The organism is Muriventricola aceti (assembly GCF_025567565.1).
GTDB classification, from domain to species: domain Bacteria; phylum Bacillota; class Clostridia; order Oscillospirales; family Oscillospiraceae; genus Lawsonibacter; species Lawsonibacter aceti.
Genome location: NZ_JAOQKF010000017.1, coordinates 1 through 45,310 on the forward strand (window position 1 = coordinate 1; position 45,310 = coordinate 45,310).

44 protein-coding genes, 1 tRNA gene and 3 pseudogenes are annotated in these 45,310 nt (G+C 49.7%); 12 read left to right on the forward strand and 36 right to left on the reverse strand.

The window, feature by feature from the left end; all coding sequences use genetic code 11:
* Positions 1-499, forward strand: a 499-nt coding sequence (locus OCV64_RS15045) for a sporulation initiation factor Spo0A C-terminal domain-containing protein (RefSeq protein WP_262670447.1), incomplete at its 5' end; no start/stop codon positions are given.
* Between the two features lie 571 nt (positions 500-1,070).
* Here the strand turns inward: OCV64_RS15045 and OCV64_RS15050 are convergent.
* The 6 genes from OCV64_RS15050 to OCV64_RS15075 all read right to left on the reverse strand — a co-directional run bounded on the left by OCV64_RS15050 (position 1,071) and on the right by OCV64_RS15075 (position 7,374).
* Positions 1,071-2,267, reverse strand: a complete 1,197-nt coding sequence (locus tag OCV64_RS15050) for a Zn-dependent hydrolase (RefSeq protein WP_262670448.1) — start codon at positions 2,265-2,267, stop codon at positions 1,071-1,073.
* A 7-nt stretch (positions 2,268-2,274) separates the two neighbouring features.
* Positions 2,275-3,711: a dihydroorotase gene (locus OCV64_RS15055; protein WP_262670449.1), complete on the reverse strand. Its 1,437-nt coding sequence runs from the start codon at positions 3,709-3,711 to the stop codon at positions 2,275-2,277.
* A gap of 51 nt (positions 3,712-3,762) precedes the next feature.
* Positions 3,763-4,401, reverse strand: coding sequence for an aspartate/glutamate racemase family protein (locus OCV64_RS15060; RefSeq protein ID WP_147572040.1), 639 nt, complete (start codon positions 4,399-4,401; stop codon positions 3,763-3,765).
* Positions 4,402-4,496: 95 nt separating this feature from the next.
* Positions 4,497-5,528, reverse strand: coding sequence for a TRAP transporter substrate-binding protein (locus OCV64_RS15065; protein WP_147572039.1), 1,032 nt, complete (start codon positions 5,526-5,528; stop codon positions 4,497-4,499).
* Positions 5,529-5,575: 47 nt separating this feature from the next.
* A complete protein-coding gene (locus tag OCV64_RS15070; RefSeq protein ID WP_147572038.1) occupies positions 5,576-6,880 on the reverse strand; it encodes a TRAP transporter large permease in 1,305 nt (434 codons plus the stop codon).
* A complete protein-coding gene (locus tag OCV64_RS15075) occupies positions 6,877-7,374 on the reverse strand; it encodes a TRAP transporter small permease (RefSeq protein ID WP_147572037.1) in 498 nt (165 codons plus the stop codon). The genes OCV64_RS15070 and OCV64_RS15075 overlap by 4 nt, the downstream gene beginning before the upstream one ends.
* Positions 7,375-7,754: 380 nt before the next feature.
* Here OCV64_RS15075 and OCV64_RS15080 point away from each other — a divergent pair, with 380 nt between their 5' ends.
* Positions 7,755-8,522: an IclR family transcriptional regulator gene (locus tag OCV64_RS15080; protein ID WP_262670450.1), complete on the forward strand. Its 768-nt coding sequence runs from the start codon at positions 7,755-7,757 to the stop codon at positions 8,520-8,522.
* 927 nt (positions 8,523-9,449) lie between these two features.
* Here OCV64_RS15080 and OCV64_RS15085 read toward each other — a convergent pair.
* From OCV64_RS15085 to OCV64_RS15140, 12 genes are all read right to left on the reverse strand, one after another.
* The gene (locus tag OCV64_RS15085) at positions 9,450-10,727 is read right to left on the reverse strand and encodes an aminotransferase class I/II-fold pyridoxal phosphate-dependent enzyme (protein WP_262670451.1); all 1,278 of its coding nucleotides are present in this window, start codon (positions 10,725-10,727) and stop codon (positions 9,450-9,452) included.
* A 115-nt stretch (positions 10,728-10,842) separates the two neighbouring features.
* Positions 10,843-11,520 carry an aspartate/glutamate racemase family protein gene (locus OCV64_RS15090; protein ID WP_186852015.1) on the reverse strand — a complete coding sequence of 226 codons (678 nt, stop codon included), beginning with the start codon at positions 11,518-11,520 and terminating at the stop codon, positions 10,843-10,845.
* A gap of 72 nt (positions 11,521-11,592) precedes the next feature.
* Complete coding sequence (locus tag OCV64_RS15095; protein WP_186852014.1) at positions 11,593-12,942, reverse strand: TRAP transporter large permease subunit; 1,350 nt, start codon at positions 12,940-12,942, stop codon at positions 11,593-11,595.
* 209 nt (positions 12,943-13,151) lie between these two features.
* Positions 13,152-13,652, reverse strand: coding sequence for a flavin reductase (locus OCV64_RS15100; RefSeq protein ID WP_186852013.1), 501 nt, complete (start codon positions 13,650-13,652; stop codon positions 13,152-13,154).
* A gap of 146 nt (positions 13,653-13,798) precedes the next feature.
* A complete protein-coding gene (locus OCV64_RS15105; protein WP_243200890.1) occupies positions 13,799-14,215 on the reverse strand; it encodes an NADH-quinone oxidoreductase subunit I in 417 nt (138 codons plus the stop codon).
* A gap of 98 nt (positions 14,216-14,313) precedes the next feature.
* On the reverse strand, positions 14,314-15,414 hold the full coding sequence (locus tag OCV64_RS15110; protein ID WP_262670452.1) for an NAD(P)/FAD-dependent oxidoreductase: 1,101 nt from the start codon (positions 15,412-15,414) through the stop codon (positions 14,314-14,316).
* On the reverse strand, positions 15,407-15,736 hold the full coding sequence (locus OCV64_RS15115; RefSeq protein ID WP_186852010.1) for a (2Fe-2S)-binding protein: 330 nt from the start codon (positions 15,734-15,736) through the stop codon (positions 15,407-15,409). The genes OCV64_RS15110 and OCV64_RS15115 overlap by 8 nt, the downstream gene beginning before the upstream one ends.
* A gap of 13 nt (positions 15,737-15,749) precedes the next feature.
* Positions 15,750-16,625, reverse strand: a complete 876-nt coding sequence (gene dapA, locus OCV64_RS15120) for a 4-hydroxy-tetrahydrodipicolinate synthase (protein ID WP_186852009.1) — start codon at positions 16,623-16,625, stop codon at positions 15,750-15,752.
* Between the two features lie 36 nt (positions 16,626-16,661).
* Positions 16,662-16,946 (reverse strand): (2Fe-2S)-binding protein, encoded by a 285-nt coding sequence (locus OCV64_RS15125; RefSeq protein WP_262670453.1) that lies wholly within the window; start codon positions 16,944-16,946, stop codon positions 16,662-16,664.
* A gap of 14 nt (positions 16,947-16,960) precedes the next feature.
* On the reverse strand, positions 16,961-18,136 hold the full coding sequence (locus OCV64_RS15130; protein ID WP_262670454.1) for an NAD(P)/FAD-dependent oxidoreductase: 1,176 nt from the start codon (positions 18,134-18,136) through the stop codon (positions 16,961-16,963).
* Between the two features lie 26 nt (positions 18,137-18,162).
* Positions 18,163-19,131 (reverse strand): amino acid kinase family protein, encoded by a 969-nt coding sequence (locus OCV64_RS15135; RefSeq protein ID WP_262670455.1) that lies wholly within the window; start codon positions 19,129-19,131, stop codon positions 18,163-18,165.
* Positions 19,131-20,147: an aspartate-semialdehyde dehydrogenase gene (locus OCV64_RS15140; protein ID WP_262670456.1), complete on the reverse strand. Its 1,017-nt coding sequence runs from the start codon at positions 20,145-20,147 to the stop codon at positions 19,131-19,133. Before OCV64_RS15140 ends, OCV64_RS15135 begins: the two co-directional genes overlap by 1 nt.
* Before the next feature lie 361 nt (positions 20,148-20,508).
* On the opposite strand from OCV64_RS15140, the gene OCV64_RS15145 reads away from it, so the two are divergent.
* A complete protein-coding gene (locus OCV64_RS15145; protein WP_262670457.1) occupies positions 20,509-21,297 on the forward strand; it encodes an FCD domain-containing protein in 789 nt (262 codons plus the stop codon).
* Positions 21,298-21,995: 698 nt separating this feature from the next.
* Here the strand turns inward: OCV64_RS15145 and OCV64_RS15150 are convergent.
* The 9 genes and pseudogenes from OCV64_RS15150 to OCV64_RS15195 form a co-directional block, all read right to left on the reverse strand.
* Positions 21,996-22,252, reverse strand: a pseudogene (locus OCV64_RS15150) (helix-turn-helix domain-containing protein).
* Between the two features lie 196 nt (positions 22,253-22,448).
* The gene (locus OCV64_RS15155) at positions 22,449-23,144 is read right to left on the reverse strand and encodes a type IV secretory system conjugative DNA transfer family protein (RefSeq protein ID WP_262670458.1); all 696 of its coding nucleotides are present in this window, start codon (positions 23,142-23,144) and stop codon (positions 22,449-22,451) included.
* 59 nt (positions 23,145-23,203) lie between these two features.
* Entirely contained in the window at positions 23,204-23,479 is a 276-nt protein-coding gene (locus OCV64_RS15160; protein WP_262670459.1) for a hypothetical protein, read from the reverse strand.
* Positions 23,480-23,486: 7 nt separating this feature from the next.
* Positions 23,487-25,315, reverse strand: a pseudogene (locus tag OCV64_RS16090) (reverse transcriptase domain-containing protein).
* Positions 25,316-26,018: 703 nt separating this feature from the next.
* Positions 26,019-26,626: pseudogene (locus OCV64_RS15175) on the reverse strand (type IV secretory system conjugative DNA transfer family protein); the annotation flags it as partial.
* Between the two features lie 814 nt (positions 26,627-27,440).
* On the reverse strand, positions 27,441-27,647 hold the full coding sequence (locus OCV64_RS15180; RefSeq protein WP_262670461.1) for a hypothetical protein: 207 nt from the start codon (positions 27,645-27,647) through the stop codon (positions 27,441-27,443).
* Positions 27,557-27,913, reverse strand: coding sequence for a hypothetical protein (locus OCV64_RS15185; protein WP_262670477.1), 357 nt, complete (start codon positions 27,911-27,913; stop codon positions 27,557-27,559). The genes OCV64_RS15180 and OCV64_RS15185 overlap by 91 nt, the downstream gene beginning before the upstream one ends.
* A 402-nt stretch (positions 27,914-28,315) precedes the next feature.
* Positions 28,316-28,537 (reverse strand): hypothetical protein, encoded by a 222-nt coding sequence (locus OCV64_RS15190; RefSeq protein ID WP_262670462.1) that lies wholly within the window; start codon positions 28,535-28,537, stop codon positions 28,316-28,318.
* Between the two features lie 165 nt (positions 28,538-28,702).
* Complete coding sequence (locus tag OCV64_RS15195; RefSeq protein ID WP_186852000.1) at positions 28,703-29,092, reverse strand: hypothetical protein; 390 nt, start codon at positions 29,090-29,092, stop codon at positions 28,703-28,705.
* A 169-nt stretch (positions 29,093-29,261) separates the two neighbouring features.
* On the opposite strand from OCV64_RS15195, the gene OCV64_RS15200 reads away from it, so the two are divergent.
* The 4 genes from OCV64_RS15200 to OCV64_RS15215 all read left to right on the forward strand — a co-directional run bounded on the left by OCV64_RS15200 (position 29,262) and on the right by OCV64_RS15215 (position 33,413).
* Positions 29,262-29,459, forward strand: coding sequence for a helix-turn-helix domain-containing protein (locus OCV64_RS15200; RefSeq protein WP_262670463.1), 198 nt, complete (start codon positions 29,262-29,264; stop codon positions 29,457-29,459).
* A 109-nt stretch (positions 29,460-29,568) separates the two neighbouring features.
* A complete protein-coding gene (locus tag OCV64_RS15205) occupies positions 29,569-31,401 on the forward strand; it encodes a DUF2075 domain-containing protein (protein ID WP_262670464.1) in 1,833 nt (610 codons plus the stop codon).
* A 183-nt stretch (positions 31,402-31,584) separates the two neighbouring features.
* Entirely contained in the window at positions 31,585-33,081 is a 1,497-nt protein-coding gene (locus OCV64_RS15210; RefSeq protein WP_262670465.1) for a DUF2075 domain-containing protein, read from the forward strand.
* Positions 33,078-33,413: a nucleotide pyrophosphohydrolase gene (locus OCV64_RS15215; protein WP_262670466.1), complete on the forward strand. Its 336-nt coding sequence runs from the start codon at positions 33,078-33,080 to the stop codon at positions 33,411-33,413. Before OCV64_RS15210 ends, OCV64_RS15215 begins: the two co-directional genes overlap by 4 nt.
* Before the next feature lie 76 nt (positions 33,414-33,489).
* Here OCV64_RS15215 and OCV64_RS15220 read toward each other — a convergent pair whose 3' ends face one another.
* Together OCV64_RS15220 and OCV64_RS15225 are read right to left on the reverse strand one after the other, a co-directional pair.
* A complete protein-coding gene (locus OCV64_RS15220) occupies positions 33,490-33,813 on the reverse strand; it encodes a Rieske 2Fe-2S domain-containing protein (RefSeq protein WP_262670467.1) in 324 nt (107 codons plus the stop codon).
* Positions 33,814-34,082: 269 nt separating this feature from the next.
* On the reverse strand, positions 34,083-34,736 hold the full coding sequence (locus OCV64_RS15225; RefSeq protein ID WP_262670468.1) for an FAD-binding oxidoreductase/lyase: 654 nt from the start codon (positions 34,734-34,736) through the stop codon (positions 34,083-34,085).
* Positions 34,737-35,203: 467 nt separating this feature from the next.
* Between OCV64_RS15225 and OCV64_RS15230 the strand changes: the two genes are divergently transcribed.
* Positions 35,204-35,413 carry a helix-turn-helix domain-containing protein gene (locus OCV64_RS15230; protein WP_118644345.1) on the forward strand — a complete coding sequence of 70 codons (210 nt, stop codon included), beginning with the start codon at positions 35,204-35,206 and terminating at the stop codon, positions 35,411-35,413.
* A 372-nt stretch (positions 35,414-35,785) separates the two neighbouring features.
* Here the strand turns inward: OCV64_RS15230 and OCV64_RS15235 are convergent, their stop codons facing one another.
* Positions 35,786-35,983 carry a helix-turn-helix domain-containing protein gene (locus OCV64_RS15235; RefSeq protein WP_262670469.1) on the reverse strand — a complete coding sequence of 66 codons (198 nt, stop codon included), beginning with the start codon at positions 35,981-35,983 and terminating at the stop codon, positions 35,786-35,788.
* A 982-nt stretch (positions 35,984-36,965) separates the two neighbouring features.
* Complete coding sequence (locus tag OCV64_RS15240; protein WP_262670470.1) at positions 36,966-37,901, reverse strand: LysR family transcriptional regulator; 936 nt, start codon at positions 37,899-37,901, stop codon at positions 36,966-36,968.
* A 243-nt stretch (positions 37,902-38,144) separates the two neighbouring features.
* Here OCV64_RS15240 and OCV64_RS15245 point away from each other — a divergent pair, with 243 nt between their 5' ends.
* The 3 genes from OCV64_RS15245 to OCV64_RS15255 all read left to right on the forward strand — a co-directional run bounded on the left by OCV64_RS15245 (position 38,145) and on the right by OCV64_RS15255 (position 41,315).
* Positions 38,145-39,161, forward strand: coding sequence for an NHL repeat-containing protein (locus tag OCV64_RS15245; RefSeq protein WP_262670471.1), 1,017 nt, complete (start codon positions 38,145-38,147; stop codon positions 39,159-39,161).
* Between the two features lie 33 nt (positions 39,162-39,194).
* Positions 39,195-39,899 carry an RraA family protein gene (locus tag OCV64_RS15250; protein WP_186853435.1) on the forward strand — a complete coding sequence of 235 codons (705 nt, stop codon included), beginning with the start codon at positions 39,195-39,197 and terminating at the stop codon, positions 39,897-39,899.
* A gap of 93 nt (positions 39,900-39,992) precedes the next feature.
* Positions 39,993-41,315: a CitMHS family transporter gene (locus OCV64_RS15255; RefSeq protein WP_147573417.1), complete on the forward strand. Its 1,323-nt coding sequence runs from the start codon at positions 39,993-39,995 to the stop codon at positions 41,313-41,315.
* 883 nt (positions 41,316-42,198) lie between these two features.
* Here the strand turns inward: OCV64_RS15255 and OCV64_RS15260 are convergent.
* The 4 genes from OCV64_RS15260 to OCV64_RS15275 form a co-directional block, all read right to left on the reverse strand.
* Entirely contained in the window at positions 42,199-42,459 is a 261-nt protein-coding gene (locus tag OCV64_RS15260; protein ID WP_262670472.1) for a hypothetical protein, read from the reverse strand.
* 228 nt (positions 42,460-42,687) lie between these two features.
* Entirely contained in the window at positions 42,688-43,173 is a 486-nt protein-coding gene (locus OCV64_RS15265) for a hypothetical protein (protein WP_262670473.1), read from the reverse strand.
* An 11-nt stretch (positions 43,174-43,184) separates the two neighbouring features.
* Entirely contained in the window at positions 43,185-43,931 is a 747-nt protein-coding gene (locus tag OCV64_RS15270) for a hypothetical protein (protein WP_262670474.1), read from the reverse strand.
* A gap of 334 nt (positions 43,932-44,265) precedes the next feature.
* Positions 44,266-44,339: transfer RNA gene (locus tag OCV64_RS15275), tRNA-Gly, on the reverse strand.
* Between the two features lie 181 nt (positions 44,340-44,520).
* On the opposite strand from OCV64_RS15275, the gene OCV64_RS15280 reads away from it, so the two are divergent.
* Entirely contained in the window at positions 44,521-44,895 is a 375-nt protein-coding gene (locus tag OCV64_RS15280; RefSeq protein ID WP_366461182.1) for a desulfoferrodoxin family protein, read from the forward strand.
* A 130-nt stretch (positions 44,896-45,025) separates the two neighbouring features.
* Here the strand turns inward: OCV64_RS15280 and OCV64_RS15285 are convergent.
* Positions 45,026-45,310: S-layer homology domain-containing protein (locus tag OCV64_RS15285; protein ID WP_262670475.1), on the reverse strand; the 285-nt coding region annotated here is incomplete at its 5' end.

The window sequence follows — 45,310 nt, forward strand, 5'->3', positions numbered from 1 at the left end:
AAGTTGTGTGCAAACTTCATTCTACCATGTGGGGAAAATCACTATGGATTTTTTCTTAGGTGTCCAACTTCATTTTACAATCAACCAGATTTATTTTTTGCTCCCTGAGGACGAGCTGCCGCAGGATCAATTCGACAGAAAAGCTCTGGACATAGAGGCGCTCTTGAGGCGGTTAGGTGTTACCAGAAAGTTGACCGGCTTTCAGTATGTGTGCTACATGGTGAACCAAGTCGTAGAGGATCCCAGCCGGCTCAGTTTGATCACAAAACGGCTCTATCCAGAAACCGCCCGCCACTTTCATACCACCCGTGATAGCATCGAGTTGGCCACACGCAACGTAATTCGGGCCGTATGGGGTCAGGCGGATCACCGTCTATTGGATCACATCGCGGGAATCCATCTGGAAAAGCGGCCCAGCAACTGTGAATTTATCGATATTTTATCCAGCTTTTTAAGCCGCCCCCAAGAAGATAAGGAGATTTCATCTGCGGACAAGTAAGGATTAAAAAGCGGTATAGGATCACACGGGTACGACTGCATCGCCCACAGGTGTTTTCAGGCTCTACGGTTCTTATAAAAATAGCCACCCCAATAAGGTGGTGGCTATTTTTATAAGGTATCGCAACGGCCACTTCGGGTTTCCATCTCCATGCTCAGTACCAAATTCAAGCCCGGCACAGTGGTCTCATTCATTAAAACACCAAGAGTAAGCGGCCAACGGGAAAAAATCGAAGTCAAAACACACCGGTTCCAATTTTTCGATTTAAGTGAATCCATGCTTATGCCTTTTCTGTTTAAAAATCTTGATTGAACCTGTTTGAATGAACATCAACAGCAGTTCGAAGTTTGAAGAACAGCACGCCTTACACTAAATTTTGTTTTTTGTACTCAGCTAATGTCATAGGCTGATCTATATCAGGAAGCCTGGATTCCGTACTACAAAAAGGCTCCTACTCGATTGAAACAATGTCAAATAATTTACTTAAAATTTGGTTACATCTTTAAAAACGAAGAGAAGCGGGCGGGATGCATTGCATTCCGTCCGCTTCTCTTTGTTTGAGGGGCCGCAATTATTTGCGGTCCGTCTTATCCAGAGTAAGCACAGTTTTGAAGAGGACCTCGGCACCCAAGTCGACGTGATGGGGCTCAGTCCATTCCTTACCGTGATGGCTAATGCCATTAACACTAGGGACAAAAATCATTCCAATAGGCACGCCCTCGTGAGCCATTGGATTGGCGTCATGTCCAGCTCCACTAGGCATAATCATATGGCTGATGTTCAGCTCAGAGCAAACTTGATCAATGATTCGGACCAGCTTAGGATCGCAAGGAGTGGAGTACTTAGCCACAGTGTTCTTGAAGGTAAAGGTGCAGTTCGGTATCTCCTTGGCCGCGGCTTGAATGTCGGCGAAGAACTGGTCGGTAACAGATTTATCCATATGTCGCATCTCAAAGGTAGCCACTACCTCATTTGGGATGACATTCTCCTGACCAGGAGCCACAGACATCTTGCCTACGGTAAAGACCAGGGTATCATCTAACTCCCGGGCGCGAGCATCCGCTGCCACAATCAGTTTGGACATACCCACCAGGGCATCCTTGCGATTGGGCATCATGGTGGTCCCCGCATGGTTGCTCACACCGTTAGCCGTAACTTGGTAACGGATAACGCTGACAATGCCGTTGACCACGCCAACGTCTATATCAGCGCTGTCCAGTTTGTCGCCCTGCTCAATGTGATACTCGAGATAGCAGTCATATTTGCTGATGTCCTTTTTGGCAGCGCGGACGTCGTCCGGAGTACGGTCAAAAGTGGCGAGCTTTTCGGCATAGCCAGGCTGATCCGGATCCAACATCCCGGTAATAGCGCGGCTGCCAAAGGTACCACCCAGGATACTTGACTCTTCCATGTTGAAGCCCCAAATCTCCAGAGTATGGTCCAGGATAATATCCTGTTCCTTTAAGCGATAGACACACTCTACTGCGCCAGCGACGCCCAGCATTCCGTCGAACACGCCGCCTTTGATGACAGTATCTAGGTGTGAGCCCAAGACGATAGACTTTAGGGATGGATCCTTACCAGGCAGAATACCATGGAGGTTGCCCACTGGATCCACCTCAGTTTTCATGCCAAGGGACTCCATATGCTTCTTGATAAGCTCCAGGGCCTGGAAATAATCTTCGGAGAAACCTAGGCGGGTAATGGAACCGTCCTCATTGCGACCAATCCCACCAGCCTCCATAAGTATGTTGTTGAGTCGGCCCATTACAAGCTCATCCTTTCTTGTTAGGAGTTACCATTTGGCCCCAGCCAGCGGCACTTTCGTCCACCACGCCATTCTCCACCACTACACGTCCGCGAACCACGGTATAATCCACAGAGCAGCCTAGCCTCCAGCCCTCGAACACCTTCATAGTGTCCCGCGCCTGAGAGTAGCTGTCCTTGGCCTGGAAAGTATGCTCATGCCCCATATCTACAATAACCAAGTCAGCATCGGCTCCAGCGGAGATAGTACCTTTCTGAGGATAGATGTTGAAGCACTTAGCGGGGTTGACACACAGCAGCTCCACCACCCGTTCCATGGACACGCGGCCCTTCTTGGCCTCGGTGAGCATCAGAGGCAGGCGCAGGTCGATGCCCGGGAAACCGGCAGGGGAAAGAAAGATGTCCTTGTTACCGTTCTTATCCAGCTTATCTTTCTCAGAAACCAGATAGGGGCTGTGATCGCTGCCAATGAAGTCTACAGTGCCGTCTAGGACGTAGTCCCACAACTTCTCTACTTCTTCCTTCTTACGCAGGGCAGGGTTGCATTTAGCGTAGGCACCGAACTTTTCCACATAGCTCTCGTCCAATAGCAAGTAGTGGGGGCAGGTCTCTACAAATACCTTTTGACCCTCGGCCTTGGCCTGCTTAGCCAGCTCCATAGCCTCCCAAGAAGATACATGGACCAGTTCGATGGGGCAGCCCACATCCTTGGCAAACTTTAGCATCTTGGATATGGCCTCAATCTCCACAATGGGAGGCCGGGACAAGCAGTGAGCAATATTCTCGCCCTGGCGTCCCTCTTCGCGCAGGCGCTTGATAAATCCAGTGACCAACTCGTTGTCCTCGGCATGAGCAGCCAGGGGCAGACCGGTCTTCTTAACCTCCTGGAGCACCCGGTAGAGCTGATCATTATTCGCGCTGGTCAGGCCCTCAAACTCCTGCTCACGGCCTTCGGGGGCGTCGTGCAGAAAGGTCTTATAGGCGACGATACCGGCATGGGACAAAGGTTCAATAGCTTCGGGGTGCTGACCACCTGCGGCACCATAGAAACAGAAGTCTACGCATACACCCTTTTCATGGCGATCATTAGCTGGAGAGTCCTTACCAGTACAAATATCCAGACGATTCTGAAGAATCTCAGCCTTCCACTGGGGGGGCATAGAAATAGGGTGCTCAAAGAAGGTGGTACAGCCGCCAGCCGCAGCCGCCCGAGATCCAACCTCAAAGGTTTCACGCTCCCAGTGCCCGGGGTCACGGTAATGGACATGGGTATCGATACCGCCGGGAATTACATACTTGCCCGTCGCATCAATGGTGCGTTGTGCCTCTGGCAGGGTGCCGGACATACCAACGAGAACAAACTTCCCGTTCTTGATGCCCACATCACACTCCCGGAAGCTACCATCCACATACACCTTACCATTCTTAACTACTAAATCCAGCATAACTCTTTCCTCCTCATAAAAATTGAGTCACAATAGGATGTTTCGAGATCTTCAAAATTTGCGCTTGCACTTTTGATAGCTAACTAGCCCGGCCGCCAGAAATAGGGCACACGCTACACCGTCCAATACGGGGCAACCCAGCTCACGCTCGATATAGCCATCAGCTGTGGTGTAATTGGCACAGCCCAACACAATCACGTCTACACCAAACTCCTTGCGGGCCTCCTGTGCAGCCTTCAGTAGATCCTCTTTGTCATCGCTACGAGAAACCTTAATAGTGCGCAATAAATCGTCGCAGTGGTACTTGCGAGCCAAGGCAATCTTCTTAGAGATGGACTTGGGTCCGGGCGAAATGACGGCGTAGCCGTTGCCCATGGCGGCACCGATCTTGATGGACGCCTCGGCAATACCAACTACCGGTTTATCAGTAATTTCCCGGACCAAATCTAAATTGGGGTCGGAATGACAGGCTACTACGAAAGCGTCATAGTCCTGGCCACGGCCGCGGACGATCTCCATCATCTCCTCGCCAGAAATGGCCTGGTCCTCATAGGAAGCGACTAACTTGGGCGCCCGGGTGACATGAGTAACGTCTACTTCTACTCCGGGAAGCGCCAGGTTCTTTGCTTTCTCCGCCATCAGACGGTCAGTATTCTCATCGCTGTTCGGGTTGATGATTAGAATGCGCATGACATGATCCCTTCCTTTCCATTTTTGAAATGCGGGGCCTGATTTCCGGTGGTCCGCAAATCAGGCCCTGCATCGGTAATCATATGGGGCGAGACTCAGGCAAGATAAGCCTCATAAACGGCGGGGTCAACAGTTGCCTTAATAGCATCCCACTGGGGTTGGATGCGATCAACAAAAGCTTGGCGCTGCTCGTCGGTTAGTTCCACGATAGTACAGCCGTAATCCTGAATCTCCTGTGTCCACTCAGCCTCCTGGGACAGGGCATACTCAGTAGCGGCATCACAGCCAGCCTGGATACCTTCATCCAACAGAGTACGGTCTTCCTCGGACAAGCTCTGATAAAGGGCGTCGTTCACCAGCCACTGCTGGACCTGCTGCTGATGGTTAGTCAGCGTAATATAGGACTGCTGCTCATAGAACTTCTGGGAGTAGATCAGCTCGATTGGATTCTCCTGAGCGTCCACGGTACCTTGCTGCAAAGCGGTGTACAGCTCATTGAAGGCAAAGGGGGTGGGGGTGGCCCCTAAGGACTCCCAGCCCAAGATGTGGTACTCATTTTGCTGCACGCGGAAGGTCAGTCCTGCCAGATCCTCCGGAGAAGTAATAGCCTTGTTAGCGGTAACATCACGGAAGCCATGGATACTAAAGCCTGCCAGGTGAATACCTACGTCAGTATACTTCTCACCAATGGTCTTAATAAACTCGCCGTTGTTGGAATACTTATCCTTTACTGCATCAATATCGTCGAAGGTGAAGTACATATCGTAAACAGCAGTATCAGGAACATAGTTAACGATAACGGAGTTGGCCAGACACATCTCAATAGAACCATTCTGCACCATCTGACACAGCTCGTCGTCGCTGCCCATGGAGTTATTGGGATACACGTTGACAGTGAAGCGACCCGTGTTCTCAAGATACTCTTCCATCGCTAGGCATCCTACCTGCTGGGCAGTAGACTCGGCACCACCATGGCCGATATTAATAGTAATCTTTTCACCATTGCCACCGGCATTTCCGCTGACGTTGCCTCCAGAATTGGATGAGTTGTTGTCGTTACCTCCACAGGCGGCCAGGGACAAGGTAACACCAAACGCAAGAGACAGAGCCAATAATTTCTTTCGCATATATATTCTCCTTTCAATTTCTATTCACCGCAAAATACTGCGGGGAATCACTTAGTTGAGAGCAGAGCGGGCAGAAATTCGCTGATTTGCGGGATATAGGTAATCAACATCAGTGCAATCAGGAACATTCCTATAAAGGGCAACGCATTTTTGGCGATACGGGCGATTGGGGTCCCGGTCAGGGACTGGGCCACAAACAGATTCGTACCGATAGGGGGTGTGACAAAGCCGATGGCCAGGTTGACAGACATGATAATACCAAAGTGGACAGCACCTACGCCGTAGGACTGCACAATAGGCCAGAAGATGGGGGCCAGAATCAGAATGGCAGGCACCGTATCCATGACCATGCCGGTAAACAATAGGAATATATTAATGGCCAGCAAAACTAGGATCTTGGAGTCGATATTGCTGGTGACAATCTCAGCCAGGGTTTGGGGCACGTTCAGGATATTCAGGATGCGACCAAACACGGTGCAACAACACAGAATCAACATAACAGGAGTAGCGGTCTTGGCGGTGTCAATTAGGCAGCTTACCAGCTCCTTGAAGCGGATGGTGCGGTAAGCAAACACACCGACCAACAATGCGTATACCACGGAAATGCAGGCAGCCTCGGTGGGAGAGCAGATACCAGTATAGATGCCGCCCAGGATGATAACGGGGGCAAACAGAGCGAAGAAGCCCCGGCGAAATACTTTCCCAAAGCCCATGGCTTTCAGCGCATCAGCCTCCTCCTTAATACGCAGGCCGGAGGTGTCGTGGTGGCGAATGTAATACATCACGTACGCAATCAGGCATATGGCAATGAGGATGCCGGGGGCAAAACCAGCAATAAACAGGTCGCCCACTGAGGCCCCCGTAGCTAAGCCATAGGTGATGTATGGAATACTGGGAGGAATGATGACGCCCAGTCCGCCTGATACTGCGGTCATGGCTGTGACAAAGTCTTTGTCATAGCCCAGACGGACAAGCAGGGGGATACACATGGTGCCAATAGCGGCCACGGTGGCGGGGCCTGAACCGCAAATAGCGCCGTAAAACAGGCAGGTAATCACCACAGCGATGGGCATTCCGGCGGGACGCTCCCCAAAGAAGTAGGCGAAAAAGTTGAATAGACGGTCAGACATACCGCTGGCGGCCATAATACTAGATGAAAGCATAAACAGGGGGATGGCCAGCAACACATAGGAGTCTAAGCCGTTGACCATGGTCCGGAACACGAATTCTGAATCCGCGGTAAAACCGGAGTCCATCAGATATGGGACAAGGGAGGTCCAGCCCACGCTGAAAGCGATGGGTACGCCTAGAGCCAGAAATACTACAAAGACAAGAAAAATAATACCAATCACGTCGCATCAGCCTCCTTATCAGTGATATCGCGCTTCGTCACCCGGAGGATAATCCGCTGGATCATTCGAATTACACCCATAATCAGGCCGAAGAATAGGGAAAAATACAAAATCCAAGAAGGCATCCGCATACCAGGGGAAGTGATCCCATTGGAGTAGAAGTAATCCAGCGCACCCAGACCAGCGGGGATCATATACACCAAGAAACTCAGCGTAACTATATCCTGAATCCAGACGAACACTCGGGTTACTTGGGGCCAGAAGCTTTCGATAATGTTGACGCGAATGTGGGAAGCATTTTTGATGCCGTAGCCTATGCCGCTGAAGGTAAACCAGATAAATAGATACCGGGTACACTCTTCTGTCCACGACAAAGGGCTTTTTAACACATACCGGAAAAAAACGTGGACCGCCATAAAGACCACGACTCCGATGAGGGTGACAGACATAAGCACTTCCTCAAAGTGCTTGTCCATCCAACGCAGGACTCTCATTTACAGTTCCTCCCTTTGATATAATAGACACAATAAAGAAATGCAATTCTTTATTGTAAATAAATTATACTACAAGGTAATAAGAGCAGTCAAGAGAATTTACACGCATACGCCGCCAAAAAATCTTATCATTTAGTATAAATCAACTAATATTAACTCAATCAACATTATGTAAATTAGGGAAATCAAAATAATTCTTTCATAAAATAGTGAACAAAAATAGCAAAATTTAAAAAAAGAGCCAGGATTGGAAGAAAAATCTGGCAGGAGCAAGGTTATAGTCATAAGAGCGAAAAAACAAGTTTATATTTGCTAATTGTTTTTTGCATGATATAATAATAGTACTTCATAAATGGATGGAATGAGGAAGGAGTAAAACTATGTCGGAGAACGGCGTCGGATATATCAACTCTATTATTCGGGCTACCAACATCCTGGAGCTATATAATAAGCTAGACGTTGAATATCTTGGCTTAGCTGAAATTAGCAAGGAGCTTGACCTGCATAAAACCACAGTGTTTCGAGTGGTAAAAACGCTGGAGCATCAAGGCTGGCTACGCCAGGAAGCCCCCAATGGAAAATATAGGCTTAGCTCCAAGTTGATCACACTGGCATCCGCCATGACGCACAGCACCTCGGTTGACGATCTGATTCTTCAAGAGATGCGAGATCTACGGGATGAATACAATGAGGATGTGGTTCTCACAGGTTTGATCGATGATGTAGCAGTGTGCATGGAAAAGGTGCAATCTAACAATATGCTCAGGGTCCACTCTCGAGTTGGGCGGGCCTCAAATCTGTTCAAAGGCTCCACTGGAAAGACGTTGTTAGCCTTTTTCCCAGAGGAGAAAGCACGCAGGATACTGGATCACCATTTTTCCGACTCGGTGGAGGACCAGGAGGAGCGTAAGCACCTGGAGCAGACACTCCAACAGATCCGAGAAGATGGGTTCTGTTCCACCACCTCGGAACAGGACCCAGGCATTACATCTGTCGCAGTACCAATTTTTGACCGCGAAGGGCAAGTCCGCTACTCCCTTGCCCTTCTAGGTGAGGAAAACCGCATGTCGCAGAAGGGACTATCCAAAATGCTTGAAAGTTTGCGGCAGTCCACCCACAGGCTCGCAGAAGAGATAGACTTCTCATAATTGAGTCGATGACTGCCATATAAAATCGGGTATATAAGCAAGGGCAGGAGCCTTCACTCCTGCCCTTATTTGATAGAGTATATCTTTACAAGAAATAACAATTCTTTAAGATATACTACTGACTGACACTTATTTGAAACACATCTTTGCTTTTAACTTGTAATGTGGTAACAAAAAAGATGTAGTGGCTTTCACCAAAACCCAAATCGAGGCCCAGCCTTGGTCAGCCCACTTTTTGTCATATCCATTATGTTCCTTTCATAAATGTAAGGTTTCGTATAAACAAGTATCTCTGGAGTGATAACAAGAACTCTACATGACATGCGGCCCAGATAAGTTTGCCATCTCAGGCGGAGTTACGGAGCCAACCTGTGGATTGGAGATTCTCTCTCCTGGTATTTGCGGGAGGAGGGGCCGCTTGTACAGACAGCCATCAACAACGCCGATCTTTTTCGCTTATCTGATTGAGGTGAAGCCCGCGAGTTAGGTGATGAAAGCTCCGACCTGGAGCTCCCAAAGGATGCGGGCCAGTTCTAAGCTGAGAACACCCTCCAGTTCGATTTAGCGGCAGGAAAAGAAATTTTGCCCAAATTTTCTGTCCACTTTGAGAAATGCAAAAATCGGCAGAGAAAATTCCGGAAAAATTCGAATGCCATCTAAATCTCCCCCCATATTTTGATGGAGAAAATCTTGGCAAACAGTCGAACAAAAAAAGAGGCAGGAAATCCCTGCTGGGACCCCCCGCTTCTATTTTGAATTCTGCAGGTACCTCGTTACACCAAATTTGACCAATAACACTTGACTGTTGTCCGTATAATCTTATATTTTTCACTATATTCTTGACGGGTAGTAGTTCCCACTATTATCTGAATCTAGTTCATTACTGCAACACTACAAACGGGAGCCAATACAATACTAATTAAATGTTCATTGCTTATTCAACTTTTCCAATGCCGATAGCTTTAAGCAAACACACAGTACTGAAACTGCTTTCTTCAACTCATTTACCGAGGGGAAGGAGGGGGCAATACGGATGTTGCTATCCTGGGGGTCTTTTCCATAGGGGAAGGTGGCACCCGCATTAGTCATGGTAACACCTGCCTCTTTGCACAGTACTAATGTCCTTTTTGCAGTACCAGGCATGGCATTCAGCGACACGAAGTAACCACCTTTAGGGTGCCGCCAGGATGCGATGTTCAAGGGAGCAATCTCCTGATCCAAGGCATCCAATACACACTGAAACTTCGGCCGCAATATCTCTGCATGTTTGCGCATCAGTTCTATCATGTGCGCTTTGTCCTTCAAATACAGCACATGGCGTTGCTGATTCACTTTATCATAGCTGATGACCTGGGCATCAAGCAGTTTCTTCATATAGGTCATATTATCTTCCGAGCAGGCAAAGCAAGAGATTCCCGCACCCGGCAGAGTGATCTTGGAGGTAGAGGCAAACTCGAATACCATGTCGGGATTGCCATACGAGGCGCATAGAGTCAATATATCCGGCAATGTCTCACAACCATCTTCCAGGTCATGGATGCAGTAAGCATTGTCCCACATCAGCAGGAAGTCGGGCGCCGCAGGCTTCAGAGATGCGATACACCGAATGGTCTCTTCGGAGTAGACTATGCCATCCGGGTTTGAATATTTAGGCACCGTCCACATGCCTTTGACTGCTGGGTCCTTTACAGCGTTTTCCACCATGTCCATATCCGGTCCATTGTCAGTCATAGGAACAGTAATCAGTTCAAATCCAAAGGACTCTGTAATTTTGAAATGACGGTCGTAACCGGGAGCAGGACATAACCATTTCAATTTCTCCTCTTTGCACCATGGGCGGGAGGAGTGGAGCAGGCCGTGGGTATAGCCTTTGGCTACAGTATCATACATAAGCTGCAGACTGGCATTTCCGCCTACAAAGACTTGATCTTCTCTGCAACCCAGCACTTCGGCAAAAAGCCGCTTTGCGGCAGGTAGGCCGGTCATTTCACCGTAGTTACGCACCTCAATGCCGTCGGACAGATAGTCCTCCGGGCTTCTCATTATATCAAAAATGCCCCGGGTCAGATTCAACTGGTCTTCGCCCGGCTTCCCACGGGCCATATTTAGCTTTAAGTTCTGAGCCTTCAAATCCTCAAATTGAGCCAAAAGGTGCTGGTATTCCGCCTCGCGTTCCTCACTGGACATCTGGGGATAGGGAATCATAAAGACACATCCTCTCTTAAAATATGTTTGATATAATCTTGGTAAAGAGGGTGGATATTGAGTGGTCATATCCACCCTCTTAAACACCATTGCCGTGATGTAAAGATACAACTAGTCAGGACACACCGCTCATCACATAGTTCGCTAAAGAGACTATACTATAGACCGGAAGATGAGTCGCCATCTCTATGGCCTTGGCAAAGGGTGGCATATTAGTACATTCTAAAACGATTGCACCAATCTCCGGATGGGCGGTCTGAAAACCGACCGCAGCGTTCACCATGATCTGTTCTAACGCATCATAGTCGAAAGGGACCGCGTCAGGGGAGTCGGTAAAAACTTTTCCGAAGTCGGTTTCAGAAACGCCCCATATGACTTTTGGGATATGGTCGATCCCGACTCCATTTAGGTGCTTTTCTGTTAAATTCTTCTCATTGATAGTAATAATGCCGACCTTCTGATTGTAATTCAACATAGGATATATGAACGATGCGTTCATCAGGCTTGAGGTAAACAGAGGGATTGAAACGCTCGCAGCCAATTCCTTTTGAAAGATGGCAAGAAAACCACAACTTGTAGTGATAGCCCGGACACCCTCACGCTCTAACTCTTGAGCTGCCTGGATAAAAGGGGTCAACAGGCTAAGGTCAGTGGATAGGCAGATATTAGCAGGAGTAGCTCCGCATACGATCTTTTTCCGAATTGGAAAGGAAAAGGTAGCAGGGTTGCCAATATCTCCGTTGATTCTCGGGAAATGGGTGTCCAGCATTAAAATACCAAGTTCCTGCGACATAGTCCGCCTCCAATTACAAAAAGATAATAGGTCTGGGGTGTCACCGCTACCGTCCCTGGGAGATCCAGGTATTTAGAGGTACAGGCAAGCAAAGCCGACTGCCGCAAAATAAAGATTCTGCGGAAGTGCGTAACACATGGCCCGAATAGGATCGGCCTTCTTCTTGGTAATTCCTTCGGCCAGACCGCACTGGACAAAGATGGCCAAGTCAGCAGGAGGCATACCCTGTCCAGCCATAGCCAAGTGGGCTCCCGCTAACGCCAGCATAACTGGAGAGGTGCCAGAGGCCAATAGTACAGGGGCCATCAGTACAAAGATAGTGTTTTGAGCCGTGGTCTGGGATCCTGTTAGCATACCGACCAACATCAAGGCAAGGCCACCACCGATCTTAATGATGTGACTGTTTAGACCAGAGGCAAAATCAGTCAGGATGGCAATCTGTCCTGCATTGTAGAAAGCGCCAATCATCAAAGCGGCCGCCATTTGAACGGCGATATTGGGTAGAACAATCTTGAATGCTTTTTTGGCAACATCGGGCAAGTTCTTATGGACGGGCTTATAGAACAGTCCTACAATGGCCGCCATTAGGATATTTAGCACCATCAGGTTTGAAAGGCCACAGACCACAGGAAGCTGGCTGAGCCAAGGCAGTATGGGACCCAGAATCATGGTGGCGATGTCGATCTTAAAGCCGGTACGAAGCACAACCAGTGTAATCAAGACCATCAGGGGAATCAGTGTCTTCCATCGCTTTTTCAGAATTTCGCTGGCTTTCTCCTTTGGAATTAGATGTTCGGGAAGCACCTTTATCTTCACAAAGGTAGAGAAGTAGATACACATCAGGATTACACCGAAACCGACCGTGAAGTATGCATACTTGGAAACCTCAACAGGATCGGCGCCGACATGAGAGGACGCCAAGAAGATAGACTGGGTAACCGGGGGCATAATGGAACCCAAGCAGGCACCGCAAACCACGATACATACCGTCTGCTCAATCTTTAGGCCTAGGTCGTCCAGAGATGCGATAATCATAATACCTATCACTGTGCCGGCAGCGGTAGCGTCACCGATAAGGGAGCCAGCAAAGGTAAGGACTATAATAATACATACAACTAGTCCTTTGGGCCGTTTGCCAAACGCAGAACGGCAGACGTCCAAGACGGTGTCCAGAGTACCGATACGCATGGACATCTCTGCGTAGAAACCGCCAATCAGAATAATAAAGATGACCCAAGATTGGCGGTTCAAACCATCAACAAAATAATTGAGCCAATCTATGGGGTTAAATATACCAGCAATGAGCATTGCAACCATGCCTGTGACGGCCAGTCCGATTGGAATACTACCGCCGATGACTGGAATTTTTTTGATAAAGATGATGCCGAACAGGATTATAATAGGAATAATTACGGTATACACAGTTTCCTCCTCCAAATCAATAATAGTCTATTGGTATTATAATGGTGTTTTGTGTTCGGGGTTGGTTGCCTTGTTTTTCTCTGCTGGATTATCTGCTATCCTACAATGAAAGCGCAAAAGAAAGGCATCTATGATTTCTGGGCAATAGACAAAGGAGAACTGTTAAAATGTAAAAAGTACTGTTGCTATTTGGGCCTTATGGTTGCAGACTACTCTGACATGAACGCCTGCTCTATCTCAACGACATAAGCAGTGTGAAAATCGTGGTTAGCATACCATCTTTTGAGGATATCACTATCCAAAAAACATTTGGGATCCATCTCCTGAGCATATAGTTTTCTACAGAACAGTATAAGCTTTCCTTGTGCAAAATAGGGTGTCCCATCTTTCCAGAGTAACTCTAAGCCAGTGTTGGCAATCTTATCTTCTTGTCTACCGGAGACGCTTCCGATGTAGGAGAGTTCTTTTTTCCATGAATCATTCAAAAATGTCAATGAAAGAGTTTCGGAAGCATCAATAAACTCTTTTGTATATCTCTGGGGCCGAATGAAGAGAAAAGCAACTTTTTTCCCAAAGAGCACACCGAGACCGCCCCAGGATGCAGTCATCGTGTTCGCTACGCCGTCCCTGGCGGCGCTCACCAGCATCCAAGTATCGCCAATTAAACCAAAGACGTTTTGTGTCAGTTCTTCAGGACGAATTTTTCTCATGTTTAGACTCCTTTTGCTTGGTTAAGATTAAATAAAATTCCTATCCGCGCATTAAGATCAAACGGGGATAGGAATTTTGCTGTTCTGGCTACACCTGAAGTTCCATTTGCAACACTTACTTGTGGACCCACAGGTCCCATAAGAACTTAAAGCCGACGGATAGAGATAACCTGCTCATAGTACTCCTTAGGAAATACAGCAGTCACAACAGCGGTGCTGTGATTGGCAGGTGCATTGTTCACCCGAAGGATGATTCCGTCGCACACGACCTGGCCCTGACGGTCCACCATCTTAACCGCCTGCCCCTTTTCTGGGATAGGCAGATACTCATAGGGGAAAGAAATGGTGGCCTCGCTGCTACTGTAGGTATAGTCTCTGACACAAATAGCAAGCCCAGGGCAGCATGCGATACATATCCCGCATCCAATGCACTTATCATAGTCGATAGCAGGCAAATTTGTAATGGGATTGCCTACATGGATCGCGTCTTGAGGACAAGCAGATTCACAGGGATTACAGGGAATTTCTTCAATACACTCGATTACAGCCAAAGGTCCCTTCATGCGCTCCTCCTCAGAGGGAAACCGCCCTGCAACTTTCAATTCCTCCAGAGAAGGTGCCCCGGTCAGTTTCAGGCCACACTTTTTACAACCATTGCAATTCATCCAATCACCTCAGTTCCCTTTTTCAACATGTAGTCTTTGGAATCTTTGCGGCGCTGGCCAAAATAGCCGCATCGGAGCGCATCCAGGCTGTTCCAAACGGCATCAGACCGCTTCACCGCCTCATCAGCACTGAGATATCCCAATGCGGCGGCTGCATTAATACCCGCTAGTTTTCCTTCCTCCATAGCAGTACTGGCCTCCTCTACGCCAGCGATATCGCCCGCCACATAGATATTTTCCATTGTAGTACGCATTTCTTTGTTATGGATAGGAAGATTTCCGCCCAGCGCAGGCACAAAATCAAATTGGCACCCCGCAATCCATGCCAACTCTGTCAAGGGGGTCAGCCCAGTGGCCAGACATACTGTGTCCGCTTCCAGCATTCTTTCAGTCCCAGGAATCTGCTGGAAATGGTCATCCAAATCCACCAGCTCAACGCGCTCAACGCGTTTATCACCGAAGGCCTCTTTAATTGTAGTGGAAGTGTAGAAGGGGACGCCTGCACGGCAGACCTTGGCAGTATGAACGCCATACCCCCCCAGCTTTGGCGCAGCTTCAACAATAGCGACCACATCAGCCCCAGCCTGGAGTAGCTGATAGGAAACAATAACGCCCACATTGCCCGATCCTACCATAATGATCTTCTCACCGGGCAGCACTCGATTTACATTGATCATCGTTTGAGCGGCTCCTGCTCCCATTACACCAGGAATATCCCAGCCAGGGAAGGTAACAGCGTTTTCTGTCGCACCAGTAGCAATAATGATTTTTTCTGCCCGAACGCGCACATTTTTTTTCTTATCCCGGACGATCCAGATCTCATTGCCGTTTTCGATGCCGCACACCTCACTGTTCAGCCAGACTTCGATGCCCAGCTTCTGGGTTTCTTCCAACAGTTCGGTGCCGATGTAGTAGCCACGGGTCCCAGCATGGTGAGCCCGAGAGCCAAAGAACTTATGGATCTGCTTGAAAAGCTGACCGCCGGGACGCGCATTTTCGTCGATTAGCAAAACCTGGCAACCTGTTTTAGCTGCTTCGATTGCCGCAGAGAGTCCAGCAGGGCCGGCACCGATCACAACAAGTCTCCTATCAATCATTGCTGTTCCCCTCCTGCCACTTTCCGTTCCCAATCTGTGTTTGGATATGCATACCATCATGAACCGGGGTAATACAGGTTCGGACGTTAGGGACACCATCTACTGTCATAATACAGTCGGTGCATCTGCCAATTCCGCAGTAAATGCCCCGTGGCTTGTGGTTATGCTCGGTATAACGGAACGTAGAGATCCCCAATGCCAGTAAAGCAGCGGCAATCATTTCTCCTTCCTGAGCCTCATAAGGCGTTCCATCAACATAGATATGAACTGTTTTTCGTTCTGGCGCATTTCCCAGAATTGGATGCTCTGTAACCCTCTTCATTGGACATACCTCCTTACAGAACGCCCAGGTTCTTCATATCCTTCTTCATTGTGGCGATTACTTCGCTGGAAGCGGCGGTCAAGGGGAGACGAAGCTGGGAGCTACCAAACCCGCGAAGGTTCAAAGCGGCTTTTACGGGAATCGGGTTAGCAGTCATAAATAGGTCGTTAAACAGAGGATACAGCTTCTGATGTAGGGCAGCAGCTTTTTCCACATCGCCCTTCAGATAGCTTTTAATCATCTCATCCATCTGGGGACCGGCTATCTGAGAGGCCACACTCACGACACCGTACGCGCCAATGCTCAGGGAGGCGAGCGTCTGGGCATCTTCTCCGGTATAAACGCGGAACTCCGGATCCACGCCGCACAGAATCTCTGTCATCTGGCTAAGGTTTCCAGACGCCTCTTTGACCGCGGTGATCTTCGGGAGCTTGGAAAGTCTGATTGTGGTCTCGGCGCTCATGTTGGTACCAGTACGTCCAGGGACATTGTAGAGCATAATGGGGCTGTGTACGGTCTGCTCCACCGCCTGAAAATGAGCATACAGGGACGCCTGATTTGGCTTATTGTAGAAGGGTACGACGACCAGAAGGCCATCTACACCGCAAGCCTCCGCGGCAAGGCAGTTCTCGATTGTTGTCGTAGTATTATTGGTCCCTACGCCAGCAATAACAGGAACATTGGTTTCCTTCTTGACCAGACGAAACAGCTCCATCTTTTCATCAGCAGTGACAGTGGGACCCTCCCCGGTAGTTCCAGCGACCAAAATAGCAGTAGTACCCTCTTTTACCAACTGACGGGCCAATCTGGCAGTCGCATCAAAATCGATCTTATGGTCCTCCTTCATCGGAGTCGCCATTGCAGTAATCAATCTTCCCCAATCATTCATTCTCAATTACACTCCTTTATTATTCTTAGCTGTACCTTATTTAGAGGGCGCACTGTCATCGGTGGTAAAGATTTCCGATTTTACCGGACGGACTGGCGAGCGGTAGGTAGACGGCTCGATCTCAGAGAGCGGCTTTCCTGTTTTTTCTGCCAAGATTCTCTCTACCAGCCTCCGGCAAGTACGTCCTTGGCACAGTCCCATACCCGCATGGGTGAACCGCTTCAACTCGTTCATGGTGGTAGCACCCATCTCAATGGCCCTCTCGATCTCACCACGGGTGACCTCTTGGCACCGACAGACGATCTCGTCTTTGCTATCCATTATTGTATCCTCCTTTAGCTTTCTTTGCCAAACCGCCGCAGATTTAGCTGGTCAAAACGAGCATCCTGATTTCGACCAAGCACCATATCAGCCATGGTCTTACCCATAATCGGAGTCAGAGCCACACCGTCGCCCTCATGGCCAGCGACAATAAAGAATCCTGGTAGGCCGTCGACTGGGCCAACAATGGAATTGCCGTCTGCGCTATAAGGCCGGAAGCCAGCTATGGTCCGAATAATATTTACGTTATTTAGCACAGGGAAGTACTCTTTTGCCTGTTGGATAATGGTTGCGATTGCCCGGACAGAGGTTGTTTTGTCGTATCCAGCATCCTCACGGGTGCTGCCAATGAGGTAGTTGCCTTCATGTGTCTGGGTAAAGGAGAAACCAAGACCGATTTCTTTGGCATAGGGGCCGCGGTCTGGCATCAGGGACTTATCAATCTTGGAGGCAATGTAAGACGAAGTCCAGACGTTGGTCTTGCCAAGGGCAGGAATTTGTTCTGTAATAGCAAGCTGGCCTTTCCGGGGACGGATAGGGACATTGATTCCTACAAGGGCACCGATCTGACTGGCCCAGGCCCCCGCGGCATTTACCACAGCGTCACACTCAACTGTTTCGCCCGCTCCTGTAGAGACAAACCAGTGGCCGCCCTTATTATCCAAGGCAGTGACCTCCTGGCCTCTCAAAATCTCTACCCCTCGTCGGCCAGCCTGATAGACCAGCGCCCGCATCATACGAAGCGGATCTACCTGCGAGTCCTCCGCACTATATGTAGAGGCAACAATATCAGCACGTACATGGGGCTGGTAGGTCTTTAGTGTCTTTTTGTCAATGATATCGACCTTCAGACCATAGCTCTGCTGCTGCTTTACGTAGTCCTCCATAACCCGCAACTGACGATCATCCTCAATCAAAACTGTTCCGCCCCGGCTCTGAAATCCCAGGTCATATTCCAACTCATCGGACAAACCACGGTACATTTCCAGACTCTCCATAGCCAAAGTAAGCGCGATGCCAGGCTTCTTTGACTGAAGAAGGATCATATCGTCGCAGGCGCCCGATGCGCCTGCTCCAATCTCCTTTTTCTCAAGGACAACAACAGATCTCCCGGCTTTTGACAGGTAATAGGCTGTACTTAAGCCCATCAACCCGCCTCCAATCACGCAGACATCTTTTTTAATGTTCACTGTATCTCCTCCTACTCCAAATCATATCATGTATAATTTTGATAGATCGCACGGATTACATCCTGGGCCCTAGCTTCATCTGTACTAAACTGCACTAAACGGCCACCATCTGCTGTCTCTTTCTCTGAAATAAATGTACAGTGCTCCGGTATGATACAGGAAACTTCTACGCCGCGTGAGAGATAACTAATGATTCTTTCGCCATCGCCGCAATCAGCACCTGCGATCCCGATGAGGCCAGTAATCGGCTTTTGAACAGGCCCAATGCGAGTTCCCGCCTGATTATTGAATGTGGACTTCACCCAAAGTGTGATTCTCTTTTCCTTAGCAACCCGGACCGCTCGGGGATGGACCACCTTAGATCCGCACTCAGCTAGCAGGAGGCAGTCCTCATAACTGATTTCCGGCAAATACCGAACATCGTTAATTATTCTGGGATCCGTCACAGCCACACCAGGAACATCTGTATAAATCTGGACCTCCCTAGCCTTTAAAAAGCCCCCAATCGCTACAGCAGAGGTATCGCTTCCCCCGCGTCCTAATGTGGTAATCTCATTTCCTGGGGAAACGCCTTGGAAGCCGGTAATAACCGGAACGCGGCCTTTTTGCAGAATATCCATGACTTTTCTGGTATCCATACCTGAAATTTCGGCAGATCCATACTCACTACCACTCCAAATATTCGCAGTAAAGGCGTTCATTGGCCATGCAGGGATCTCAAGTTCTTCTAATGTTTGGGCGAATATGCAGGCGGAAATGGTCTCTCCACAGCTTGCCAGCATATCCTGGGTATGTACAGGGGCACGCTGTCGGTCCATTAGATCCAACAGAGTATCCGTAGCATAGGGATCTCCGCGGCGTCCCATAGCAGAAACGACGACTACTGTATCGCAGCCCTGGCGGCGCAGTTCACCGATATGTCTGGCTGCGGCACGCCGACCTGCTTCCGCGGCCACGGAGGTACCTCCAAATTTTAAGACGACTATGGGTTTCATCAAATCAACTCCATTTTGATCATGGTCTCAGCGATTTGGACGGCATTCAAGGCGGCGCCTTTTCTCACTTGATCTCCACAGCACCAGAAGGTAAGACCATTCCCCGTACTGGAGATATCCTCACGGATGCGTCCTACAAAAATCAGGTCCTGATTAGCGGTATCTACCGGCATGGGGTATTCGTTATTCTCTGGGCGGTCCACTACTTTCAGACCAGGTGCCTTATTCAGAACTTCGCGGGCCTGATCCGGAGTAATAGGACGCTCAGTTTCGATAGTGATAGACTCAGAGTGGCTACGGACCACAGGGACACGCGCACAGGTGCAGTTTACCATCAGTTCAGGAAGCCCCAGGATCTTTCGGCCTTCTCGAAACATCTTCATTTCTTCGTGAGTATATGCATTCTCCTCAAAATAGTCGATATGAGGAATGAGATTAAAGGCAATCTGGTGTGCAAAGACCTTGGGTGCGATTGGCTTGTTGTCCAGAACGTTACGGCTTTGGTCCTTCAACTCGCCAATGCCCGCAATTCCGGCGCCGGAAACAGCTTGATAAGTAGAAGCGATAATCCGCTTTAGTCCCGCAAACTCATGCAACGGCTTCAGAGGTACCATCGCAATAATCGTGGAGCAATTCGGGTTGGCAATGATACCCTTATGCTGGCGGAGTACCTCCGGGTTGACCTCAGGAACAACCAGAGGAACTTCTGGATCCATTCGCCAAGTAGAGGAATTATCGATCACGATAGCGCCGTTTTTCACAGCCTCAGGGGCCAGTTTTTTGCTGACGTTGTCGGAGACGGCAAACAGTGCGATATCCACTTCTTTAAATGCATTGGGTTCTGAAAGCTCGACAGAAACCTCTTTTCCGCAGAACTTAACGGTCTTTCCGACATTCTCTGCAATATCCAGAAGTTTGAGCTTCTTGATGGGGAACTGTCTGCTCTCCAGGATGCTCAGCATCTCCTGACCGACTGCACCCAGTGCGCCAGTAACCGCCACACAGTATTCTTTCATAATTGGTTGCACTCCTTTTAGTCAAATTCTATTAACTTTTTATTTGCTTTCCAATAAACTACTCATCTTATGATTAGTGATTATATATGATTTAATCTATTTTATCAATAGCTCCGAAAAATTTTTTAGATTCCCCGATAAGATTAAGCATAACAAACAAAAAAAGCCAACAAAATTCTCTCTTTTGCCAAAAGTCTTTCTAAATAAAAACATAGAAAAACCGCATTTTCTATGTTATACTTTTAAATCAATACGCATATGCAGTTTTCGTGATGGGCTCCAAAGCAAGAAATACAAAGTACAATGTAGATACCAGGCTCATTATATTTAATCAGTAAGAAGATTGAGAGGAGATACTAGTTTGGATTACGCTTTGAACGATAAGATGGTTGCCATCTTAGAAATCATAGATAAATCCCCTGGTCCTATGGGTTCCTGGGCACTATCAGAGCGTTTGAAAGAAAAGGGGATCTATACCAGCTCAGCTACAGTTGGCCGTCTACTCAATTCATTGGAATGTGCTGGATATCTTGAAAAGGTCACCAATACCGGACGTTCGATTACGGATGCAGGCAGAAAAAAACTCAGCTCTTTTTATTTTTCGGACCATATGAATAACCAAAAACAGGTCCTAGAATCTGTGGTTATGAAACAGGATTTAGCCAATTTCATATCTGTTCTTCAGGCCCGTCGGGCAATTGAACGGGAAACAGCCCGGCTCGCAGCAAAAAATATCACGGATATAGAACTTAACCGGCTGCAATCCATCTTGGATAATGTTGCACACCACAGCGAGAACCTGGAGTATATCGCGCAGGGCGATGTAGAATTCCACACAGGAATCGCCTATGCTTCCCGCAATGAGATTCTGGCCAGCCTATACTCCATGCTTTTTCCCTATGGGCAGCAAACATCTACTTTTGCCAATATTCGAAAAAAATTTGATTATTCCACCACACACCAAGACATTTTGAATGCACTCAAAGCCCACGACTCCGTACGTGCGGAAAATGTAATGGTACAGCACATTGAGAGTATGATTGAGGGATTAAATACATATTGGGATCATTTTTCAACAGAACAGAAAGATAGTGAACTGGGGGATACTCCAACGTTGATCAATACACTTTCTACTCCTCATATTGACTAAGTAAAACACGGATGTTAGATAGATTACCATGGCGTCGGCAGTTTCTGCTCCGCTTGTAACAATTGCGGCCATGCAATCATCATCTAAAAATGATGAGAAAATTGTGATGCTCGTATGAATCAGAATCCAGGCCATGAGGCTTAAATCTAAATCTTGTACGATACGCTCTATCCGCTTGTTTACAGATAAAGAAGGTTTGCTATATAGAAACAATCAACATTTACACCTTTGGATTTAATAACATAATGTATAATTTTTTTAGCCCAGTTTTCTTGTGTTTCTGGCGATGCCTTTGAAAATTTCGGACACCCGTCCCGTTTAAAACAGGTTCCACTGATTTTGTGAAGTTCAGCACAAGGTGCTAGGTATCAAATCTGTTTACTTCCAACATATTTGGATTCTTTCTTAGGGCTTATATTTCTCCAGGCGAATACCGCTTGGAACAAATTTAGCAGTTATTTTCCACCCATCCCCATGGCCTCCGTCCTATTTTGTACGATGATTTCGACCTTTGTCAAGGCAGTGTCTACAGTATTTGCTCTTTTGTCAGAGTGCCGTCCTTTTTATGGGCACCATTTTTAAGTTTTTCTCTGTCTTAGTCTCCCCTTAGAGTTGGACGTTCTGGCAGGTTCACCATGAACCCGCCCTCGGTCCACCGCCAGGGCGAAGTCCCCCCCTGGTGGTGGACTTTTTTCTGTTCACAGTAGCCGATATAGATTGGAGCTGAGGCTCCCATTCTCCCGCCAGCGCAGCTCTCTGGCAATCAATCCAGCTCTTGTAGAGATCGTCCAGTGTCCGCTTGACCGTGGAGCGGGAAAGACCCAGTTCAGCGTCTATGGTCCGGATCCCCCGGTCAGCGCCGGTCCTCACTGTCGGCGTAATCTTTGAGATACATATAGACCGCTCTGGCCCTGTGGTTCAGGTCGGAATGGTAGATGTTCTGAAAATAAGCCATACGGACATAGGCTTTTCTGCCTATTTAGGTGTCTCCTGGCTGTGATGGTCTGCTAAAGAATCGGCCTGATGTCCTCGTGTGGCAGCCGCTTTGCTGGCTCCCAGCGCCGCATCGCCTGCCTTAGGCATCCGCACATGATGTCGGCGCATGATGGCAAGCTCCAGCTCCTTCTTGTTGGCATAAGCAACGGGACGGGCTACTTCTCAGGGATGCTGTATAGCTTCCCCCATTCCAGGGGCAGACGCAGACGGGTCCTCATGAGGTGAGTGCTGGCTTTCATGACGATGAAGCGGCCCTTGGGGATGGACTTCATTTCATCAGGAGTCATAAGGGGACGCTCCATCATCTGGATCATCTGCCTCGGGTCACTTTTCCCCTTTCTAATGTACCCGCTCATAACGGTGCGGCTGCCCAGCGCCTTGGACAGTACCTCGGCTTGTCTGGAAGTTGGGGACGAAACCGCCGAAAATCGTATCCTGCACGTTGTCCTGAATGATCTCTGTCCCTTCACGACCATAGTTTTTTCCATCTGTGCGAGGGACTGGATGATGGGGACAAGAGTCAGCTTCCAGAATCGTCCCGCGCAGAACAGGGGCAGAATGTCAAAGGTGGGCATAGTACCCAGCTCATCGCAGAAGAGGACCACCCGGTTTTTCAGCTTCCTGCTATTTTCGTCCTCCACAGAGAACGGCTCACGGGAGAGCGTCTGGATCATGAGGTCCGTCATAAAATTTTTGCTGGGATTTTCTTCCGGAAGAATCAAAAAGATGGCAGACTTCTTCGAGGCGAAATCTTCGGTGTTGATGACGCTGCCAAAACAGAGGACCTGCTCCAGCTCCAAGTCCAGGAAGGCGTTGAGACGGGAGAGGACGGTAGACATGACGCAATTCATGGACCGCTCCGCAGTGGTCGGGGCCGCTCCGGCAAACTACCTGGCTTTGTGGGTGTCCGTCAGTTTATCCATGAGGATGTTTTCCCCTTGGTCTTGCTGGGGGACAGTAGATCCCGCACCAGCTTGAACACGCTGACGATGTGCCTCCTCCCCCGCAGGTCTTTTTCTGTTGGCGGCAGATGCTCCGCTAGCAGAAGGATGACAGTGGTAAGCACCCCCTCCACCGCATCGTAATGGGATAAGCGTCCCCGCGCCTTTCTGCGTTTCCGCAGGAGGTTTCGGGTCCGCTCTCCCCCGAACCGGACGTACACCTCTCGGCGTATCCGGCTCTCCATCTACCCTCTAAGTGATTTGATTATGGATTTTGTCGAAGCAGCTTTTACATACGGCAAGAGATTTCCGCCGCATTTTCTTCATCAATCTATCCCACTCGGTGTTGTCCGTCAGGTCTTTCATTTTCCTGACATGGTACATGCGGATGTCCTTGGCCGACTGTCCACACAGTTCGCAGACGCCCCGTTTGATACGGGCGGCATTGCTGTTGGGATTGCTGTATTTCCGTCCGTATTCCGGCAATGCGTCGGCATCCAGATGCACTTCCTTGATCCGCTTGAAGCCGCTATGATAAAATTCACACCACTTAGGCCCCTTTTTCGTCTGGTAAGGGACTGAGAATATCCCGTTGCGTGAATATTTATCAATCATTTTGCTCACGGTGGAGCGGTACTTGCAGGCAAAGGTTTTGTACATGCTGTACTCCATAATATGTGCGAACTTGCCAAGTACAGATACGTTGTGCGCCAACTGGTAGTAGTGGTACAAGCCCCTGATTTCCGCATTGAACTTGCTTATGATTTCAATATCAGAATGATTGATGAGTTTGCCTCGATGTATCGTTTTCCATGTTTCTTTCCCGTTTTCATCCAGCTTGATTTTGAAAGCATGGTATTCCAGCAGTTTTCCCATCCACTTTTCTTTTGGGACATACAGCATGACGCGCCCGCTGAACTCCCGCTTCGCAACCCCCTGTTCGTTGTATTTGATGCTGTTGCTGCGGGAAATGCAGATATCATATCCCAGGAACCGGGCGAAGTCAGAGGAGTGGGTAACCTTCGTCTTTTCCTCAGACAACTCCAATTTCAGGGTTTCCGCTAAGAAGTTTTTAACATCTGCCTTGATTTGTTCCGCGTCCTGCCTGCTTCCGATGACACTGATGATGAAGTCATCCGCGTACTGGCAGTAATGCAGGCATTTGTAGCTGCTGTTGCAATTTGCATAGTAGGGGTGGGCGAACATCTCGTTTTTCGCTTTGCGAAGCTGGTAGTCCATTTCTGCTTTTCTTCCGGCGTCGCTGTTTCCCACTTGGGCGCGAAAGACTTTTTCATCTTGTGATATTGTCCTCTTGCTCTGGTGTAGCCGCTGTCTGCCTTTCGATTTTTCGATGAGCCTACATCGAAGCAGCTTTTGTACTGCACCATAAAGCAATCCAGCTTATCCAGATAGATGTTAGCAAGAATAGGGCTTACGCCGCTTCCCTGGGGTGTGCCGGAATAAGTTCTGTGGTATTGCCACTGTTCCATATATCCGGCTCGGAGGAATTTCCAGACGAGGGCGAGGAAATATTCGTCCTCAATCCGTTCACGCAGGATGTTCACCATAACATGATGGTCAAAACTGTCGAAACACGCTTTGATGTCTCCCTCGATAAACCACACCGCTCCTTTGAAGTTGATATCAATGTGCTTGAGCGCGGTGTGGCAGCTCTTTTTGGGCCGAAACCCGTGGGAGTCGGAGGAGAAATTGGGTTCGTAGATACTTTCAAAAATCATACGGACAACTTCCTGCACCAGCTTGTCGCTCGCGGAGGGAATGCCCAGCGGCCTTTTTTTGTCGCTGTTTTTCTTGGCAATGTATTCCCTCCTTGCGGGGTGGGGTTGATAACTGTGGTCTTTGAGTGACGCGATGATTTTTTGGATGCGCTCGTCACTCATACCATCAATGGTCTCGCCGTCCGCTCCCGGCGTCATATTACCCTGCCCGGCGCAGATGTTGTTGTAGGCAAGATAATAGAATTCAGGATTGTAAAGATTACGGTAAAGTCTTTGAAAACGGTAGGATTTGTCGCGGGATTTTTCACTTAGAGTTTTCAATACTTCTGTTGGATTTCTCAACGTCTCCACGTCCTTCCTAAAAAATATTGAAAGTAGACTGCCCTCCTTCGCCATGTAAGCGGTATTACCGTCTCAGACTACTATGAGGGCTGTGTTTCCATATCAGATTTTCAGCGGCGTTCCGCATAGCCGCCTGTGCGGCACTCTGACTTAGGAAATCTCCGTTTAGACCTGTTTGGATATTAGCGTATCGTGTTGTCGGATAGGACGTTCGCCATTTACCGCTTCCTGCGGCTGGCCGCACCCGAGTATCCAGCGTTGGCACTACTCCTAAATACCTCCGCCGGGTGCGTACAACAAGTTATAACCGCCGTATGCTGTGAACAACGCTAAGTTCTGCCTCTGGCTGTCCTTTAGGCAATTCAGCTTTTATCCTCATACACGAAATTTCATCTTGGCACTGTGGCGCCGGGCGTAATCCCGGCCCTAAGTCGCAGTCCGAGCGGTTGGACTGACTTGTGCCTTTCCCGGCATGCTGCACTCCCCTTTGGGTTTCCCCGCAGGATAAGCCGGTTGATGATAGGCTGCATTTCACGTTTTGTTCAGGGCCTCCTCGTCCCTTTGGATTTGCGAGCCGCTTTGATACTTTTACCTACCGCTTGCTAAAGGCGGTATCCATAACAGGTCCGCGCACAACTTTCGATTGCTGTTGTGTGTTGTGCTTACGGACGCACAAAGCAGGTCTACCCATAGTTGGAGGCGTCCCCTCTGGGTTGATGATGACCTTTTCTAGAATCTTGGCGTACTTCTCCGCCTTGGCGTATGTAGCCAAGTTTTTCCCTCCTTACGGCAGGCGTCCATATAGTGGTTAATGAGGGTCGGCAGATTGCAGCCGCCCGATCGTGTGGGATTACGCAGATTGATAACCGCCACCTGATAGCCGTAGCATTGGGGGGCAATGGTCCCATAATTGCGGGCCAAATCCCCCTTAGTATCCAGCGCCAGAAAGCTCATACCGCTAGTGCAGTTGTATTCGCGATTGGGATATAGGAAGAAGGCGGTCTTACCCACGCCACTGGCGCCAATCATGAGGCAATGGATGTCGTCAGTATCCACGATGGCCTGGAGTGGTTTGCTTGTCCGTTTCCGCTTCGGCTTCTTCCTCGGCAGAGCTTCTGTTCCTTTCCGAAGGGAGTGTTCCTTTTCTACCCGTTTTCCGTGTCTCTTCAAATCTCTGCCGCCCACACATCCCAGAACCAGCCCCTGAGCAGTGGGCAGGTCTTTGCCCTGGCGCCAGTGAACCGGCTGAAACAGGATATGCCGGTAGGTCTTGCGGAGTTCCTGCCTGGTAGCCCAGCGGGCACCGTCGCCCCGATGAGCTGGGACGCTTCACCGCCCAGCAGGATCAGCGGGATTAATTGTGTTGTCATAGATTCACCCCATTTCCATTTGCGGAGCCTTTTGTGGTTCTTACTGTTTCAGTTGCTGTGCTTCAATATTGAACGGGGACCTTGGCAAAGGACGTCGCCAGATTCAGCCATCTGTCAACCAGCGTTTCCGTACCTCCTGTGTACGAATCCCCGTTGCTTCCGCCATGTCGAGAACACTCCAGACTTGGACTGCAAGCTCTCTATGACGGTTTTGCAGCGCACCGCAGTTCTGATGGGGGCGGGGATGCGCCCGCACAGTTCTATGTCCAAATTATATACTTCCACTGCTCGACCCATCTGCCCCAGTTCCCTGCTACATACCGCAAGAGCCAGCGCAGACGCCCGTTCCATGCAGCCTATAGCCTAATCAAACCGCCCCATCCGCAGGCGGGAACGGTACTGTTCAAGCAAGCTTGGAACTTCAAGCTTCAGGCGGTCCAGCTTCACCTCCTGCCCGAGTGTGCATATCCGTTCGCAGGTCTCCAGCACCACTATCAGCTGGGGATGTTCCTCCGCACCCTGGGCCTCCAAATCATGTCCGGCTTTGAAATCCTCATTTCAATCCTTGCATGCCCGCTGAAGGACGGCCGCCTGATACCCCCGACCGGCAGGATCTCCGTCAGGCACCCCTCGGCCTCAATGCCAGCCGCATCATGATCCAGTCAAAGGATAGGACGCCGTATTTCCGGCGCCTGCTCCAGCATTCAGAGCATCGCCTGTTCTCCCACACCACACAGGGCCACATGGCTGTGTTGCTACCAGTCGTTTGGATACAGGGTCAAAAAGGAGAGCGGATCGATGGGTGTCTCGAACACATAAATCCGGTCTCTGGTCCCGTTCCAGAGGAAGCCGTATCGGGAATCGCTACCCTTCACATTGATGTGAAAGGTCTTGCCGTTGTCGTTAGTACTCCGCTTTTGGGTACGACGGCCAACGCCGTATTCGTCCTTTCCGGTGAACACGGCGTTGTGATATTTTTCGTCCTCATTGACCAGTCCGACCCAGGCAAAGATTTGAGTACCTCCCGGTCAATGAGGCGCTTTTTCAGGAAATAGGCGTACAGATGCCGCATCTTCCGACCAGCTGGCGGTTGGATGAATTCCTTTTTTGGTTCTTCTCTCTTCCTGGGTGCCGGTTCATAGGCTTGGCCTTGCCGCCGCAGAAACTCCCCCAGGTCCACAGAACTGGCACGATACTTTTGTTCTTCGGTAAAACGGATATAGGTCATACAGTTGGTCACCTCCCAAGATTTTCAAGGTTGGGATAAGGAGGCATCACCTTATGCTGATCTCAGCGTCCTCATGGTCATCGGGCTTGTGCCCCATAGTCATTTTGTTTTCCCGGATTTGCTGCCTGAGCTTGCAGTCCGTAAGCGTGGGTGCCCTGACGGGCCCTCTTGAGTCTGTTCCTAGAATATTCCGCTCAGGTGGTGCAGGAACCGGGTGGCGCAGGAGAGTATGGATGGCCCGTCATCCATGTGTCCAGGAAATATTGGGCATATTCGTTTCCCTGAGCTACAGAGAGAGCAAACCAGCAGGCGGCGGCCTTGGCCGAGTCACCTCCTTTCCCATCAGATAGAGCTTGCCGAGGGCATACTGTGCGTATTGGTTCCCCTGCTCCGCAGAGGCGGTCAGCCAGCGGACTGGTTCTGCGTTCTCTCTGGGGACATTCTCACCCTGAAGCGAAGCCTGCCCAGCCGGTATTGGGCAAGCTGGTTCCCGGCCTCTGTCGACCGTTTCAACCATCTCGCCGCGTCAGAAGCGTCTTTCGCCAGCACACAGGCGGCAGGATTGTCGTCCTGTTCCGCTGCCTTTTTGTAGCGCAGGCATACTGTCTGATTTTTCTGTTCCACTCCCTGTCCCCGTGCGTACAGGCTGGCCAAAGAGTATTGGGCGTACTTGTAGTCCTGCTCCTGTCTTTCTCCCGGCCCAGCCCGTCCTCAAACATCCGGCGCAGATCATGCATGGAAATGGTATTGCCCATTTGGGCCTCTTTCAGGAATAAGCAAAAGGTCCGGTCAAAATCCGGGGGCTGTCCCTCTCCGCCGAACAAAAACCGGCGTGCCTCCTGGTACTGTTCCGTCTATAGCGCTGGAGAGCTTGGGCCTGCCTCTGTGCTTTAGGGTCTCTCCCGAGTCCTCTCCGATATCTCCCGTCTCCACAGGCAACTCAGATTCTGGGGATGCCTCCCCGACCGGATTAGCTTCCGGTATGTTCTGCTCAGACAGAAACTCCTCTGGCACCGTTGGGTCAAAGGCAGCGGCATCATCGTTCAGCCGCAGCGTCTCCTCAATCACCGTGTTTCGAATCTGCTTGAATTCTTTCTGCCGGGAGAGGGGAAGCCGGGGAGTATGGCGTTCCCATTCTGTGTTCTTCTCTACTTCCTCTACAGTTTCTTCTCGTTTCATATCATGCTGTACGGTGGATACACCTAATCGCAAATTGTCCCTATAATCCCCTGCTTTTAATCGCTTTTCAAAAGTCGTATTAGCAAGAAATTAGCAGGAAGGATGATTTGCTACCCGGCAAGACAGCATGGAAATGGCCAAGCTGGCGACATACTCAGGAGGAAAAATCATGGAACAAAAAGAGAAAGAACTGCAGCTCCAGACCCGCGCCTATACGGTGGAAGAGATTGCAACGGTCCTCCATATCGGGCGGTCATCTACCTATACCCTGGTCAAGAAATGGTACTTCAAGAGCGTACGCATTGGCACAGCCATCCGGATCTCCAGAAAGTCCTTCGACGAGTGGCTGAATCAATTTGACTTATAACTTCCTCCAAAAATAGAACTAGGAGTGCTATAAAAGAATGCGGGATGCATCCACTAAACATTCGTGATATAATCAAAAAAACAGCGATCCAGTCAGAAGGAGGGGTGTTATGGACAGAACAGATGGAAGTTATATCAGCACCGTAGGGGTGCTCTATTCGATGAGCGGGAAGGAAATTGCCGACCATCTACGAGAATCCCAGGGAAACCCTTCCGAATCAGAATACAGATCCTGGGAGAACTCAATTCCGATTTTGGTCAAGGTTCTGCATCAGGCAGGACTGGATGCGTTGACATTGGTTTTGGAATATCAGACCCCAATTGGCAGCCGCATCGACGCCGTGCTCCTGGGGGAAGGGAAAACAACGGGAAAGCCGCTGGTGCTGATCATCGAACTCAAGCAGTGGAGCGCTATAGAAGAAAATGCGGCAGGGCGGGAGAGCAGTGTCTCTATCTGCCTGTCCCGAGCGGAAAACCGTTTTGAGGAAAGGCTCCATCCTGTCCAACAGACGCTGACCTACGCCAAGCATCTGCGGATGAACCACAGTAATGTGGCAGACGGGAAGATGGATGTGCGATGCCGTCAATTCCTCCATAATTTTAAGGATAAGGAGCAGCTCTTCCAGGGCAGTTATCAGGCATATGAGCCACTACGGCATGAAACCTACACCAAAGGGGAAGAGGCGTTGCTGGCTGCGGACTTGAGAAGCTTGTTCTCTTCCGAGCCGAAGCCGGAGGTGGTGGAACAGTTTCTTACCGGCACCTATGTGCTGGGGCAGATCGGCTTCCAGGATTTAAGGAAAGTATTGGAGAAAAAAGAAAACGCAGCCATGCTGGATGACCAGATCGAGGTCAACCGCAAGATCTGCGGTATGATCGATCAGCTCCATAGTCCGCAGTTCGGCAAGCATCTGATGATCATCTCGGGCCCGCCTGGTACTGGGAAAACCGTGGTGGGATTGCACGCCATTTATGCCTACTGTCAGAAATTCGGCCCTTCCTGGCAGAACCGGGGCGGCTGCATCTTTGCGCTGCCCAGAAGCCGTACACTCTCTCTGGTCATTGCGGGCGCCTCAGGTGTGCCGCCCGCCTATCTGGATGCGGTCCCGCCGGGACGGGATCTGGTTGTTGTAGATGAGGCTCATCGGATTGAACATCTGGAATCCACGATGACCAGCCTGTTTCAAAAGGCCAATATGGTGGTGGTGCTGCAGGACGACCGGCAGCGAATCCGTCTGACAGAGGAGGGGACGGTGGAGCATTTCCGGCAGTTTGCCCAGGCGCACGGCATTTCCTGCGCCACCTACTCTTTGGCATCTCAAAAGCGGGCGGGGTACCTGGGCAGCTATGTCTCCGACCTGGATAAGCTCTTTTATGACCGCCAGAAGCAGCCGTTGAAGCGGCAGTCTGCGCTGGAGCTGCGTTGCTGGGAGGATCTGAACGATCTGGACAGATACCTCCATGACCTGTGGTCAGCGGGCCGCCATGTGAAATGGTATGCGCCCTTCTGCTGGAAGTGGAGCTTTGATACAAGAATAAGGGATATTCATATCAGACAAGCTGCAGGGGATTTCAAGAAACCATGGAATCCACAGCCAAAAGAAGAACAGTACCGATGGTATGTAGGAGAAAAAGAGGAATATCTGGACCAGGTAGGCTGTATCTACACGGCACAGGGCCTGGAATTTGACGATGTCGGTGTGATCTGGTGGGATGACCTCCGATGGGATGAAGATATCCACGATTGGCGCATCGATCTGGGCAGCAACTGTGATACAGCATTCGTGGCTGCGATCCGAAGCAGTCAGGCCAGCGAGCAGGAGATTGTGGAGCTGGTGCTGAATACCTATCGGGTACTGCTTACCCGGGCCAAGAGCAGCGTCCATATCTGGTTCCGAGACCAGAACACGAAAGAACATGTGAGAAAGGTAATGGGTTTTTAAATGGCAGGCAAGAAATATGGGGTGATCTCTCTTTCTCTTGTGGCGAAGAGCCTGGATACCAGCCACTGCAGTGAAGAACAGATGGCGATCCTAACATGCGGACGCGTGATCTACATTTATTATGGACAGAAGTCGTTTTATGTTGGACAAACCGATCGGTTTTTAAAGCGGCACAAGGAACATATGGCAGAAGTGAAGACGGACTACCGGAAGTTAAAAAAAGTGGTGGTCCTCTTTGGTCAGTATGTGGATGGGAATTCCCAAAATGACCTGGAGGCGCTGCTGATCACCTATCTTACAGCGGACCAGGAGAAGTTGCTGCAGAAGGAAAAGCGGGTGTGCCGGAATGGAACCAAGGGCAATCGATTTGTGGATTATCCCTATCGGGGAGAAGTGCTGGCACAGGTGCTGACGCCCTTCTGGGAACAGGAACTGTACAGGGCCGGACTGGTGCATCAAAAGTCCCTGGATGGACTGCGCAACAGTATTCTGTTCAAGTATTCTCCCTTTACGGAACTGTCTGAGGAACAGTTTGAGCTGATCCATGAGATAGAAAAGGACACTCGAAGCTTCCTCGTCGAAGGGACGGTGGGAACGGGGAAGACCGTAGTGCTGACCAACCTGGCAGCCCGGCTTTGTGAACATCATGATTGGAATGTAGGGGTGGTAGTAAAGTCAAACTGGGTCCAGACCGCCCGCGGCATTTTTCGGGCCTATGGGCTTGGGAAAAACATTACGGTGGGGACCGCTTATCAGTTGATCCGGCAGAAGAAGCGATTCCATATCCTTTTGGTGGATGAGGCTCACCGGCTGCGATGGAACAGCCCGAAACAAAATCATGTGACCACAGGGATCTTTGATCCCAACGATCCCCGGAAGAATGAACTGTTCCTGCTGGGAGAAAGGACGGACCGGCTGGTGCTTCTCTATGACGCCATTCAGGCGATTCGTCCATCGGATATTCCATACCGGGATTTCCAGGATTATGTTCAGGAAAAGCATATGGAAAGGCGTATGCTCACCAAGCAGTTTCGTGTGCGGGTCCAGGATAAAGATGCGACCTACACGGCGGATGACTACGTCAACGGGATCTGTTCCTTCCTGCAGATCAAAGAGAGCGCGTTTGATCCGCGTGTGTTTCAGAACCCATCCAAGGATGCCTATTTTGGTATCGTGGATTCCATCCATGAATTGTTTGACTATGTGGATGAGCGGCGGCAGTATCATCCGAACGCCCAGTGCAGGGTACTGGCCGGATATGCCCGTCCCTGGGGAAGCCACTATAAACCGGGGCACAAGCGTTATGCGGAATTTGACTGGGTGGAGGATGAGGAACATCGTTGGAAATGGAATTCCACGTATAAAAACTGGATCGCGTTGCCAGGGAGCGAGGATGAGATCGGATCGATCCATGCGATACAGGGCGTGGACCTGGACTATGTGGGCGTCGTGATCGCGAAGGACCTGACCTGTCAGGGAGGGAAGGTGACGGCAGTCAAAGAGCACTATTTTGACACCAATGGGACGCCGCCGAAAGAGAGTTTTTCTCTGTCAGAACTCAGCGCATATGTGAGGCAGATCTATTATGTGCTCCTGACAAGGGGCATCAGCGGGATCCGGGTCTATTTTGAAGACCCAGCATTGAAACAGCATTTTATGGAGGTCGTGGGGCGGACATGAAACAGGAGACGATACAGGAAATCAATCGCTTTCGGGATGAGCGCCACTGGCGGCAATTTCACAACCCCAAAGACCTGGCGATCTCCATTTCTCTGGAGGCGTCGGAACTTCTGGAACTATTTCAATGGAAGGGCAATGAGGAGGTCGTGGGCGTTAGGACCGAACAGCTGCAGGAGGAACTGGCGGATGTTCTCATCTATGCCGCTATGCTGGCAGATGATCTGGGATTTGACCTGGACGAAATTGTGAGAAAAAAGCTCGAAAAAAACAGCCGGAAATACCCTATTGAGAAGAGCATCGGCCGCAAAGACAAATATACTGAGTTGGAATAAAAGTTGAATCCCCCGTTTGTACGCCAAAATCTGGGTGTCAACGGGGGATTTCTATCCGAATTATAGGTTTGTCATCTCATAGTTTCAGATCTCCTGTAGCGGGACCGTCGATGCGTTTGCCGTCCTCTGCAAACCGGGAGCCGTGGCAGGGGCAGTCCCAGGTGTGTTCCTGAGGGTTCCACTTCAGTGCGCAGCCCAGATGGGGGCAGCGTCTTGTGGTGGGGGTGAGCAGGCTGACTATGGCCTCCCAGCCGTTGACGGCCAGCTGGGGGCGGAGCATAGAGCGGGAAGGGGAGAACACATCCGCATAAGGATTTGTTTTGCACTGGACTAGGTCGCTCAAAATCATAGCAGAGACTATGACTGTGGTCATGCCCCACTTGTTGAAGCCTGTTGCCACATACAGACCTGATGTGGAAGCAGAGTAAGGCCCGATATAAGGAATGCTATCCAGACTTATACAATCCTGCGTAGCCCTATAGTATTTCTCCGTGGCCTTTGGGTAACGCTTTGCGGCAAAGTCCTGTAGCACATGCCATCCGCCGCTCACCAGCAGAAGGTCTCCGTGTTTGTGGAAGGAGAGGCCATTCTCTGACTCATCAATATACATGCCATCTACATTTGTGGCATGTTCCAAAGCCATGACATAGGAGTGGTGCTGATATAGCCTCAGAAAATAGCTGCCGTGCTTGTTAAGAAACAGGGAAAGTGGGTGGATACGATGATTTTCTCTGCGTGCATTCTGCCCCGGTCAGTGACCGCTGTGGTACCAATCAGCTCCCGCACCAGGGTGTGCTTATAGATGTGCAGACTCTTGGAGAGTGCAGAGAAAAATTGCAATGGATGGAACTGGGCCTGATTTGTAAGCATGACCGCACCTGTCGTGGGGAAGAGGAGAGGCAGATGGTCAGCAAATTCTGCGCCGGCCCCCAACTGCTCCAGGACGCTCAGTTCTGTCTCTAACGCTTCCCGGTTAGACATAAGCGGGTTTTTCTTCGAAGTCACAGTCCATGCCCTGGCACAGCATCCGGTAGTTCTGGAGGGCCGCCTCATTGGCAGAAAGGTATTGCTGTGCCCAGTCAAATCCAAAGGTTGGATAGGCTTATGGTAGATGAGTCTGTGAATGGTCAGCTTGGCGGTGGTATTTTTGTAATGCCGCTGCAAATCATTTTTTCTTCTACCAACAGGGTATTCCGGCCTGGTGTAGTAAGTAGGCACACAGGACTCCCGCCACGCCCCGCCAATAAGTACATTGGTGGTTACATCCCGTTCGAATGAGGGAAAGTCTGTATACTCCCAAGTTTGCTCCCATACTGATTTCATGTCCGCGTCCTCCCATAATACAGTCATGGAATTAGTGTTTTCCAAATGAAGGGAAGTATACATGTGAGGGTGTATGTGGATAGGGAAGCAACATGTGTGAATGCGAGCCAAGGGTTTTATAAGAAAGCTAGATAAAACAAAAGGGCGGAGCAGATGGAGTACATGTATCCTTTTCGCCCTCAGTTAGATTACCGATAAGGAGGAAAGAATAAAAGATTCATAAAGTACACCTCTCGCTTAGGAGTACGGCGTACTATTTCGTAAATTGTTCATATCATATCTTCCCGTGTTGTTTCTTCGCAAATTGTGCTGCCTGGAGGCAGGTCAATTTGCACAAATTCCCCTGAAATATGCTGCCTTGCAACGGCTTTTCAAATGTCGTATTAGCAAGGTATTAGCAGGAACCTCTTGTGACAGAGGGCTTCCAGGGGCTATTTAAAAATGATATTAGCAAGGGAGATAATTTTATGAGCACCAACGAAAAAGGGACGCCCCAAAGCAGAACATACACTGTGAATGACATCGCAGCCATTCTCGGTATTGGCCGCGCGTCGGCCTATAAACTCGCCAACTCCGGATTGTTCAAGACGATCCGCATCGGCAACATGATTCGCATCTCCAGGAAGTCCTTTGAGGATTGGCTGAAAAGCGAGGGCTTGGACGACGAAACTGAATAACTTATAAGAGCGCCATAGGTTGAAACCTAAGGCGCTCTTTCGCTATTAGCAGTTTTATGCATCTTCAATGCAACTCTTAATACGATCCTTAAACTTTTTGAGTATGAAAAGTGTATCTCATTTTTATATCAGTTGCAATTATTTCTGCTTACAGTTACTCCATTTCGAAGAAACAAGCTTTCTCTATTTTTGAAAATCCAAGGGGGCGTTTTTAATAATTAAATCAAAATCTAATGCATCTATTAATTCTTTTGCGCGCATTCCTTCGTGATATGCTAATCCAGGCCCCAAAAGTCTAAAAAGTCGTTTCACCTTCCTTTTCCCTTTTGACCCTGTAGGAATAGGACACGGTGCAATTCCTAAAAACTTATCTTAAAGCTCTAAACTATCCAGCCACTCGTCGAAGGACTTTCTGGAGATCCGGATGGCTGTGCCGATGCGTACGCTTTTGAAGTACCCTTTCTTGACCAGGGTATAGGTAGATAACCGCCCGATATGGAGGACCGTTGCAATCTCTTCCACCGTATAGGCGCGGGTCTGGGGCTGCAATTCTTTCTCTTTTTGTTCCATGATTTTACCTCCTGATATGTCGCCGGATGGGCCGTTTTGATGCCGTTATGCTGGGCAGCAAATCCTCCTTCCTGCTAATTTCTTGCTAATACGACTTTTGAAAAGCGGTTAAAAGCAGGGGATTATAGGGACAATTTGCGATTAGGTGTATCCGCCGTACAGCATGATATGAAACGAGAAGAAACTGTAGAGGAAGTAGAGAAGAACACAGAATGGGAACGCCATACTCCACAGACTCCATCTGCGCAGTGGTGTGGAGAAGTTCCCGCACCGCTTCGGCCTGCATGGGGAGTCCAGCAGTGTGGACGAGATGTTCATCCCCGATTTGCTGGCGAACTTCCGTCCAGCGGCGGTCTGCCTGATACGCCGGACTGCGTTATCAATCCAGTTCAGATGGCGTGCGGCCTCCTCCAGCTGACGGGCGGCGGCGTACAGTGCGAGGCCGTTGCGCATCCATTGGGTGGTGTGACCGCATCTTCATCGAGGACTGAGAGGAGCGAGATGGTTGCGTGGGCGATGATATCACACACATGGACGGGGACGATCGTTTTCGTATTCATGTTTTCCTTCCTTTTTGATTCAGTGTTTGGTAGTGTGTGCTACTGTCAAACACGATGCTCCTTTGCGGTTGGAAAAGCTATTCAGCAAACCCACCGAACTTTTTGCTGTGGTTTCGCTTATGATTGACAGTTTCCAGAGCAGAGGGTGGCTGTGTTCAGCCGCCCCCTGCTCCAATCGTTTTGAATCGTCTCTACGGGTCCTTCTCTTGCCGTCTGAGGGGCGAGTGTTGCGCCTCCTTAGGCTCTACAGTTAATACAGGTATTTTGCTCCCTGCTCGTAATCGTCAAATGTGGTTAAATTAATTAAGACCCCGTATTTAGTGGCGAGGTCTTAACGTTTATAAAATTGTGGTTTTGCCTATTTGGGAACGAAAAAGTGAAAGAATCTTTTGTATTCTTTCATTCTATAAAATCAAATCTGATCACATGGTCCACTCCAAATTACATAGCGACAACAATTCTAAAAATTTCCTGGCCGTCCAGGGTAGGTGGCGATCAGCACTATAGGCTACATATACCTGACTTTGTTTATCAAAATCTCGCAGGGGGACCAGTACCACCTGGTCGTACAGATTTTTTACAGCTAAACATATCCTACCAGTCACTTCAAAAGTAAAGGCTATCCCCATCCCTTTGGCACACAGGTGAAGCAGGCTGTTCATCTCATTGAGTTGGATTAGAGGCGCCGCATTCACTCCCAGATGGTCTAAGTATAGATCGGTCAGATTCCGGCTTTGGGTCCCGACAATATTCATCAGCAATGGCTCCTCGCTTAATAATGCACGCAGGTCCGTCCTAGTGAGTTTTTCTGGGTCATATGCCATCCCTCTGCGGGCTAGAATCTCACGGGGGATGACAAGGCAGAAACGATTATCAAAATTCTGAGCAGCACGTATCCCTGGGGGTAGCCCACTGCTGAAGTTGCATATTGTCAGATCTAAGTGTCCAGCTAATAGGTCGGACAGCAACCCCTTAGACTGTCCCGTGCGAATGTCTAATTCAATATACGGGTTCTCCTGATGAAACCGAGGAAGAAGTTCAGGTAGGATAGCTCGTTGTAAAAAAACAGTAAAGCCTATCGTAAGTTTGCCTCGCCTGTGCATACAAATCTCATCCAACTCTACTGCCAGCTCCCGCTCACCTTGAATTACTTCTCTGGCAAAACGATGGAAACGCTCACCCGCATAAGTTAACTGTAGTTTTGGCGTGCGCTGGAATAATTTGACATCATAGGCGCCTTCCAAACGACGAATCTGTTCACTGACTGCTTGCGGAGAAGTAAACAGATTTTGAGCCGCCTGTGTGATACTCCCTGACTCTACCACGGCGACGAAATATTTTAGGTTCATGAGGTTCATTTTATGCCTCATCTCCTTCCAACTTTTTATTATATGTGCTTTTATCTTAAATAACAAGATTTTTCTTGTTATTTCATTCATAAAATTCATGATTTTCTTTTTGTAAAATATGTTATAAAATTGCAATGTCAAAGCCAAGTGTTATTGAGCAAAACACCGAATTACTTTGTTCAGTACACGGCCCTAATAATTCCTGGCCAGGAAACCAAAAGGGAACAATATTGACAGAAAAGGAGCAATTATATGAAGGAGATCGTCTGTTCTTTTGACAGGCCACATTCTTTCTCAGAACTGTTCCAGCTAGGATCCATGTCCTTTCAGGTAGATGTAGAGTGGGCTAAATGGCCTGATGAATTTATGGGGATCCATGTCATGAACACTTGCTGGGGAGACGATGGTTTTCTTTATGCTGCCACCGACCGCAGCGAGGCACCTATTGTAGTGATGGATGGAAAAGGGCAGTTTGTCAGGGCTATAGGTCAGGGGCTATTCCAAAAAGCGCATAGTGTCTTTTGTACTGCTAAGGATACCCTGATTGTAGCTGACGCAGGCAAGAACTCCCACTTCATTAGGGAAATTACGCCCCAAGGCCAACTTGTGCGTACCTTCGGGACCCCTGGTGTTCCGGGAAACAGCGGCTATGAGTTCGACTATTTCATTACCATGGAGGCAGAAAATCGTCAGCCCACGCAGCATCCTTGGTGCACCGATCCAAAAGCTATGGCCCGTCTGGACAGTATCCAAAAGCGAGGTGGCCCCTTCTGCCGTCCTTGTGCTATGCTTCTCTCAGATGATGGTATGTATTACGCTGCAGACGGCTATGGGAACTGTGCTGTCCACCGCTTTGATTCCAATGGGAATTATTTAGATTCCTGGGGATCCCCCGGTACTGAGCCTGGCGCCTTTCGTATCGTCCACGCGATACTCATAGACCGCTTTGACAGGGTATGGGTAGCCGACCGTGAGAATTGCCGAGTCCAACTATTTACCCGCACTGGAGATTTACTGGCTGTCACTAAAGTCGGAATGTCACGGGCCGGCGGGATTTGGGCTGATGCTAAATTCCTCTATGTAGGAGAATTGGACGGGGGTCTTACTCTTATTGATCTGGAACGACTGGAGGTAGTCGGACAGACTGCTGGTGCCGGCCAATTCTTCCGCATCCACGGTATTACCGGCGACTCAGCAGGAAACCTCTATCTGTCCACTAATAAATGGGGCCCTAATCAAAACAATCTAATTAGGCTAGTCCGGGTTTGACCTGGCAGCCTCTTATCAGAAAGGAGAACAATTATGAGCGTCGGTAACCGTATTTTTCTGCAACGTAATCTGCCAGATCCTAAAATAATGGAGCAATTTCGCAACCTGCCAGCCGCTAATGTGGCAGACACTATGGGACGTTCCTGCGCACTGTGCAGTGAGATTCACCTGATTAACCGCCCCAAGGACTCCATTATGGTAGGTGCCGCTCTGACAGTAAAGGCCCGCCCTGGAGATAACTTGTTCATTCACCGGGCTCTGGACTTAGCCGGGGAGAATGATGTAGTCGTTGTTTCCAATGAAGGGGACAGATCTCAGTCTCTAATGGGAGAGATTATGGCTGTATACGCAGAGCATACCCGTAAAATTCGGGGTATCGTCTTGGATGGTCCAATCCGTGACGTGGACGAACTGTCCAAGATGGAGCATATGTTCCTCTACGCTACCGGCTCCACCCCAGGCGGTCCCTATAAGGAGGGGCCAGGAGAGATCAATGTTCCAATTTCCGTAGGTAACATTGCGGTTAATCCTGGAGACATTGTTTTAGGGGATGCTGACGGTGTCATCATTATTCCTCGGAAAGATGCCGACAAAATTTTGGAAACCGCTATCCCATTTGCCGTTGCTGACGCAGGGAAAGTAGATGCTGCTCGGACCGGCAAAGCAAATCGCCAATGGGTAGCGGACACCCTGGAGAAGAAGGGTGTAGAGATCATCGACGATGTATATCACGGGTAAATCTCCAGATAACATCGGCGCGTTGTACCACAGGTTGAATTCAGATCTCTGCTCGTTACTCTGGAAGCATATAAAAACGTTAGGAGGGTCTTTATGTCAGGACTAGCTCTAATTGGCTACTTGATGATTTTTTCCCTGATGGTCATAATCATTACCAAGAAAATGAGCGCCTTTTCCGCACTGATTTTGATTCCCCTGGTCTTTGGTATCATCGCTTGTATCTATAACGGCGAAAATCCATTTGTCTTGGGCTCCTATATCAGTGACGGGATTGCCGGTATCGTCGGTACCTTTACCACTGTACTTTTTGCTATTACATACTTCGGTCTTATGTTTGCCGCAGGCCTATTTGATCCCATCGTAGATAAAATTGTCAAGGTCGTTCACGGTGACCCGCTCCGGGTCCTAGTAGGCACCGCCGCAATGGCTATGTTGGTAGCCTTGGATGGAGATGGCAGCACCACATATATCATCTGTGCTACTGCTTTAGTCCCCATCTATGATTTGCTAAAAATCAAAAAGTTGTATCTCTGCTGCCTAATGATTCTTTCTGCTTGCATTATGGATATGATGCCCTGGGGTGGTCCTACGGTTCGTGCCATGGTCACTTGCGGGCTAACCTCCGATGTTATGTTCCGTTCACTGCTACCCAGTATGATTTGTGGAGCTCTCTATGTGCTTGCGTTGGCTGCATATTTTGGTATTAAGGAACGCAAGCGTTTGGGTATCATTGACGTTTCTGGCAGCCAAGGAAGCTATGAATTCCGCCGCCAACTCAGCGAAGATGAGCTTTCACAGCGCCGTCCCAAACTGTGGGCTTTCAACCTAATTCTTACTCTTGCTCTGATGGTATTGCTAGTCGCTGGTCTGCTCAGCGCCAATGTTACCTTTGCCATTGGCTGTGGCATTACTCTGGTAGTCAACTGGCATGATTCAGGTATGCAGATGAAATTAGTCAAGACAAAGGGGCACGAGTACGTTACTACCTTGGCAATGATGGCCAGTGCAGCTGTACTGGTGGGTATTATGAGCGGAACCGGTATCTCTGATGCCATTGCTCATCACCTCTCTGAGTTAATTCCCGAGGCACTAGGAAATCACTTCCCGGCGTTGCTAGCTCTTATCTCTCTGCCTGGCGACTGGTTTTTGTCGGTGGATTCCTTCTATTATGGCGTGCTACCCATTCTATCAGAGGCTGGCTATGCCTATGGCTTCACCAGTGTGAATATAGCCATCGCCTCTATCATGGGGCAAGCTATCCATATGTGTAGCCCATTGGTTGGATCCTTCTATGTAGCCCTTAATCTTACTGGTCAGGACATGATCAGTGTACAGAAAATAGTGGTCCGCTGGGGGCTTGGGCTATTTGTAGCATTCTGTATTGGAGCGGTAGCTACTGGTGCCTTCCCTCTATAAGGATAAAGGGTACTGTTCTCAAAAGATATTTAGCTAGTTTATTGTATCCTACAGTCATAATAGGAAAACCTGGAGTATGCTCAGAATCAAAAAAATTAGGCGAAACAGTTAAAGGTATCCGGATTTGTGAGATATTGATATAGTAACAGGCGGGGGACAAAAATTTGTCCCCCGCCTGTTTTATAATAATATTATTTTGTAGGTGTGGCTGAAACCCTCTTCATCGTGATGGCGTTGTCCTACTGGTTGCAGGTGATGGCACCGTACAGTTTTCTCCACAGACAGTCCATGTAGGACACATGGTCTTTCTCCCCCTGGATGTATTCCTCTAGAGCTTTTGTAGACTGGCCAGTAAATATTTTTCTGGAAGGAACAGCTTTTCAGCTTCCCGTCTGTGGTCTGCGGAGCTTACTGTATCGTCATATGCATTACCCGCCTCTGATGATATTGGTATCCTGATTATCAGTCATGGGGGGGATCGGGCGCGGTCACGGAGAGGGAATGGCGCAACCACCCCGCAGTGGATCATCTGTGCCAGTTGGACTCAGCTCTCAGCAGTCTCCAGTAGTTCCTTTTCCTCCATTTTATAAGTTTACCGCTCTTTGCAACTGACCACACAATGCCACATCCCCGCGGGAAAAGCCATTCAAAAAATCCAACGAGAAATGCGCCCTCGCTTTGACGTAGACACCCAGGTCACATGGTCGGCCCGGTGGGCGGCTACAGATCCTCTGCCATGACCTGGGCGCTGTATTCCGCAAGGCCCATGCCCGTCTACTCCTGACAGTAGTCCTCTATCTTCCGTTGCAGGACTTCCTTTTCAGCCGCGTTGAGGTGATAGGAGAGGACCGTTCCACTGCCGTCCGCCGGTGGAGTGCGATCTCTAATCGCAGACCTGACCGGATGCCATATCGTAGTTGGCGTAGACATTCAGACAGTCGCCGTTCTTTGTAGTGCAGACCTGAGTCCCGAAAACCGCATCCACGTCGAAGGACGTCTCCAGGTAAAAATTCAGGAGGCCGTCCACCTCGGAGATATCCTCCGCCTGGTATAGCATCTGTTCAAAAGAGGAGGCCCCGCACTCTCCCCGCAGGTAGGAGCGTAGGAGCCGGACGGCATCTAGGAACTCTAGAGTCCGTTCCATCTGAAGACAGGGTCCTATCCAGACTCCCGGATGTGGAAAACGGCGAACCGCTTTGCGGCCTCCAGTTCCTGCAGGGCCTGCTGATCCCCCTGCCAGAGCTTCCGGCTGACGTAGCTGTACTCCCGCTCAGGGACCAACTCATTGATGAGCAGGTCCAGATAGTCCCCGAGCTTATCCTACACGGTCTCATCCTTTAGCTGACGATTCAGCGCATCCAATCTCTCTCCGTCAAAGGAGAGGATAATCTCGGTCTCCTGCATTTCTGGTACCTCCTCTTAACATAGCCCTGTGCGGACCAGGCATCTTAGCTTCCTCTATCGCTTGGGGAGTGTTTTGATCCAGATCCGGCTCACAGTAAAACTCATAAGGGCCAATCCTCCAGCGAATCCCAGGCAGGTCTAGAAAGCGGTCACCAGCGCGGTTCATGATCTCCAGATCGAATTCAATGGCGTTTTCCACTCCGAAGGGCATATCCCGGCCGCTTCTGTGATAGAGCACACAGACCGCCGGCCAGTCCGCCACCTCCAGGTAACTCTGTGAGAGACCCTGTACAGTTTGGTATCCATGACCTGCTCCGGGGTTGTCACCGCACCGGAGGTACAGCAGCTTTCGCTGGGGCCCGTTTCCCAGCCCAGAAGGATGCTGGTGAACCGGATCGGCGCAATCGCCGGTGTCACGTGGGGAGTATACGCTCCGCCCGGTCCAGCACATCATCCAGCTCGTTGCTACCCGCCGCCCAAGGCAGATAGGAGGACATATCCTCCAGCAGATCCCGGACGACGGCGATCTGACGCCTGCGTCTCCGTCTGTTGTGCGTTCCAGCTCTCCTCGGTCTCCCGCCGATATTGGCCAGCTAGGTCACGTTTTTCCCCGAACAGGGGCCGCACATGTGGGAAGCCATAGTGTTCCCCCTCCGCGGTCTCATCGTACCGGCCCAGTACATCGTGGAGCGGTACATCGCACATGGTGAAGAACTCACCGCGCACTGAGCAGGTCCGTTCGGACGGATCGACAGACTCTATAACGCCGCCCCGCAGTTCGAAATCGCCGGGGCCTCCATAATGTTCTGTGCCAACGAACAGCCCGGTTTGACCGCAGTTCCACTCCCATGTGACAAACTCAACTCCGTATCTGCTGGAGTGACCGGCAAGCACAGCGCCGTTAAACTCCGCCAGAAGCTTATAGTTCTCGCCCAGTCCATTTGCTTTCAGGTCTGGGGCCTGCTCGATGAGTGTCATGTACTCCCTGACCACACCGGCAATATCTGTAACCTGGCCTCGAGCCACTTCTGCTGCAGGGTCTGTAGTATCATCCGTTCGGAAGCGGATGCCGCCGCTCTCGGTGACTTGGCACAGCCTGCGGTCATTCCATTCAATTGGCAGGTGACCATCCTCCACAGGCTGTACGGTGTAACCGGCTTTCTGGAGAGCAAGTTTAAGTTCCGAAAAATAGGTGTGCTGTGTGTTGTCCATGACTGTTTCCGTCCTTTCCTGGGCTTGGCGCCCTTTTTCGTTTGTGCCGGAAAACGAAGAACCCCGGTCTGTTGATTCTCTGATACCAACAAACCGGGACTCTATTTTTCGTATATAATTTTTCTGTTCTCGAGCGCCCTTTTTGGCTTGAAAAAGGGCGCCCGCTGCTGCTTTGGGTTCCCAAATATCTAAATCCAGAGTTCAAGTCCATTCGGTTTAAAAAATTCCCGTTTGGCATCTTTTTTTGAACTTCAGAAATTTTGAAAATAAAAAAGCCGCAACGCCTTGGCACAGTGGACTTACAGCCCACTATATCCAAATTGTTGCGGCTTTTTGGAGCAGGTGAAGGGAATCGAACCCTCGTGTTCAGCTTGGGAAGCTGACATTCTGCCATTGAACTACACCTGCAACTTGATAGCTTATATATGATAGCATAATCGTCTGTACTTTGCAAGGGAAAATTCTCATATTTTGAGGAACAATTCTTCCCCAAAATAATTGGATTATTTTGGAGTATTCCAATCTCTTTTCTTGACTTTCTCTTCTGGGCATACTATAATAAAATTATAAGCAAATAATGAGAGGAGTTATTATTATGAAATTTTATCGCTGTGAGCACTGCGGCAATATCATCACCTTTGTTCATTCCGCCGGCGTACCTGTCATGTGCTGTGGCCAGAAGATGACCGAGCTGGTTCCAGGCACCACTGACGGCGCCGCCGAGAAGCACGTACCTGTTGTGGAAGTTCAGGGCAGCACTGTTCAGGTCAAGGTAGGCTCTGTGGAGCATCCCATGCTGCCCGAGCATTTTATTCAGTTCATCGCCATCGAGACCAAACACGGCAGCCAAATCAAATATCTCCAACCTGGTGAGAAGCCGCAGGCCTCCTTTGTGCTGGCTGACGGCGATCAGCTGGTGGCCGCTTATGAGTACTGCAACCTCCATGGCCTTTGGAAAGCCTGAACCCATAGTTTCCATGAATCGCAATAGGCGGCGTGACTGTTTGTCGCGCCGCCTTTTTGTCTGCTGATTTTACGACAGCGCGGCCGCCCTGTAAAAAGGGCGGCCGCGCTATTGTCTTATTCCATAAGGATCATTCCGCCAGTTCCGTACAGAAGTTCATAAAGATCTGTGCTACCTCGGCACGGGTGGCCCCGGCGGTAGGCGCCAGGATACCGTTCCCCTTGCCGGACAGCAGACCAGCGTTCACCGCCCAGTCCATGGCCTTCACGGCATAGCTGGAGATGGAGGAGGCATCCAGATAGCCCTCTGTACCCTTGCCGCTCTGGCTGGTCTTGTACCCCTCGTTCTGGGCGTAGCGGTACAGGATGGCCGCCAGCTGCTCCCGTGTAATGGGATCGTTGGGGCCGAAGGTGTC

Coding starts and splice junctions, on each gene's coding strand:
- OCV64_RS15050 (WP_262670448.1), bottom strand. CDS start 2,267: ATGGGCCGACTCAACAACATACTTATGGAGGCTGGTGGGATTGGTCGC.
- OCV64_RS15055 (WP_262670449.1), bottom strand. CDS start 3,711: ATGCTGGATTTAGTAGTTAAGAATGGTAAGGTGTATGTGGATGGTAGC.
- OCV64_RS15060 (WP_147572040.1), bottom strand. CDS start 4,401: ATGCGCATTCTAATCATCAACCCGAACAGCGATGAGAATACTGACCGT.
- OCV64_RS15065 (WP_147572039.1), bottom strand. CDS start 5,528: ATGCGAAAGAAATTATTGGCTCTGTCTCTTGCGTTTGGTGTTACCTTG.
- OCV64_RS15075 (WP_147572037.1), bottom strand. CDS start 7,374: ATGAGAGTCCTGCGTTGGATGGACAAGCACTTTGAGGAAGTGCTTATG.
- OCV64_RS15080 (WP_262670450.1), top strand. CDS start 7,755: ATGTCGGAGAACGGCGTCGGATATATCAACTCTATTATTCGGGCTACC.
- OCV64_RS15085 (WP_262670451.1), bottom strand. CDS start 10,727: ATGATTCCCTATCCCCAGATGTCCAGTGAGGAACGCGAGGCGGAATAC.
- OCV64_RS15090 (WP_186852015.1), bottom strand. CDS start 11,520: ATGTCGCAGGAACTTGGTATTTTAATGCTGGACACCCATTTCCCGAGA.
- OCV64_RS15100 (WP_186852013.1), bottom strand. CDS start 13,652: ATGAGAAAAATTCGTCCTGAAGAACTGACACAAAACGTCTTTGGTTTA.
- OCV64_RS15105 (WP_243200890.1), bottom strand. CDS start 14,215: ATGAAGGGACCTTTGGCTGTAATCGAGTGTATTGAAGAAATTCCCTGT.
- OCV64_RS15110 (WP_262670452.1), bottom strand. CDS start 15,414: ATGATTGATAGGAGACTTGTTGTGATCGGTGCCGGCCCTGCTGGACTC.
- OCV64_RS15115 (WP_186852010.1), bottom strand. CDS start 15,736: ATGAAGAGGGTTACAGAGCATCCAATTCTGGGAAATGCGCCAGAACGA.
- dapA (WP_186852009.1), bottom strand. CDS start 16,625: ATGAATGATTGGGGAAGATTGATTACTGCAATGGCGACTCCGATGAAG.
- OCV64_RS15125 (WP_262670453.1), bottom strand. CDS start 16,946: ATGGATAGCAAAGACGAGATCGTCTGTCGGTGCCAAGAGGTCACCCGT.
- OCV64_RS15135 (WP_262670455.1), bottom strand. CDS start 19,131: ATGAAACCCATAGTCGTCTTAAAATTTGGAGGTACCTCCGTGGCCGCG.
- OCV64_RS15140 (WP_262670456.1), bottom strand. CDS start 20,147: ATGAAAGAATACTGTGTGGCGGTTACTGGCGCACTGGGTGCAGTCGGT.
- OCV64_RS15155 (WP_262670458.1), bottom strand. CDS start 23,144: ATGAATTGCGTCATGTCTACCGTCCTCTCCCGTCTCAACGCCTTCCTG.
- OCV64_RS15160 (WP_262670459.1), bottom strand. CDS start 23,479: ATGGAGAGCCGGATACGCCGAGAGGTGTACGTCCGGTTCGGGGGAGAG.
- OCV64_RS15185 (WP_262670477.1), bottom strand. CDS start 27,913: ATGACCTATATCCGTTTTACCGAAGAACAAAAGTATCGTGCCAGTTCT.
- OCV64_RS15195 (WP_186852000.1), bottom strand. CDS start 29,092: ATGAAACGAGAAGAAACTGTAGAGGAAGTAGAGAAGAACACAGAATGG.
- OCV64_RS15200 (WP_262670463.1), top strand. CDS start 29,262: ATGGAACAAAAAGAGAAAGAACTGCAGCTCCAGACCCGCGCCTATACG.
- OCV64_RS15205 (WP_262670464.1), top strand. CDS start 29,569: ATGGACAGAACAGATGGAAGTTATATCAGCACCGTAGGGGTGCTCTAT.
- OCV64_RS15210 (WP_262670465.1), top strand. CDS start 31,585: ATGGCAGAAGTGAAGACGGACTACCGGAAGTTAAAAAAAGTGGTGGTC.
- OCV64_RS15215 (WP_262670466.1), top strand. CDS start 33,078: ATGAAACAGGAGACGATACAGGAAATCAATCGCTTTCGGGATGAGCGC.
- OCV64_RS15225 (WP_262670468.1), bottom strand. CDS start 34,736: ATGAAATCAGTATGGGAGCAAACTTGGGAGTATACAGACTTTCCCTCA.
- OCV64_RS15230 (WP_118644345.1), top strand. CDS start 35,204: ATGAGCACCAACGAAAAAGGGACGCCCCAAAGCAGAACATACACTGTG.
- OCV64_RS15235 (WP_262670469.1), bottom strand. CDS start 35,983: ATGGAACAAAAAGAGAAAGAATTGCAGCCCCAGACCCGCGCCTATACG.
- OCV64_RS15240 (WP_262670470.1), bottom strand. CDS start 37,901: ATGAACCTCATGAACCTAAAATATTTCGTCGCCGTGGTAGAGTCAGGG.
- OCV64_RS15245 (WP_262670471.1), top strand. CDS start 38,145: ATGAAGGAGATCGTCTGTTCTTTTGACAGGCCACATTCTTTCTCAGAA.
- OCV64_RS15250 (WP_186853435.1), top strand. CDS start 39,195: ATGAGCGTCGGTAACCGTATTTTTCTGCAACGTAATCTGCCAGATCCT.
- OCV64_RS15255 (WP_147573417.1), top strand. CDS start 39,993: ATGTCAGGACTAGCTCTAATTGGCTACTTGATGATTTTTTCCCTGATG.
- OCV64_RS15260 (WP_262670472.1), bottom strand. CDS start 42,459: ATGGAACGGACTCTAGAGTTCCTAGATGCCGTCCGGCTCCTACGCTCC.
- OCV64_RS15265 (WP_262670473.1), bottom strand. CDS start 43,173: ATGATGTGCTGGACCGGGCGGAGCGTATACTCCCCACGTGACACCGGC.
- OCV64_RS15270 (WP_262670474.1), bottom strand. CDS start 43,931: ATGGACAACACACAGCACACCTATTTTTCGGAACTTAAACTTGCTCTC.